The organism is Dyella ginsengisoli LA-4 (assembly GCF_000334915.1).
GTDB lineage: Bacteria > Pseudomonadota > Gammaproteobacteria > Xanthomonadales > Rhodanobacteraceae > Dyella_A > Dyella_A ginsengisoli_A.
The window spans coordinates 57672-115342 of sequence record NZ_AMSF01000088.1 but is presented as its reverse complement, the minus strand read 5'-3'; the positions used below and the strand labels follow the sequence as shown (position 1 = coordinate 115342).

45 protein-coding genes, 1 pseudogene and 1 riboswitch (2 of these 47 cut by a window edge) are annotated in these 57671 nt (G+C 67.5%); of the genes and pseudogenes, 10 read left to right on the top strand and 36 right to left on the bottom strand.

The annotated features are described in order from the left end of the window. Positions 1-206 carry the end of a LysR family transcriptional regulator gene (locus C693_RS0119205; protein ID WP_017463912.1) on the top strand. Its footprint begins 700 nt before the window's first position, so the window shows 206 of its 906 coding nt (coding positions 701-906); the start codon falls outside the window, past its left edge; the stop codon is at positions 204-206. A 144-nt stretch (positions 207-350) separates the two neighbouring features. Here the strand turns inward: C693_RS0119205 and C693_RS0119200 are convergent, their stop codons facing one another. Continuing rightward, positions 351-1094, bottom strand: coding sequence for a glutathione S-transferase family protein (locus tag C693_RS0119200; RefSeq protein WP_017463911.1), 744 nt, complete (start codon positions 1092-1094; stop codon positions 351-353). A 243-nt stretch (positions 1095-1337) separates the two neighbouring features. On the opposite strand from C693_RS0119200, the gene C693_RS0119195 reads away from it, so the two are divergent. Beyond that, a complete protein-coding gene (locus tag C693_RS0119195; RefSeq protein WP_017463910.1) occupies positions 1338-3665 on the top strand; it encodes a S9 family peptidase in 2328 nt (775 codons plus the stop codon). A gap of 84 nt (positions 3666-3749) precedes the next feature. Here the strand turns inward: C693_RS0119195 and C693_RS0119190 are convergent, their stop codons facing one another. The 4 genes from C693_RS0119190 to C693_RS0119175 form a co-directional block, all read right to left on the bottom strand. After that, a complete protein-coding gene (locus C693_RS0119190; protein ID WP_017463909.1) occupies positions 3750-5564 on the bottom strand; it encodes a M56 family metallopeptidase in 1815 nt (604 codons plus the stop codon). 1 nt (position 5565) lies between these two features. Then, positions 5566-5952, bottom strand: a complete 387-nt coding sequence (locus tag C693_RS0119185; protein ID WP_017463908.1) for a BlaI/MecI/CopY family transcriptional regulator — start codon at positions 5950-5952, stop codon at positions 5566-5568. A 142-nt stretch (positions 5953-6094) separates the two neighbouring features. Then, on the bottom strand, positions 6095-9337 hold the full coding sequence (locus C693_RS0119180) for a TonB-dependent receptor (RefSeq protein ID WP_017463907.1): 3243 nt from the start codon (positions 9335-9337) through the stop codon (positions 6095-6097). 171 nt (positions 9338-9508) lie between these two features. Next, positions 9509-10534, bottom strand: a complete 1026-nt coding sequence (locus tag C693_RS0119175; protein ID WP_017463906.1) for a ribonucleotide-diphosphate reductase subunit beta — start codon at positions 10532-10534, stop codon at positions 9509-9511. A 175-nt stretch (positions 10535-10709) separates the two neighbouring features. Here C693_RS0119175 and C693_RS0119170 point away from each other — a divergent pair, with 175 nt between their 5' ends. After that, positions 10710-11006 (top strand): GIY-YIG nuclease family protein, encoded by a 297-nt coding sequence (locus C693_RS0119170; RefSeq protein ID WP_017463905.1) that lies wholly within the window; start codon positions 10710-10712, stop codon positions 11004-11006. A 134-nt stretch (positions 11007-11140) separates the two neighbouring features. On the opposite strand, the gene C693_RS0119165 is transcribed toward C693_RS0119170, so the two are convergent. The 7 genes from C693_RS0119165 to adh form a co-directional block, all read right to left on the bottom strand. Then, positions 11141-13591, bottom strand: a complete 2451-nt coding sequence (locus C693_RS0119165) for a ribonucleoside-diphosphate reductase subunit alpha (RefSeq protein ID WP_017463904.1) — start codon at positions 13589-13591, stop codon at positions 11141-11143. Between the two features lie 245 nt (positions 13592-13836). Next, a riboswitch (cobalamin riboswitch) is annotated at positions 13837-14051 on the bottom strand. Between the two features lie 107 nt (positions 14052-14158). Further along, positions 14159-14545 (bottom strand): DUF779 domain-containing protein, encoded by a 387-nt coding sequence (locus tag C693_RS0119160; protein WP_017463903.1) that lies wholly within the window; start codon positions 14543-14545, stop codon positions 14159-14161. Positions 14546-14572: 27 nt separating this feature from the next. Beyond that, positions 14573-16705 (bottom strand): TonB-dependent receptor family protein, encoded by a 2133-nt coding sequence (locus tag C693_RS0119155; protein ID WP_430536816.1) that lies wholly within the window; start codon positions 16703-16705, stop codon positions 14573-14575. A 116-nt stretch (positions 16706-16821) separates the two neighbouring features. Then, on the bottom strand, positions 16822-18051 hold the full coding sequence (locus C693_RS0119150; protein WP_017463901.1) for a c-type cytochrome: 1230 nt from the start codon (positions 18049-18051) through the stop codon (positions 16822-16824). Between the two features lie 15 nt (positions 18052-18066). Then, positions 18067-19767 carry a methanol/ethanol family PQQ-dependent dehydrogenase gene (locus C693_RS0119145; RefSeq protein WP_017463900.1) on the bottom strand — a complete coding sequence of 567 codons (1701 nt, stop codon included), beginning with the start codon at positions 19765-19767 and terminating at the stop codon, positions 18067-18069. A gap of 30 nt (positions 19768-19797) precedes the next feature. After that, the gene (locus tag C693_RS0119140; protein WP_017463899.1) at positions 19798-21000 is read right to left on the bottom strand and encodes a porin; all 1203 of its coding nucleotides are present in this window, start codon (positions 20998-21000) and stop codon (positions 19798-19800) included. 256 nt (positions 21001-21256) lie between these two features. Further along, the gene (adh, locus tag C693_RS0119135; protein ID WP_017463898.1) at positions 21257-22777 is read right to left on the bottom strand and encodes an aldehyde dehydrogenase; all 1521 of its coding nucleotides are present in this window, start codon (positions 22775-22777) and stop codon (positions 21257-21259) included. A gap of 249 nt (positions 22778-23026) precedes the next feature. On the opposite strand from adh, the gene C693_RS0119130 reads away from it, so the two are divergent. Beyond that, positions 23027-24937, top strand: a complete 1911-nt coding sequence (locus C693_RS0119130) for a sigma-54-dependent Fis family transcriptional regulator (protein ID WP_017463897.1) — start codon at positions 23027-23029, stop codon at positions 24935-24937. A 1-nt stretch (position 24938) separates the two neighbouring features. Here C693_RS0119130 and C693_RS0119125 read toward each other — a convergent pair whose 3' ends face one another. Then, positions 24939-25322 carry a hypothetical protein gene (locus C693_RS0119125; RefSeq protein WP_026107563.1) on the bottom strand — a complete coding sequence of 128 codons (384 nt, stop codon included), beginning with the start codon at positions 25320-25322 and terminating at the stop codon, positions 24939-24941. Positions 25323-25408: 86 nt separating this feature from the next. Here C693_RS0119125 and C693_RS0119120 point away from each other — a divergent pair, with 86 nt between their 5' ends. Continuing rightward, entirely contained in the window at positions 25409-27085 is a 1677-nt protein-coding gene (locus C693_RS0119120; RefSeq protein WP_017463895.1) for an AMP-binding protein, read from the top strand. 16 nt (positions 27086-27101) lie between these two features. Here C693_RS0119120 and C693_RS0119115 read toward each other — a convergent pair whose 3' ends face one another. Continuing rightward, entirely contained in the window at positions 27102-27971 is an 870-nt protein-coding gene (locus tag C693_RS0119115; protein ID WP_017463894.1) for a pirin family protein, read from the bottom strand. A gap of 117 nt (positions 27972-28088) precedes the next feature. Then, positions 28089-29897, bottom strand: coding sequence for a sensor domain-containing phosphodiesterase (locus C693_RS22240; RefSeq protein WP_241762710.1), 1809 nt, complete (start codon positions 29895-29897; stop codon positions 28089-28091). 153 nt (positions 29898-30050) lie between these two features. On the opposite strand from C693_RS22240, the gene C693_RS22235 reads away from it, so the two are divergent. After that, positions 30051-30677, top strand: a complete 627-nt coding sequence (locus C693_RS22235; protein WP_017463892.1) for an OmpW/AlkL family protein — start codon at positions 30051-30053, stop codon at positions 30675-30677. A 52-nt stretch (positions 30678-30729) separates the two neighbouring features. Here C693_RS22235 and zapE read toward each other — a convergent pair whose 3' ends face one another. After that, a complete protein-coding gene (gene zapE / locus C693_RS0119100; RefSeq protein ID WP_017463891.1) occupies positions 30730-31845 on the bottom strand; it encodes a cell division protein ZapE in 1116 nt (371 codons plus the stop codon). A 12-nt stretch (positions 31846-31857) separates the two neighbouring features. After that, positions 31858-32544: an alpha/beta hydrolase gene (locus C693_RS0119095; protein ID WP_017463890.1), complete on the bottom strand. Its 687-nt coding sequence runs from the start codon at positions 32542-32544 to the stop codon at positions 31858-31860. Between the two features lie 61 nt (positions 32545-32605). Between C693_RS0119095 and C693_RS0119090 the strand changes: the two genes are divergently transcribed. Next, positions 32606-33205 carry an ACP phosphodiesterase gene (locus C693_RS0119090; protein WP_017463889.1) on the top strand — a complete coding sequence of 200 codons (600 nt, stop codon included), beginning with the start codon at positions 32606-32608 and terminating at the stop codon, positions 33203-33205. A 52-nt stretch (positions 33206-33257) separates the two neighbouring features. On the opposite strand, the gene C693_RS0119085 is transcribed toward C693_RS0119090, so the two are convergent. Then, positions 33258-33779 (bottom strand): c-type cytochrome, encoded by a 522-nt coding sequence (locus C693_RS0119085; RefSeq protein WP_026107562.1) that lies wholly within the window; start codon positions 33777-33779, stop codon positions 33258-33260. A gap of 376 nt (positions 33780-34155) precedes the next feature. Between C693_RS0119085 and C693_RS0119080 the strand changes: the two genes are divergently transcribed. The 3 genes from C693_RS0119080 to C693_RS0119070 all read left to right on the top strand — a co-directional run bounded on the left by C693_RS0119080 (position 34156) and on the right by C693_RS0119070 (position 42109). Beyond that, positions 34156-35412 carry an efflux RND transporter periplasmic adaptor subunit gene (locus tag C693_RS0119080; protein WP_017463887.1) on the top strand — a complete coding sequence of 419 codons (1257 nt, stop codon included), beginning with the start codon at positions 34156-34158 and terminating at the stop codon, positions 35410-35412. Positions 35413-35526: 114 nt separating this feature from the next. Further along, positions 35527-38763 carry an efflux RND transporter permease subunit gene (locus tag C693_RS0119075; RefSeq protein WP_017463886.1) on the top strand — a complete coding sequence of 1079 codons (3237 nt, stop codon included), beginning with the start codon at positions 35527-35529 and terminating at the stop codon, positions 38761-38763. A gap of 196 nt (positions 38764-38959) precedes the next feature. After that, positions 38960-42109: an efflux RND transporter permease subunit gene (locus C693_RS0119070; RefSeq protein WP_017463885.1), complete on the top strand. Its 3150-nt coding sequence runs from the start codon at positions 38960-38962 to the stop codon at positions 42107-42109. A gap of 102 nt (positions 42110-42211) precedes the next feature. Here the strand turns inward: C693_RS0119070 and C693_RS22230 are convergent, their stop codons facing one another. The 18 genes and pseudogenes from C693_RS22230 to C693_RS0118995 all read right to left on the bottom strand — a co-directional run. Beyond that, positions 42212-42706, bottom strand: coding sequence for an XVIPCD domain-containing protein (locus C693_RS22230; RefSeq protein WP_198506910.1), 495 nt, complete (start codon positions 42704-42706; stop codon positions 42212-42214). Positions 42707-42727: 21 nt separating this feature from the next. Next, positions 42728-42934, bottom strand: a pseudogene (locus C693_RS24515) (peptidoglycan-binding protein); the annotation flags it as partial. 741 nt (positions 42935-43675) lie between these two features. Next, positions 43676-44476, bottom strand: coding sequence for a hypothetical protein (locus tag C693_RS0119055; protein ID WP_017463882.1), 801 nt, complete (start codon positions 44474-44476; stop codon positions 43676-43678). After that, a complete protein-coding gene (locus C693_RS23880) occupies positions 44473-44805 on the bottom strand; it encodes a hypothetical protein (protein ID WP_157798665.1) in 333 nt (110 codons plus the stop codon). Before C693_RS23880 ends, C693_RS0119055 begins: the two co-directional genes overlap by 4 nt. A gap of 27 nt (positions 44806-44832) precedes the next feature. Further along, positions 44833-45291 carry a DUF4189 domain-containing protein gene (locus C693_RS23225; protein ID WP_198506907.1) on the bottom strand — a complete coding sequence of 153 codons (459 nt, stop codon included), beginning with the start codon at positions 45289-45291 and terminating at the stop codon, positions 44833-44835. A 38-nt stretch (positions 45292-45329) separates the two neighbouring features. Next, positions 45330-45743, bottom strand: coding sequence for a DUF4189 domain-containing protein (locus C693_RS24510; protein ID WP_430536815.1), 414 nt, complete (start codon positions 45741-45743; stop codon positions 45330-45332). A 92-nt stretch (positions 45744-45835) separates the two neighbouring features. After that, positions 45836-46930: a type IV secretion system protein gene (locus C693_RS22225; RefSeq protein WP_017463880.1), complete on the bottom strand. Its 1095-nt coding sequence runs from the start codon at positions 46928-46930 to the stop codon at positions 45836-45838. 59 nt (positions 46931-46989) lie between these two features. Next, entirely contained in the window at positions 46990-47769 is a 780-nt protein-coding gene (locus C693_RS0119045) for a DUF4141 domain-containing protein (protein ID WP_017463879.1), read from the bottom strand. A gap of 26 nt (positions 47770-47795) precedes the next feature. Then, a complete protein-coding gene (locus tag C693_RS0119040) occupies positions 47796-50285 on the bottom strand; it encodes a VirB4 family type IV secretion/conjugal transfer ATPase (protein ID WP_017463878.1) in 2490 nt (829 codons plus the stop codon). Positions 50286-50333: 48 nt separating this feature from the next. Further along, positions 50334-50642 carry a type IV secretion system protein VirB3 gene (locus tag C693_RS0119035; RefSeq protein WP_017463877.1) on the bottom strand — a complete coding sequence of 103 codons (309 nt, stop codon included), beginning with the start codon at positions 50640-50642 and terminating at the stop codon, positions 50334-50336. Further along, a complete protein-coding gene (locus C693_RS0119030) occupies positions 50635-51042 on the bottom strand; it encodes a TrbC/VirB2 family protein (RefSeq protein WP_017463876.1) in 408 nt (135 codons plus the stop codon). Before C693_RS0119030 ends, C693_RS0119035 begins: the two co-directional genes overlap by 8 nt. Before the next feature lie 164 nt (positions 51043-51206). After that, positions 51207-52052, bottom strand: a complete 846-nt coding sequence (locus tag C693_RS24440; RefSeq protein ID WP_017463875.1) for a transglycosylase SLT domain-containing protein — start codon at positions 52050-52052, stop codon at positions 51207-51209. Positions 52053-52069: 17 nt separating this feature from the next. Beyond that, positions 52070-53101, bottom strand: coding sequence for a P-type DNA transfer ATPase VirB11 (gene virB11 / locus C693_RS0119020; RefSeq protein WP_017463874.1), 1032 nt, complete (start codon positions 53099-53101; stop codon positions 52070-52072). A gap of 10 nt (positions 53102-53111) precedes the next feature. Continuing rightward, positions 53112-54287, bottom strand: a complete 1176-nt coding sequence (virB10, locus tag C693_RS0119015) for a type IV secretion system protein VirB10 (RefSeq protein WP_017463873.1) — start codon at positions 54285-54287, stop codon at positions 53112-53114. Next, positions 54284-55054: a TrbG/VirB9 family P-type conjugative transfer protein gene (locus tag C693_RS0119010; protein ID WP_017463872.1), complete on the bottom strand. Its 771-nt coding sequence runs from the start codon at positions 55052-55054 to the stop codon at positions 54284-54286. Before C693_RS0119010 ends, virB10 begins: the two co-directional genes overlap by 4 nt. After that, complete coding sequence (locus C693_RS0119005; RefSeq protein ID WP_241762708.1) at positions 55054-55914, bottom strand: virB8 family protein; 861 nt, start codon at positions 55912-55914, stop codon at positions 55054-55056. Before C693_RS0119005 ends, C693_RS0119010 begins: the two co-directional genes overlap by 1 nt. 46 nt (positions 55915-55960) lie before the next feature. After that, a complete protein-coding gene (locus C693_RS0119000; protein WP_017463870.1) occupies positions 55961-56503 on the bottom strand; it encodes a hypothetical protein in 543 nt (180 codons plus the stop codon). Between the two features lie 736 nt (positions 56504-57239). Continuing rightward, positions 57240-57671, bottom strand: the end of a protein-coding gene (locus C693_RS0118995) for a type IV secretory system conjugative DNA transfer family protein (protein ID WP_017463869.1). 1254 nt of this gene lie beyond the right edge of the window; 432 of the gene's 1686 nt are visible here — the last part of the coding sequence; its start codon lies beyond the right edge, outside the window; the stop codon is at positions 57240-57242.

Genomic DNA, 57671 nt, shown 5'->3' with positions numbered 1-57671 from the left:
AGGCCGGTCTGGGCATCGCGCAGTTTCCGCGCTACCACGTGGCCGATGCGCTGGCCGCCGGGCGTCTGGTCGAGCTGCTGCCGGATACGCCACCACCGGGCCTGCCCTTGACCGTGCTGTACCCGCCGCAGCGGCAGATGCCGGCACGGCTGCGGGTGTTCGTCGACTGGCTGGCCGGTTTGTCTTCCGCGCACGGGTTGGAGTGAGGCAAGGCGCTCGCGGGACGCGTGGCATTCGCGGCAACCGGGCTGCCTCTTCAGCTGGGCCTGGTCGGGGTTGAAGCCCCACCTGCAGGGGCAGGTGCGACTCCGCGCCGCTTTTTGTGGGAGCGGCTTCAGCCGCGACGGTGTTCAGCGAAAGCCGCGCCGCGCAGGGGCGTCGCCCAGCGTCGCCTCGGTGAGCGCCACACCCATCGCCGCCAGCGCGGGGCGCTGCTCGGCCAGCGGCATGCGCACGATGCGGTCTTCGATCGCGCAGAGCTTGCGCATCGCCGGCAGCGCCATCACCGCGGCAACCAGCGCCGCCATGCGCGGCCAGCGTGCCGCATCGATCGCGTACTTCACGAACGCCGCGGTGCGGAAGAAGCTGGCCAGGCTGAGGTCGGCGATCGACAGTTCGCCGAAGACGAACCCGGTCGGCGGCAGCTGCGCCTCCAGGTAGTCGAGCGCGGCGGGGATCTCCTCCTCGCGCGCCCTGCGCACCATCGCCTCGTCGGCCTCCTCGCGGAACAGGAAGCGCTTCGCGCCGAGCTGGAAGAACAGCTTCCACACCAGCACGTCGCCCAGGTGGGTGTCGGCGTATTCCTCCAGCCAGCGCGCACGCGCGCGCTGGCCCGGATCGGCCGGGTACAGCGAGGGCGTCGGGTGGCGGTCCTCCAGGTACTGGCAGATCACGCTGGAGTCGTTGAGCACCAGCTCGCCGTCGATCAGCACCGGGATCCGCCGCAGCGGGCTGAGCCGGGTGAACGTCTCGTTGCCGACGAACGGGGCGATCGGGTCGATCCGGTAGTCGATGCCCTTCAGCTCCAGGCACGCGAGTACCTTGCGCACGTAGGGCGAGATGTAGCTGCCGATCACGCTGACGGCTTCGGCCATGGCCGGGCTCCGAGGGGACGGGGAGCCGGCAGGGTGCGATGGGGTCACGCACAGCGTCAAGGCGGGTTTGTCGACAGGACTTCTGGCAGGGGTACCCCCGTGGCCTGCGGGACTAGCATCGGGGGTCGGGCAGCGACAGGGGCGCTGCGGGCTTCCGCGATGCGGGCACGCCGCGAATCAGGGATGCTGTCCGGATCATGGCCGGCGCCTTCCGGCGCAAGTTCCCACGCAGCGGAGTCCCTCATGCGATCCATCCCCGCGACACCGCGCCTGCTCGGCGCGCTGGTCCTTGCCGGCGTTGCCGCCGGCGTCCACGCCCAAGGCCCCGTGCTCACCGATGCGGACTACGCCCGCGCCGAGCAGATGGTCAACTACAAGGCGTATCCGCTGGTCGATCACGCGGTCACCCGCGTGTCCTGGCTGGACGACACCCATTTCGCCTACGACGACCACGATGCCAGCGGCGACCATTACCGCCGCATGGACACCGCCACCGGGCGCAGCGAACCGCTGTTCGACCAGGCCAGGCTGGCCGAGTCGCTGAGCAAGCTGGCCGGCGGCAAGCCGATCGAGGCGGACAAGCTCGGACTGCGCGGCATCGCCGTGGCGCCGGACGGCCGCTACAGGCTGGAAGTGCGCGGCAAGACCTTCCTGTGCAGCGCCGACGCGGTCTGCGCCAAGCCGGTGAAGGGCGAGGCGAAGGGCGACGAGCCGGGCGTGCTGTCGCCGGACAAGAAGTCCGAGGCGTTCATCCGCGACTGGAACCTGTGGATCCGCGACGTCGCCACCGGCAAGGAAACCCAGCTCACCACCGACGGCGTGAAGAACTTCGGTTACGCCACCGACAACGCCGGCTGGAAGCACACCGACAACGCCATCCTCGAGTGGTCGCCGGACTCGAAGAAGATCGCGACCTTCCAGCAGGACCAGCGCAAGACCGGTGACATGTACATGTTCACCACCAACGTCGGCCATCCGAAGCTGGAGGCGTGGAAGTACCCGCTGGCCGGCGACAAGGACGTGACCATGATCGAGCGCGTCGTCATCGACGTGCCGACGAAGAAGGTGGTGCGGCTGGACATGCCGGCCGACCAGCACCGCTCGACCCTGTGCGACGACGTCAGCTGCGGCCCGGACGGCGGTTGGGACGACGTGAAGTGGGCGCCGGACAGCAAGACCCTCGCGTTCGTCTCCACCTCGCGTTACCACAAGCACGAGTGGTTCCGGATCGCCGACGCGGCCACCGGCAAGGTGCGCACGGTGTTCGAGGAGTCGGCCAAGACCTACTACGAAAGCGGTATCGGCAAGGCCAACTGGGCCTACCTGCCGGCCTCCCACGAGGCGGTGTGGTACTCCGAGCGCAGCAACTGGGGCCAGCTGTACCTGTATGACCTGAAGTCCGGCAAGCTCAAGCACGCGATCACCACCGGCGACAGCGTGGTGACCGAGATGCTGAAGGTGGACCCGAAGACCCGCACCGTGTGGTTCGAGGCGGTGGGCCGCACCAAGGGGCTGGACCCGTACTTCACCCAGTTCTACAAAGTCAGCCTCGACGGCGGCAAGCCGACCCTGCTGACGCCGGAGCCGGCCGATCACCAGATCAGCCTGTCGCCCGATGGCGACACCTTCGTCGATGCCTATTCCACCCCGACCGTGCCGCCGGTGACGGTGCTGCGCTCCAGCGGCGATGGCCGCACCCTGGCCACCGTGGCCAAGGCCGACATCAGCCGCCTGCAGGCGGTGGGCTGGGTGCCGCCGGTGCCGATCACGGTGAAGGCGCGCGACGGCAAGACCGACCTGTACGGGCTGATGTTCAAGCCGTCGAACTTCGACCCGCACAAGAAGTACCCGATCGTCGACTACGTGTACCCGGGTCCGCAGATCGGTTCGGTCGGTTCGCGCGCGTTCTCGCCGGCCCGCGTCGACCATCAGGCGCTGGCCGAACTGGGCTTCATCGTGGTGGCGATCGACGGCATGGGCACGCCTTACCGCTCCAAGGCTTTCCATGATGCCTGGTACGGCAACATGGGCGACAACACGCTGCCGGACCAGGTGGCCGGCATCAAGGAGCTGGCCAGGCGCTATCCGTGGATCGACGCGACCCGCGTCGGCATCTGGGGCCACTCCGGCGGCGGCAACGCGTCCACCGACGCGATGTTCCGCTACCCCGACTTCTTCAAGGTCGCCTGGTCCGAGAGCGGCAACCACGACAACCGCAACTACGAGGACGACTGGGCCGAGAAGTACCAGGGCGAACTGGTCGCCGACAAGGACGGCAAGAGCAACTACGACGACCAGGCCAACGAGAACCACGCGGCCAACCTCAAGGGCCACCTGATGCTGGTTCACGGCACGATGGACGACAACGTGCCGGTGACCAACACGCTGCTGGTGGCGCAGGCGCTGATCAAGGCCAACAAGGACTTCGACATGCTGCTGCTGCCGAACATGCATCACGGCTATGCGATGGACAATCCGTACGTGATGCGCCGGCGCTGGGACTACTTCGTGCGCTACCTGATGGGCGGTACCCCGCCGCGGGAGTACCAGATGCATCCGACCATGCCCTGAGCGCGGTACGTCCGCGTCGAACAAGAGCGAAGGCCGGTCGCGAGACCGGCCTTCGTGCTTTGCGGAACGTTGCGCTCGCCGCGGTCAGCGCAACGGCACGGACTGCGCGGTCCCCTTGGCCAGCGCAGCGTCGATCAGCTGCGCGATCTCGCGGTCCGCTCTTGCCGAGGCGGCCTGCTGGCGCTTGCCGAGTTCGGCCTGCTGTTTGCCCAGTGCGGCCTGTTGGGCGCCGAGTTCGGCCTGCCGCTTGCCGAGTTCGGCCTGGCGGGCCTGCAGGTCGTGCTCGCGGGCTTGCAGGTCGGCTGAGCGTGCATCGGCGTCCTTCTGGCCGATCAGTGCGACGCGCTCCATCGCCAGCTCCGCCTGCTGCCGGCCAAGCGCCCCCTGCTGCGCACCCAGGCCGCCCTGGCGTCCGCCCAGTTCGCCCTGCTTGCCGCCGAGCTCACCCTGTTCGCGGGCAATGGCGGTAACCGGCGCATAGATCGCCTTGGCGCGGGCCAGGGTCGCGGCGTCGCGGATCAAGTAGGCCTTGTCGCCGCGGCGCACCCACAGCAGCGGCTCGCTGCCCTTGCGCTGATGCCGCGCCAGGGCGATGTCGCCATCGGTGCCGCTCATCGTGACCGAGTCGCCGTCGAACAGCGCGAAGCCATTCCGCGCGTGGTCGTCGGTATCGATGTCGACGTGGCTGTAGCCGCTGAAGGCCATGTTGCGCAACGGGGGCGGGGGCGGAGCGGGTGGGGCAGGCGGTGCGACCGGGGGCGGCGGCGGTGGCATCGGAGCGACGACCGGCATCGGCCTGGCATCCGGTGCTGCCTGGGGGGTGGGCGCCGCTTCGATCGCCGTGGCCGGTGCGGCGGATGCCGCGGGCGTGGCATGCGACGGCGCCGCCGCGGTGACGCGATAGGGCACGACGCCGACCGCGGCGATCAGTGCCACCAGCAGCCAGCCGCGAAGGCGGGCGGACGATTCGGTCTGTTGCAGCATGGTCAGTCGCCTCTTCAGGTTCTCGAACGTGGGGGATGCGCCGGCCAGGCCGGCGTGCAGGGGATGGCCCACGCCCAGGCGCAGCAGCAGCCGGCCGTAGGCCTGCGGGGCCGAGCCGGAATGCCGCAGCACCTGCGCATCACAGGCCGCTTCGCGGTGCAGGGCGTACTCGCGCATCGCCCAGCGCACCAGCGGATGGAAGAAGAACAACCGCTGCGCCAGCGCCGGCACCCACGCCAGCCACAGGTCGCCGCGGCGCAGGTGGGCCAGTTCGTGGTCCAGCGCCATCGCGGTCTCGTCCGGCGAGAGCGTGTGTTCGGCAGGCAGCAGGATCGTCGGCCGCCATGCGCCGACCACCTGCGGTGACTCGACCCGCGCGCTCGAGCGCAATGCCGGTGCGCGGCGCAGCCCGAACTGGCGTGCCCGGCGGCTGCACAGTGCCAGCAGGGCGGCGTCGTCGATCGCAACCGAGTCGCGACGCAGCGACCACGCTTCATGCCGCTGGCGCAGCGCACGGGTGAGCAACGACAGCAGACCCGCGAGCCAGAGTGCAGCCAGTCCGGCGTGCCACAGGCTGCGGCCCGCATCGGCCGCGGTGTCGATCAGCGTCGGTGCCGTCGCCGGTGTCACCAGCGGCAGGCCCTGGGTGGTGACCACGGTCGGCGGGGCGACGATGTGTGCCGGGGCCTGCGTCGGCACGGCAGCCAGCCAGTGCAGCGGCACCGGATCGTGCCAGGCCAGCCCGACCAGCAGCTGCAGGCCGACCAGCCACCACAACAGGCAGCGCACCGCCGCCGGCAACTGCGGCCGCAGGCGGATCAGCAGCGCCACCGCGCCGATCAGCACGCATGCCTGCAGCGAGCTCCAGGCGAGTCGTTCCAGCAGCGCGGCGGCGACCGTCTCGACGGCGTGCATGTCAGCGCTCCCGGCGCTGCGACTGCAGCTGCGCGACCAGCGATTCCAGCTCGGCCAGTTCGTCGTCGCTGACTTCGGCGCGCTCGGACAGGTAGGCGACGAACGGCGACACCGAGCCGCGCAGGGTCTTCTCGACGAAGCTGCCGACCGCACTGCGCATCGCCTCGGCCGGGCGGGTGGCCGCGTCGTAGCGGTACACGCCCTTGAGCTGACGGCGCTTGAGGTAACCCTTGCCGCGCAGGCGCTCCATCATCGTCAGCACGGTGGAGCGGGCCAGCGCGCGCGATTCGCCGAAGTCGGCCGCGACCTCGCCGACGGAGACGGCGGGGTGCTCGGCCAGGTAGTGCAGCAGCGCCAGTTCCTGGTCGCCGATCGTGGGCTTGCCCATGGCGGGGTTCCGTGTGACTACAGGTGTAGTCAAGCTACGCCATGACTACATCTGTAGTCAACAGGCCCTCCGGCACGGGATCCGGAAAAGAAAACGGGCGCCACCAGGGCGCCCGCTTCCGTTACCGCGATGAAGCGATGGATCAGAACGTGTACTTCAGCGTCAGCATGGCCGACCAGCGCGACACCACGCGGCTCGGATCGTAGAAGCCGCCGTCGTAAACCTGCAGCTGCTGCGGCTGGTAGTTGCCGTTCTTGTCGGTCGGCAGGTTGTAGACGTACTGGCCCTGGGCGTTCACACCGCCGTAGTTGACCAGCGTGCGGGTCGGATAGATGCCGGCGTAACGCTGCTGGCCCCAGTTCTTGTTCATCAGGTTGAGGAAGTTGTAGACGTCCAGTCGGATCTCACCCTTGTTGCCCTTGAACAGGCCCGGGATCTCCTGCGAGAAGCTCATGTCCAGCGTGGTCACCCACGGCGCGTGGGCGCCGTTGCGCGAGGCGATCTGGCCGCGGTGGTCCTTCAGGTACTTGTCGCTGGCGAGGAAATCCTGGAACTGCTGGATCTGCTGCGCCGTGGCGTTGCCGTAGCTGACCTTCGGGTCGTTCGCGGTCGGGATGTACGCCGGATCCCAGCCGGAGATGCTGTCGCCGTTGGCGTCGTTGCCGAACACCCAGGTGTACGGGTTGCCGGTACGGCCGCTGTAGAACATCGACACCTGCGTAGCGTAGTCACCGAAGAAGTTGTGCCGCCAGTTCAGCGCCAGCTTGATGCTCTTGGCGGTGTTGTAGTTCGAGGTGGCCGCCACGTCGCTGTTCGGGTTCAGGCGCGCGATGCGCGAGTAGCCGGAATAGGCGATGGTGTCGGCGCCCGGATCGACGTCGGTGGCGTGGTTGAACGTCACGCTTGCGGTGCCGGACAGACCGTCGGTGAACGGCTTGGTGACCGCCAGGGTGAACGCGTCGGACTTGCCCTTGTGGGTGTTGGTCAGCAACGTCGAGGCCGAGCTGAAGGCCAGGTTGCGGTTGGCCAGCGCGTCCTTCGAGGTCGGCGCCTCGCCCGGGGTCTTCCAGAACTGCTCGCGGCCGTCCGGCAGCACGCCGGTCGGTGCACCGAAGTTCACCGCCTGGTACAGGATGCCGTCGCGCACCTGGATGTGCTGGTACTCGGCCGATGCGACCAGGCCCCACCACGGCAGCTCGCGGTCGAGCGCCAGGCTCGCCTTCCACACGGTCGGCAGCTTGAAGTTCTTGTCGATCGTGTCGATCGAGCCGGCGCCACCGCCGGCCGGGATGTTCTGGTTGAACGGATCGGCACTGAATGCGGCGGTCGACGGATCGAACGAGGTGTACGACAGCAGGGTGACGCCGTTGTTCTGGTACGGGTTGGTCATCCACACCGTCGGCGGCGAGGTCTGGAACAGGCCCACGCCACCGCGCAGCTGCGTGCGGTAGTCGCTGTCGAACGAGTAGTTGAAGCTCAGGCGCGGCTCGACCACGCGGTTGTGCGAACCGATGGTGTAGTTGTTCGGGTAGCCGAACGCCTGCTCGAACGCGGCGTTGTACACCGGCGCGTTGCTGGAGTGCGGGATGTCCACGCGCACGCCGTACTGCACCGACAGCTGCTCGTTGACCTGCCAGGTGTCCTGCAGGAACGGGCTGTACTGGCTGTAGGTCCACTTGCCGGCGATGTCGTCGAGCGTGTAGCCCGGCGCCGGATGATAGAGCTCGTACTTGTTGTAGTTGCCCGCGGCGAAGTTGGCCAGGCCCCAGAACGTGTACACGCCGAACTCGGCCTGGCCGAACAGGTTGTTGATCTTGTTGCGCTGGTAGTCGATACCGCCCTTGATGGTGTGGTCACCCAGGTAGTAGGTGCCGGCCAGGAACACGCTGAGCTTCTTGGTATCGATGTGGTTGTAGTGGCGATAGCGCTCCTCGCCCAGGTTCACCGACGGACCCTTGCCGTCCGGCGACAGGTTCACGTTGACCGACGGCTGCTGGTACGGCGCGGTGGTGTCCTGCACGTACTTCTGGAAGCCGACCTTGGCCTCGGTGGAGAAGCTGTCCGACCAGTCGTCGAACAGGTGCGCCACGTAGTTGTTGGTGGTGATCTTCTTGGTGTAGGTGTAGCTGGACAGGCCGACGCTGCTGGCGCCGTTGCCGCCGACGGCCGGCAGCAGCTCGCGCGTGTTCTGGTAGGTGAAGCTGGCGCGGTGGTTGTCGGTGATGTTCCAGTCGATCTTGCCCAGGTAGCGCTTGTCGTCGTAGGTCAGGCCGGTGGAGCCGCCGAAGTTGCCGGGCGTCAGGCCCAGCGCGGTGGCGGTGTCGATCACCTTCTGCAGGTCGCCTGGCGACACCTTGTTGCTGGTCGACGCGCCGTCACCCAGCGAGGCGTCCAGGCCGTTGGCCGAATCGGCGCCGATGCCGGTGGTCTTCTCGTGCTCGGCCGAGACGAAGAAGAACAGCTTGTCCTTGATGATCGGGCCGCCGAAGGTCGCGCCGTAGGTCGCGTCCTTGTCGTAGCCGTTGTACTTGTAGCCCGGGTTGCTCGACGGCAGCCAGCCGGCGTCGCCGACCAGGTGGTTGGCGTTGCGGTACGAGTAGTACAGCGAGCCGTGGTACTGGTTGGTGCCGGACTTGGTGACCGCGTTGACGTCGGCGCCGACGGTGTCCGAGCTCACGTCGTAGTTGGCGGTGGAGATGTTGTACTCGGCGATGGTCTCCGGCGAGATCGCCGCCTTCTGGTACGGCAGGCCGTTGGCGTTCAGGCCGAACGGGTCGCCCTGGGTCACGCCGTCCACCGCGATGTTGTTGTAGCGGTTGTTCATGCCGTTGGCGGAGATCGAACCCACGCCCTGGTCCAGCACGGTGATGCGCGGGTCGAGGCGGGCGACGTCGTCCACCGAGCGGTTGCCCTGCGGGGTGGCGGCCAGCTGCTGCTGCGAGATGTTGGTCGACAGACCCTTGTTCTCGCTGGAGAAGGTCTGCGCCAGCGCCGAGGCGCTCACCGTCACGGCGGACAGGTTGCTCGCCTGCGCGGCGCTCGGGCCCATGCTCAGGTTGATCGCCGAGGTCTGGCCCAGCTGCAGGAACACGTTGTCCTGCTCGGCGGCGGTCGCGCCACCCTTGTTCACCGTGATGTCGAACGGACCGCCCACGCGCAGGCCCTGCGCGGCGTAGCGGCCGTCGGCGTCGGTGGTCACGGTCTTGGTGGTGCCGGACGGACGGTGGACGATGGTCACCGTGGCGTTGGCGACCGGCTGGCCGGCGGTATCGAGCACGCGGCCGGCGACGCCGGAGGTGGTCACGTTCTGCGCCGACGCGGTGCCGGCGGCGAGCAGGGTGGCGATGGCGACGGGCAACAGCCGCCCGCGAAGGGTGGATTTCATCGGAAAGACCTCGGGTAGTGGGAAAGCCGATACGCCTCAGGCCCTTACCGAAGCCCAAGACGCACAAACGCCGGGCCCCGGGGGAGGGACTCGGCGTCTGCAACCACACAATTTTAACGATCTTTGTTACGCCCGGATATCACCCAGGTGTCGAAACATGCTGCGATCCGTTCAGAAAGCCATGTCGAACGCCACCTCGCCCGACACGCCGACCTGGTAGGCCGACACGCGCCGTTCGAAGAAGTTGGTCACTTCCTGCACGTCCTGCAGGTCCATGAAGTCGAACGGGTTGGTCGCGCCGTACTTTTTCGGCAGGTCGAGCTGGGCCAGGCGCTGGTCGGCGCAGTACTCCAGGTACTGGCGCATGTCCTTCACCGACAGGCCGGCCACGCCGCCGGAGAGCACGTCCTCGGCGAACTGGGTCTCGCAGGCGATGGCCTCTTCCAGCATCTGCTCGATCTGCGTGCGCATGGCGTCGTCGAACAGGTCGGGCTCCTCCGCGCGCACCGTGCGCACTACGTCGAAAGCGAACGCCATGTGGCAGCTCTCGTCGCGGAACACCCAGTTGGTGCCCGAGGCCAGCCCGTGCAGCAGCCCGCGCGAACGCAGGAAGTAGACGTAGGCGAACGCGGCGAAGAAGAACAGGCCCTCGATGCAGGCCGCGAAGCAGATCAAATTGAGCAGGAACTGCCGCCGCTGCTCGCGCGTGTCCAGCCGGTCGAGCCGCTGGATCGAGTCGATCCACTTGAAGCAGAACGCTCCCTTGGCGCGGATCGAGGGGATGTTCTCGATCGCCGCGAAGGCCTTGGCGCGCTCGGCCGGGTCGGGAATGTAGGTGTCCAGCAGGGTCAGGTAGAACTGCACGTGCAGCGCCTCCTCGTACAGCTGGCGCGACAGGTACATGCGCGCCTCCGGCGCGTTGATGTGCCGGTACAGGTTCAGCACCAGGTTGTTCGACACGATGGTGTCGCCGGTGGCGAAGAACGCCACCAGGCGATGGATCAGGTGACGGTCGGCGGCGCTCATCTTCGAACGCAGGTCGGTGGTGTCCAGCGAGAAATCCACCTCGTCCACCGTCCAGGTGTTCTTGATCGCGTTCCTGTACATCTCGAAGAACGCGGGATAGCGCATGGGGCGCAGGGTGAGTTCGAAGCCGGGGTCGAGGAGGCGTGGGGAGTGCTCGGGTTGAGCGGACATGAGAGTTCCTTATGAAGCGCTGCGGGTTGCGCGCGCAGGGTTGGTCTTGCCGTCATCCCAGCGAACGCTGGGATCCAGTGCCTTGCGCCTACGTGGTGTGGCGGTCAAAGCCGAAGGCGCTGGATTCCAGCGTTCGCTGGAATGACGGGGTTGGGATTTCTGGATCCATGACGTCATGCGCGAACGTCGACCGTGTGTTTATCTGCTCGCGAGTGGTCGCAACGGCACGCTCTACATCGGTGTGACCTCGAACCTCCCCGCACGCATCTGGCAGCACCGCAACGAGGTGATCGATGGATTCAGTTGTCGTCATCATGTTCATGACCTTGTCTGGTTCGAGTTGCACGAAACCATGGAGTCGGCGATCTCCCGCGAGAAGGCGCTGAAGGCGTGGAAGCGGGTGTGGAAGATCGAGCTCATCGAGGCGTCGAATCCCTACTGGCGTGATCTCTACCCGGAACTCTGCGGGTAGCCGTTCATGGCTCCCGGCAGAATGTTTTCCCTCGCCGTCATTCCAGCGAACGCTGGAATCCAGCGTCTTCCACGCTACGGCCCATGTCGCTGGATCCCGGCTTTCGCCGGGATGACGGCGTTGAGGATTTCGGTTTACTGGCAGGCCTCGCAGTACTCGGGGTTTTCCAGCGAGCAGAACACCGCCGCGGTGGCCTGGTCCTGTTCTGCAGCAGGTTCGGCCACCGCTTTCCCTGCACTCACCGTTGCCTTGGCGATCTTCGTCGCCGGCCGCGAGCGCAGGTAGTACGTGGTCTTGATGCCCGCCTTCCATGCGTACATGTACATGGACGAGAGCTGCCCGATGTTCGGGTTCTCCATGAACAGGTTCAGCGACTGACTCTGGTCGATGTATGCACCGCGGGCGGCGGCGAGGTCGATCAGCGCTTTCTGCGGCAGCTCCCACACGGTGCGGTAGATCGTGCGCAGGCGCTCGGGGATCGCCGCGATGCCCTGGATCGAGCCCTCGGCCAGCTTGATCTGGTCGCGCACCTCGGCGGTCCACAGGCCCAGCGTCTTCAGTTCGTCGACCAGATAGCGGTTCACCACCAGGAAGTCGCCGGACAGCGTCTCGCGCTTGAACAGGTTGGACACCTGCGGCTCGATGCATTCGTAGCAGCCGGCGATCGAGGCGATGGTGGCGGTGGGGGCGATCGCGACCAGCAGCGAGTTGCGCAGGCCGTGCGACTTGATGCTCTCGCGCAGCGCCGCCCAGCGCGTCGGCTCGTGCGGTTGCGCGTTCGGCCAGTAGTCGAACTGCAGTTCGCCATTCGCAGCGCGACATTCGGCGAAGCCGGCGTGCGCACCATGTTCCATCGCCAGCTCGTTCGACTGGTCGAGTGCGTGGAAGTAGATCTCCTCGGCGATGCGCGTGGACAGTGCCAGCGCTTCGGTCGAATCGAACGGCAGGCGCAGCTTGAAGAACACGTCCTGCAGGCCCATCACGCCCAGCCCGACCGGGCGCCACTTCATGTTGGCGGTGCGCGCCGTGCCGATCGGGTAGAAGTTGAGGTCGATCACGCGGTCGAGCTGGCGCACCGCGGTACGCACGGTGGCAGCGAGCTGGTCGAAGTCGAATGCGCCATCCACCACATGCCGAGCCAGGTTCACCGAGCCTAGGTTGCACACGGCGGTCTCGCCGGCCGAGGTCACTTCCAGGATCTCGGTGCACAGGTTGGACAGGTGGATCACGTTGCCCGGTTGCGCCGTCTGGTTGCTGGTGGCGTTGCAGCGGTCCTTGAAGGTCATCCAGCCGTTGCCGGTCTGCGCCAGCGTACGCAGCATGCGCGCGTACAGCTCGCGCGCCTTCACCGTCTTCACAGCGAGGCCGTCGGCTTCGGCCTGGCGGTAGGCGGCATCGAACGTCTCGCCCCAGCTGTCGACGAAGTGCGGTACCAGCTTCGGGTCGAACAGGGACCAGTCGCCGTCGGTCTCGACCCGGCGCATGAATTCGTCTGGAATCCAGTTGGCCAGGTTGAGGTTGTGCGTGCGCCGCGCCTCGTCGCCGGTGTTGTCGCGCAGTTCGAGAAATTCCTCGATGTCGGCGTGCCACGGCTCCAGGTAGGCGCAGGCCGCGCCCTTGCGCTTGCCGCCCTGGTTCACTGCGGCGACCGAGGCATCCAGCGTCTTCAGCCACGGCACCAGGCCGTTGGAATGGCCGTTGGTGCCGCGGATCAGCGAGCCACGCGAACGCACCCGCGACCAGGCGATGCCGATGCCGCCGGCGAACTTGCTGAGCTTGGCCACGTCGGCGTACTTGTCGTAGATCGATTCCAGCGAATCGACCGGCGAGTCGAGCAGGAAGCAGGAGCTGAGCTGCTCGTGCGTGGTGCCGGCGTTGAACAGCGTGGGCGAGCTGGGGATGTACTCCAGCGAGGAGAGCAGACGGTACAGCTCCAGCGTCTCGCCGATGTCGTTGCCGCCCAGCGCGCAGGCGATGCGCATGAAGAAGTACTGCGGCGTCTCGATCACGTAGCGCCTGGTGGGGTGACGCAGCAGGTAGCGGTCGTACACCGTGCGCAGGCCGAAGTACTCGAAGCGGCGCGAGGCCAGCGGATCGATCGCGTCGTTGAGCTTGCGTGCGTTGAGCGCCACGAAGTCGCGCAGGCGCGCGTTGAGGATGCCGGCCTCGGCGCCTTGGGCGATCGATTGCGAGAAGCTCTGGATCTCCTGCCCGGCCACTTCCTTGTCGATGAAGGCCGAAAGCAGGCGCGCGGCGAGCTGGCCGTATTCGGGCTCCTCGGCGGTGAGCGCGGCGGCGGTGCGGATCGAGAGCTGGTCCAGCTCGGCGGTGGTGGCGCCGTCGTAGAGGCCGCCGATCGTCTTCAGCGCCACGCGCAGCGGATCGACCGCGTGCAGGCCGTCGGCGCTGCGGGTGACCGCACGGACGATCTTGTTGACGTCGACGATCTCCTGGCCACCGTTGCGCTTGGTCACGCGCATCTGGCCGGGGTTGTGCGGCGGGGTGAGGGCGAAATCTTCCGAGGCGTCACGGACGACGGACGCGGGCACGCCGTGCTCGCGGATCGCGGGTTCCAGGGTTTCCATGTCGATGCTCCCGAGGAGGAATCCGCCGCGCCGGCCCGGGAGGGGTTGGGTCGACGCAGCGGTTCCGAAAACTCAAACGCCTGCTCCCGCGCGCAGGGCCTGAGGTGGAGTTCCCGTGGAACGAACGCGTCGACGTGCGGGCACGATGGCCCGCCTGACGACGCGTCTCCCCGCGGAAACGGTCACCTGCGCCGGGTCGCGAGAGCATCGGCGCATCGCGTCTCACCGGACGCGACCGCCGGCCCGTGGGGCCCGACGTGCTGGCAGGTCTTCGGACTCGCGGACACGGACCTTGCAGGCCCACCTAGTTCCCCTCGCTTCCCAGGCGCTGCGGCCCAGTGCATGTGAGGAGTTTCGTTTCCGCTTACCGCTGCGGGGCAGTTCCGGATTCGCACCGGATTCCCTTTTAAGCCCGACCGACAGCCGCGTCTGGACGGGCACCAACGAGCGCAACATAGTGGGCTGATCCGGGGTGGTCAACCCCAGATGTTGTGGACAATCCTGTGGAAAAGCCCGGCGGATCCAGCGCCTGCGCGGGCTGCGGCGCATTCGCGAAAAGCCGGTGGCTCAGAATCGCCCGGTCGCCTTCAGCGCTTCGATCTCCCCGTCGGTGAACAGCCGCGAGCGGGTCAGGAAACGCACGCCTTCACCGTTCTCCAGCGAGAACATGCCACCGCGGCCCTCGACCACGTCGATGATCAGCTGGGTGTGCTTCCAGTACTCGTACTGCGAGGGACTGATGTAGAACGGCGCACCGGCGATCTCGCCGAGGCGCACGTCGCGGTCGCCGACGATGAAGTCGTCCTGCGGATAGCACATCGGCGAGGAGCCGTCGCAGCAACCGCCGGACTGGTGGAACAGCAGCGGCCCGTGCCGCTCGCGCAGCTTCCCGATCAGCGCCTCGGCGGCGGGCGTGGCGAGCACCTTGGCGATCTCCGTAGGGGGCGTGGACATGATGGTTCTCTCCTCGGCAGCGCGGCCTCAGAAGGTCAGCCGCGCGCCCAGCATGACGCTGCGGTCGGGGCCGGGTTCGAAGTAGCGGCCGTTGCCGTCGTTGACGATCACCGAGCCGACGTAGCGGCGGTCGGCCAGGTTGCCGATACGCACCGACAGGTCGAGCCGGGTCGTCTCGCCGAGCGCGAAGGTGTAGCCCGCATCGAGGTCGACCAGCGCGTAGCCGGCCGCGCGGTCGGTGTTGAACTCGTTCACCATGACCGAGCCGACGCCGGAGAGCGTGACGCCCTCACGCCAGCCGGTGCCGTTGCCGTGTTCCAGCCGCAGCGAGCCGTAATCCTGCGGCACGCCCGGGATACGCGAACCGGCGGCGACCGGCGTGGTCGGCACGGTGCACGGCGAGCCGGTGCAGGCGAGGTAGCCGTCTTCGAAGCGTGCGCGCAGGTGGGTGACGCCGGCGCTCAGCCGCCAGCCCGGTGCCAGCTCGCCGGTGGCGGACAGCTCCACGCCCTCGCGGCGGGTGCGACCGGCGTTGCGATAGGTGGCGCGGCCGTTGGTATTGCTCGCCACGGCCAGCTCGTTGCGGGTGTCGGCGCGGAACAGGGCGGCGTCGAACTCGAGCGTGCGCGTCGCCTGCCACTTCGCACCCAGTTCGTAGTTGTTGCTGCGCGCGGGCCTGAGGTCGAAGGCGAGCCCGGCCTGGCCGTCCGTGCGGTAGCCCAGCTCGTTGTAGCTGGGCGTCTCGAAGCCGCGGCCGTAGCTGGCGTACACGCGCAGCTTGTCGCTGGCGCGGTACTGCAGACCGACCACCGGGGTGGTGGCGCTGTAGCTGACGTGGCCGCTGTCGTCCGGATTGCTCGGGGTGATGTAGAAGTCGTGCTCGGTGAAGCGCACGGTGTCGTGGCGCAGGCCCAGCAGCAGCGCCCACTGCGGCACGAAGTGCCAGTAGAACTGCGCGTACTCGGCCACGTTGTTGACGTTGTCGTGCTCGTTGCGGCGCAGCGCGCCCTTCACACCCAGCGTGCTGCCGACGAAGTTCTCGTAGCCGGTGCGGCGCTGGATCTGGTAGTCGCCGCTGGCGCCGAGCACGGCTTCGTACGCGCCGCCGCCGAGCTGGCCGCGATGGGTCCAGCGCAGGTCGGCGCCACCGTAGTTGGTGGCCGGCGAGATCACCCCGCCGGACTGCAGCGGGTTCTTCTGCACGAAGGTGGGGATCGACAGGTACTGGATGATGCTGCGGTAGCCGTAGTAGGCCATCGCGCGCCACTGGTCGCTGGCGCTGAGGGTCTGGTCGTAGATCAGGCCGACCTGGTTCTGCTCGGCGCTCTTGCGGGTGTTGTACTGCGCGGCCACCGCAGTGGCCTGGCGCGGGTCCTGTTCCATCTGTGCGCGGGTCAGGCCGAGCGGGTCCTGGGTGTCGGGCTGGTTGATGCGGTTGAGCACCACGGTGAGCTTGCGCTGCTGGCCCAGATCGATGCCGAACTTCGCGTTGTCCGATTCGCGGCGCACGCGGCTGTGCGCGCGGTAGCCGCCGGAGAGGAATTCCGATGCAGCGATGTTGTAGTCCACCGGGCCCGCCGTGCCGCGGGTATCGGCCATAAAGCGGAAGCTGTCGTAGCTGCCGCCATACACGCCCAGCGTGGTCTGCGGGGTCGGCGCGCCGTCGGCGGTGTAGAGCTGGATCACGCCACCGGCGGCGTTGCCGTAGAGCACCGAGAACGGTCCGCGCAGCACCTCGATGCGGTCGGCCGAGTCGAGGTTGAACGCCGACACCTGGCCCTGGCCGTCGGGCAGCGTGGCCGGTATCCCGTCCATGTAGACGCGGATGCTGCGCACGCCGAAGGTGGTGCGCGAGCCGAAGCCGCGGATCGAGATCTGCTCGTCCTGCGCGTAGTTCTGCCGGTCGCGGGCGAGGATGCCGGGGACGCCGGCGAGGGTCTCGGAGAAATTCACCCCGGGCAGCCCGGCGTTGCCCGGATCGACATGGATCACGCTCAACGCAGCCGGTACGTCGAACGGCGGTATGTCGAGGCGGCTGGCGTTGACTTCGATCGCCGGCAGCGACGTGGCGTCACTGCTCGGAGCGGTCTGGGCGGCGGCCGGTGCGATCAGCGCGAGCGTGAGTGCGACGGCCAGCGGTGCCATGGCGAGCCGGTACAGCGAGCCGACGGTCCCGGTCGGACGGCCCATCGATCCATGCGTCACATCCATCTCCTCGTCTCGTGCGGAAAAGGGCGGGCCGGGGGAGCATGCACCTCCGGCCCGCCCCCGGCCAGTCATTCGCCGTGATAGAGCAGCTTCACCTTCGAGCTCAGCGCCTCGTCGTAGGTGAGCTGCTGCTGGCCGGCGGGGTAGCCGTTCTGCTGCAGCAGGAACGCCATGATGTCCACGTAGTCCTCGTGCGGCAGGCTGCCCGGCTCGGTCGCCGGCATGTTGTGCACGAGGATGGTGAAGATGTCACTCACGTGGAACTGCGCCTCTTCCGAAGCGAAGTTGGCGCCCTTCAATGCGGGGCCGGCGCGACCCTCCAGATGCGGGCCGTGGCACACCGCGCAGTTCTCCCTGAACTTGGCCTGGCCCAGATCCGCCTGGTCCGCGGTGTACAGCGCGGGCAGCGCATCGTCGTCATGGTGCGGTTTGCGGCCGCCCATGCGCCTGGGCGCGGCGCCGCTGCAACGGTGCGCGATATGGCGGTCGCCTCGTCCCACCCTGGCGCTGCCGGCCGTGGGGCGCGACGGCCCGATCGTGCCCGTGCGGGCGTACGGCGCCAGCAGGCCCGTGAGATGTCCGGACGCCTGGATCGCGATGATCGCCTGCTCGAACGCTGCGGCCGCGGCCTGGTGCCGGGCGTCGTACAGCGCCACCAGGTTGAAGTTGGCGTGCGGCTCGTGCAGCGGATGGATCTGCAGCCCGCTGTGCGCACCCGCGCCGGCGAGATAGCGGCGCACCGTCGGCTCCCACAGCATCGCCGCGGGCACCTGGTGCCGCGCCAGCGCGCGCAGCGAATCCTCGTCGCTGAGCTGCACGTCGGCGATCAGCTGACGATGGTCGATGAAGTACAGGTTCGGCGTGGTCTGGTAGGTCACCGCCACGTTGCTGCCGGCGGCGAGCTGGTCCAGCGAGGCGACATGGCTGCCTCGCGGGGTCACCAGCACGAAGCCGGTGTGGCCGTACGGCGTGCTGGCCTTCAGGCCGGGCGGTGCGCCATGCGCGTCGGCGTCGATCGGAAAGCCGAGCACGAGGTCGCAGCTGTGGCCGGCCAGCGTGTTGAAGTGATCGAGGTCGAAGCCGTCGTCGTCGCCGCTGCCGTCGAAGCGGTGGATCTGCAGCATGGCGTGCTCATGCTGCGCCACCGCCTGCGCGAGGCGGGTGTCCATGGCGGCGGTGGGACTGGAACGGTCGATGCAGACCGACAGGTCGGCGGCGGCCGCGGTGCCGCCGTACAGAAGTACGGCGGCGATCGCGACCAGCCACGCACGCGGGCGGGAATGGCGGGTCAGTTTCATCGTCAGGCGCTCCGGTTACAGCGAGAACACGTACAGGTGGCCACCGACCGGGATGTTCATCACCGCCGGATCCTTCGCCATGTCGCCACCCCAGATCGGCGTGGCGCCGCCCCAGCCGGCGTAGACGCCGACGTACTGCTTGCCGTCGACCACCCAGGTGCTGGGCACGCCGATCACGCCGGAGGTCATCTCCGGGCTCTTCCACAGCACCTTGCCGCTCTTGGCGTCGAACGCCACCAGGTGGCCGTCGGCGCTGCCGGAGAACACCAGGCCGCCGGCGGTGCTGAGCATGCCGCTGTTCCACGGCAGCGCGGACGGGTAGCTCCACACCTGGTCGCCGGTGTTCACGTCGATCGCCTGCACCGAGCCCCACTGGCCCTTGTGCGCCGGGTCGGCGACCACCTTGAAGGTCTCGCCGAGGAACGGCAGGCCGGCCTTGTACGCCACCGTGGCGCCCTTGATGGTCATGCAGGTGTGCATGGTCGGCACGTAGGCGAGGTGGGTCTGCGGATCGACCGAGATCGGCCACCAGTTCTTGCCGCCGAGGAAGCTCGGGCAGGTGAACACCTGCTTGTCGATGGTCGGGCGCATGGCCGGGTCGGTCACCGGCTTGCCGTCCTTGAAGCCGCTGACCGAGGTCGCGGTGGCGAACTTCCTGGCGTAGATCAGCTTGCCGTCGGTACGGTCGATCGCATAGAACCAGCCGTTGCGGCTGGCGGTGACCAGCGCCTTGTGCTGCTTGCCCTGGTAGTCGATGTCGGTGAGCACCGTCTCGTTGGTGCCGTCGTAGTCCCAGGTGTCGTTCGGCGTGTACTGGTAGTGCCACTTGATCTTGCCGGTGGCCGGGTCCATCGCGATCACCGAATCGGTGTACAGGTTGTCGCCCGGACGCAGGGTCGCCAGCCACGGGCCGGGATTGCCGACGCCCCAGAACAGCGTGTCGGTGTCGGCGTCGTAGGTGCCGGTCAGCCAGGCGCCGCCGCCGCCGGTCTTGTAGGCGCCCTTCGGCCAGGTGTCGCCGCCCGGCTCGTCCGGTGCCGGAATGGTGTGGCGCGTCCACAGCAGCTTGCCGGTCTTCGCATCCAGCGCATTGACCGAACCGCGTGCGCCGTACTCGCCGCCGGACAGGCCGACGATCACCTTGCCCTTGACCACCAGCGGCGCCAGCGTCATCGCCGTGCCCTTGTCGGCCGGGGCGAGCTGGTGTTTCCACACGGTCTTGCCGGTGCGGCCGTCCAGCGCGACCACGTAGTTGTCCAGCGTGGCCATGTAGACGTCGTCGCCGTAAAGCGCCACGCCGCGGTTCACCACGTCGCAGCACACGGTGCGCAGGCCGACGTGGGACAGGTCGTGCTGGTACTTCCACAACAGCTTGCCGGTGCTCGCCTGGAACGCCAACAGCTCGTCCTTGGGCGTGGTGATGAACATGAAGTCGCCATTGACCACCGGCGGGGCTTCATGGCCCTGGTCGTAGCCGGTCTTGTAGTCCCAGACGGGCTTGAGCTTGGCGACGTTGGCGGTGTCGATCTGGGTAAACGGGGCGTAGCCCGAACTGGTGTAGTCGCGCCGGTACATCAGCCAGCCGTTGTCGCTGGCCGCGGCCTTGAGCCGTGCATCGGTGACGGGGGCGTAGTGCTCGGCGGCGATGGCGCCCGCGCTCGTGGCCAGCAGGGCGGCGATCAGGGCGGTGCGGCGAAGAGATGCGATTCGCTTCATGTCGTGGGTCCTCGTGGCGGATGGTGCGGGTCAGAAAAAGACGATGCCGCCGACCGAGCCGCCATTGAGGCGGGCGGTGTGGCCGGCGAAATCCTTCGATCGGGTCTGGCCGAGTTCGAAAGCCAGCGTCACGCTCTTGGTCAGCGCGTAGTACGCGCCGGCGGTGACGTTGCTGTTGGACTTGAAGTCGGCGTTGCTGGCGAGGTCGTCGCGGTTGCGGCTGAGGCCGTCGCTGAGGCCGAGCTTGAGCTTGTCGGTGAGCGCGTAGGTGGCTTGCACCAGGTAGTTCACGCCCTTGGCGTTGCCCTGGTCGCCGTCGGTGAGGATGCCGATGCCACGGCCGGCCTGGATGTTGCCGAGCAGGCTGAAGCCGTCGATGGCATAGGAGGCGCCGATCTCCGTGGCCGTCATGGTGAACTGCGCCGGCATCGCGCCGGTACCGTCCTTGGCATAGAAGCGCTGCGTCTTGCCACCGATCCACGCCTTGAAGCCGCCGGTGGCGTAGCCGAGCTGCAGCTGCACCTGCGGCGCCGAGCGCGAGTCGTAGTTGCCGGTGTTGTCGACCGGGCTGAACACGCCGCCGGTGAAGGTGAAGCCGCTGGCGGTCGGCGAGGTGTAGACGATCTGGCCGTAGCTGCCCAGGTAGGTGTAGCCGGCGCCGATGTGACCGAGCGTGACGCGGCCGCGCTGGGTGGCCTGGGTCGGTGCGCCGGCACCCACCAGGGTCATGTCCGAGAGGATCGCGTTGGATCCGAACACGCCGTAGTCGCGGCCGAGCTTGACCGTGCCGAAGTCCGGCGTGCCCAGGGTGAAGAACGCCTGGCGGACGTCCACGCCGCTGTTCGCCGACAGCGCGTCACCGGTGGCGGTGTGCGCCATGATGCCGATCTGCGCGCCGACGTCGATGCCTTCCTGCTGCGTGGTGAACTTGGTCACCAGTGCGTTCGGCAACAGGCCGTTGCCGATCGTGGTGCGGTTCGGCTGGCCGCCGCAGCCCAGCGCGCGACCGGCCAGCGCCGTGCCGCCCACCGCATCGCCCGAACAGCTCACGGTGGTGTAGTACGCGTTGACGTAGCCGCTGATGTCGACAGTCCAGCTGTCGCCCTTGAACTCGGTTGCGCCAGCCGCGGCCGGTACTGCTGCCAGGCCCAGCGCCAGCCAGGCGGCGAGCCGCCCGCGACGAGGACCGGATCGACGCTGTCGGGCATCGTGTTGCGGTGAACGTGCCTTCATTGCCCCTCTCCCCTCGGTTGGTCGGCGGGGCGGTCGTGGCCGCACGCCGTGATGCGGAGACGGCGGATGCCGCGCTCCGTGCTTGCCGCCGCATCGGCCAGGGACAGGGCGCACGCTCCGGGCACGCCCGCGTGAAGCGGGCGTGGCGTGGCGAAAACCCTTTGGTGCAGTCCCCTCAGATGGCGGCCGCTCCCCAGCGACCACCGGACCGACAAGGCGGCCGGGGACGGCCGCTACGGCCGTCCCCGGTGCTGCGTCAGAAGAAGCCGAGCTTCTTCGGCGAGTAGCTGACCAGCATGTTCTTGGTCTGCTGGTAGTGGTCGAGCATCATCCGGTGCGTCTCGCGACCGATGCCGGACTGCTTGTAGCCGCCGAACGCCGCGTGCGCGGGGTAGGCGTGGTAGCAGTTGGTCCACACGCGGCCGGCCTGGATCTCGCGGCCGAAGCGGTAGCAGCGGTTGGCGTCGCGGCTCCACACGCCGGCACCGAGGCCGTACAGCGTGTCGTTGGCGATCTCCAGCGCTTCGGCCTCGGTCTTGAAGGTGGTGACCGAGACCACCGGGCCGAAGATCTCCTCCTGGAACACGCGCATCTTGTTGTGGCCGTGGAACACGGTCGGCTGCACGTAGTAGCCCTCCTTCAGCTCGCCGCCGTGCTCGGCGCGCGCGCCGCCGGTGAGCACCTTGGCGCCCTCCTGCCGACCGATGTCGATGTAGGACAGGATCTTCTCCATCTGCTCGCCGGAGGCCTGCGCGCCAACCATCGTCGACGGGTCGAGCGGGTTGCCCAGCTTGATCGCCTCGACGCGCTTGACCGCGCGTTCCATGAAGCGGTCGAAGATCGACTCCTGCACCAGCGCGCGGCTCGGGCAGGTGCACACCTCGCCCTGGTTGAGGGCGAACATGGTGAAGCCTTCCAGCGCCTTGTCGAAGAAGTCGTCGTCCTCGCGCGCCACGTCGTCGAAGAAGATGTTCGGCGACTTGCCGCCCAGCTCCAGCGTCACCGGGATCAGGTTCTGGCTGGCGTACTGCATGATCAGCCGGCCGGTGGTGGTTTCGCCGGTGAAGGCGATCTTGGCGATGCGCGGGTTGGAGGCCAGCGGCTTGCCCGCTTCCAGGCCGAAGCCGTTGACGATGTTGAGCACGCCGGCCGGCAGCAGGTCACCGACCAGCTCGGCCCACACCAGGATGCTGGCCGGGGTCTGCTCGGCCGGCTTGAGCACCACGCAGTTGCCCGCGGCCAGCGCCGGGGCGAGTTTCCACGCGGCCATCAGCAGCGGGAAGTTCCACGGGATGATCTGGCCGACCACGCCCAGCGGCTCGTGGAAGTGGTAGGCCACGGTGTCGTGGTCGATCTCGCCGATGCTGCCTTCCTGCGCGCGGATGCAGCCGGCGAAATAGCGGAAGTGGTCGATCGCCAGCGGCAGATCGGCGGCCATCGTCTCGCGGATCGGCTTGCCGTTGTCCCAGGTCTCGGCGTGGGCGAGCAGGGCGAGGTTCTGCTCCATGCGGTCGGCGATGCGGTTGAGGATCAGCGCGCGCTCGGCCACCGGGGTGCGGCCCCAGGCGGTCTTGGCGGCGTGCGCGGCATCGAGCGCGGCCTCGATGTCCGAGGCGTCGGAGCGGGCGATCTCGCAGAACGGCTTGCCGGTGATCGGGGTGATGTTCTCGAAGTAGCGCCCGGCCTTGGGCGCGACCCACTGGCCGCCGATGAAGTTGTCGTAGCGCTGCTTGAAGGGGACCTGCACGGCGAGGTGTTGCTGTTCGAGCTTGGTCATGGCGCGGCTCCGCGGTGGGTGGATGGTGGATGAAGCAGAGCGAAAGCCGTGCCAGCCACCTGCCGCATGTCATCGATGTTGCGCCGTGCCAAACGCCTGGAAGGCGTGCGCACTCGCGAAAATTTCCTGGTCGCTGCATCGCAGCAGCGCCGTTCACGAAGGTCGCGTTGCGCTCCGCAGGAGCGTGTGCTTTGTATCGGAACACACCTTGCAACAGGTGTCGCAGATTGCGACACACCGGAGTGTTCCATGCGACACAACGTGATGTCCGAATCGATCGATACCGCCCGCCGCCGCTTCTTCGACGATGGCGCCGCACCGCGCGGGCTGGTCTCCGACACCATCCTCGCCTCCTGGCGCCGCTGCCTGGAGCAGGGCCTGGTGGCCAGTGCCAGGCCGAGCCTGATGCCGGTCGAGCGCCGCGCGCTGGGCGAGATGCAGGAGCGCCACGAGGCGCTGCGCCGGTTGTGCCGTCCGGAACTGGAGGCGCTGTATGCCAGCGCCAACCAGGCCGGCTCGATCGTGGTGCTGACCGCGCCGGACGGCTTCATCCTGGATGCGCTGGGCGACCCGGATTTCCTCGACAAGGCCGCGCGCGTGTCGTTGCGACCGGGCGTGCCGTGGAGCGAGCAGTCCACCGGCACCAACGCGATCGGCACCGCGCTGGTCGAGCGGCGTTCGGTCGAGGTGCGCGGTGCCGAGCACTACTACGCGCCGCATCGTGTGCTGAGCTGCTCGGCCTCGCCGATCTTCGATCCGCAGGGCCGGGTGGTCGGCGTGCTCGACTTGTCCGGCCACGCCTCGGTGCATCACCTGCACGCGCTGGGCATGGTGCAGCTGGCGGTGGAGCAGATCGAGCACCGCCTGTTCGAGTGCGCGTTCGATGGCGCCGACATCGTGCGTATCCAGCCCGATCCCGCGCTGATCGGCACCGCCCGCGAGGGCATGCTGGTGTTCGAGGGGCATCGGTTGGCCGCGGCCAACCGCCATGCGCTGCGCCTGCTCGGGCTGGACTGGAGCGAGCTGGGCAAGCGCCGTTACGACGAGCTGTTCGCCTCGGCCCTGCCGGTGCCCGGCAGCGTCGCCAGCATGCGCTGCCAGACCGGCGACATGGTGCACGCACGGCGCGATCCGCAGCGTTCGCGCATCGTCGTGCCGGGCACCGTGCGCTCTCCCCGCGAACCCTCGCCGCCGAAGCAGGCGATCCGCCCGCTGCGCGCGCCGGCGACGGTATTCGATGCACAGCTGGATGCCGCGATCGAGCGCCAGGTGCGCCTGCTCGATGCCGACATCACCGTGCTGCTGCAGGGCGAGACCGGCACCGGCAAGGAAGTGGTGGCGCGCGAGCTGCATCGCCGCAGCGCGCGCTCGGGCGCCCCCTTCGTGGCGGTGAACTGCGCCTCCCTGCCCGAGGCACTGATCGAATCGGAACTGTTCGGCCACCTGCCGGGCGCGTTCACCGGCGCCCGCCGCGAGGGCGCGCCCGGCCTGCTGCGCGAGGCGCACGGTGGCGTGCTGTTCCTGGACGAGCTGGGCGACATGCCGCTGTCGCTGCAGAGCCGGCTGCTGCGCGTGCTGCAGGAGCGCGAGGTGACGCCGCTCGGCGGCGGCCGCGCGCATGCCATCGACGTGCGGGTGATCGCCGCCACCCATCGCCAGCTGCAGCAGTCGGTCGACCGCGGCGAGTTCCGCGCCGACCTGTATTTCCGCGTGGCGCAGTCGGTGCTGCACCTGCCGCCGCTGCGCGAGCACCCGGATGTGGGCGAGACCGTGCGCCGACTGTGGACGGCGTTGGGTGCCGAGCAGGTACCGATGCGGCTGGCGCCGGAACTGGTGCGCGAACTGGCGGCCCGGCGCTGGCCGGGCAATGTGCGCGAGCTGGTCGGCGTGCTGCGCAGTCTGATGGCGCTCGGCACGGTGGGCGCGACGCTGACGATGGACGATCTGCCGGACGGCTGGCGGCGCCCGGCATCCGACGCCTCGGGCCCGCCGGCGCTCGCCGCAGGCCCGGTCGCCGGCAACCTGCACGACCTGGAGGCGCAGGCGATCGACCAGGTACTCGCCGCCTGCCGCGGCAACATGGCGGCGGCGGCGCGCAAGCTCGGCATCAGCCGCAGCACGCTGTACCGCCGGCTGGAAGCGCGCCAGCGCGGCGAGTGAGTCAGCGGGTGATGCTGACGTCGATCTCGATCGGGTAGGGCTTCGGGTCCTTCGGCGGCGTCGGCAGCGTCCAGCCCGCGAACTGCCCGGCCAGGCAGGTGGCCAGTACGGTGGCCGGCTGCACCTCGACCCGCAGCGGATGGCCATCGGCACGGATGTCGGCGACCAGGGTGAACGGCGATTTGTCCACGTTGCGGTTGTGCGCGATACAGCCCTTCAGCGCATCGGTCATCGGGTCGCCGATCTTCGCCCACAGCGCCTTCTGGTAGGGCGCGCCGGTCGCGGCCGCCTCGGCCAGCCGACCCTGGACGATGCGGTCGTGGAAGTCGGCGCCGGAGGCGGCCGCGGGGGCCATCAGCAACGCGAGGGCAAGCAGGTTTGGCATGATCGGTCCGTGGGTCGACTCGGCCGCCAGACGGTAGCACCGCCGTCGCTTCCGGTGCAGCGCCACGCCACTCGATGGAACCCAGCATGCAAGTCTCGCCCAGTCACGTCGCCGGCCCCGCCGACCAGCCTCTGCTGCAGGACACCGTCGGTGGTCTGCTGGGGCGCATCGCCAGGCGGTGGCCGGATCGCCCGGCGCTGGTGGTGCGAGGCCAGCAGATCCGGCTGGACTACCGTGGCCTGCATGCCGAAGTGGAGCGGGTTGCTGCGGCCCTGCTCGGGCTCGGCCTGGCACCGGGGGAACGCATCGGGATCTGGGCGCCGAATCGCGCCGAGTGGGTGATCCTGCAGTTCGCCGTGCCGATGGCCGGGCTGGTGCTGGTGAACATCAATCCGGCCTACCGCGCGCACGAGCTGGCCTACGCGCTCAACCACGTCGACTGCCGCGCACTGGTGCTGCCGCGCCGGTTCAGGAGTTCGCACTACCTCGACGTGCTGATCGAGCTGGCGCCCGAACTGGGCGACGCACCGGCCGGCCAGCTGCAAGCGGAGCGGCTGCCGGGCTTGCGCGAGGTGATCGTGCTCGACGACGAGCCCGTGCCCGGCGCGCGTCGCTGGACCGACCTGGCGGCGGACGAGGCGGCGATGGCCCGCCTGCGAGCCATGCAGGCCACGCTGTCGGCGGACGACGCGGTGAACATCCAGTTCACCTCCGGCACCACCGGCGCGCCGAAGGGCGCCACGCTGACCCATCGCAACATCGTCAACAACGGCTGGTTCGTCGGCGAGGCAATGCGTCTGACCGAGCGGGACCGGTTGTGCATCCCGGTGCCGTTCTACCACTGCTTCGGCATGGTGCTGGGCAACCTCGCCTGCGTCACCCACGGCGCCTGCATGGTGATCCCGGGTGAAGGCTTCGATGCGCTGTCCACGCTGGAGACGGTGGCCGAGGAGCGCTGCACCGGCCTGCACGGCGTGCCGACGATGTTCATCGCCGAGCTGGCGCATCCGCGCTTTGCCGAGTTCGACCTGTCGAGCCTGCGCACCGGCATCATGGCCGGCTCGCCGTGCCCGGTGGAGGTGATGCGGCAGGTGGTCGGGCGCATGCACATGGCCGAAGTGACCATCGCCTACGGCATGACCGAGACCAGCCCGGTCAGCTTCCAGACCGTGCCGGACGATCCGCTGGAGCGCCGCGTGGACAGCGTCGGCCGCGTCCACCCGCATCTGGAGGTGAAGCTGGTCGACGAGGCCGGTCATACCGTGCCTCGCGGCGAACCGGGCGAGCTGTGCACGCGCGGCTACTCGGTGATGCTCGGCTACTGGAACGACGAGGCGCATACCCGCGAGGCGATCGACGCCGACGGCTGGATGCACACCGGCGACCTGGCCACGCTCGACGACGACGGCTACTGCCGCATCGTCGGACGGCTCAAGGACATGATCATCCGCGGCGGCGAGAACATCTATCCGCGCGAGATCGAGGAATTCCTCTACACCCACCCCAAGGTGCAGGACGTGCAGGTGTTCGGCGTGCCCGACGCGAAGTTCGGCGAGCAGGCCTGCGCCTGGGTGAAGCTGCGCGAGGGCGTGCAGGCCACCGAGGCGGAGATCCAGGACTACTGTCGCCACCACCTGGCCTACTTCAAGGTGCCGCACTACGTGCGCTTCGTCGACGCGTTCCCGATGACCGTCACCGGCAAGGTGCAGAAATACCTGATGCGCGAGGCGATGGCCGCAGAACTGGCCGCGCGCCGGGGGTGACCGCGGCGCTTCCGGATCAGAGGCGTCCCAGCCGCCCGGCCTCGTAGTCGCGTACCACGCGCATCACGTCCTGGCGCGTGTTCATCACGAACGGCCCGTGCTGCACCACCGGCTCGTGGATCGCCATGCCGGCCACGACCACCAGGTGCGAACGCGTGCCGACGCCGCGGATGCGCAGGCACACGTCGCCGCTGGTGGCCGTCGCGATCACCGCGGTGGTGGCCGGAAGGGCACGCGTGGCGGCACCGTCGGCGGCGACCGCCAGCTCGCCCGAGACGGCGTAGCACCAGGCGTTCCAGCCCGCCGGCAGCTCCAGCGGGAAGCTCGCCCCGGCATCCATGCGGCCGTCCAGGATCAGCATCGGCTGCGGTAGCACCAGCGGCGACACCTGTTCGCCGAAGCGACCGGCGAGCAGGCGCATGCGGGCGCCGGGCAGGACCAGTTGCGGCACCTCGGCCGCGGCCAGATGGAAGCTGGCCGGAGCCTGCTGCTTGAGCGCCGCGGGCGAATTGACCAGCAGCTGCAGCGCATCCAGCGAGAGCGTGTCGTTGCCGGCCCAGGCGCGGCGGACCAGTCCGCGGCCGGCAAAAGTCCAGTGCAGGTCGCCCGGACGGATCGTCTGCCGCGCTCCGGTGCTGTCCTCGGTGTCGATCGCGCCCTGCGCGTGCTCGAACAGCAGTGTCGCCACCGACAGGCCCGCGTGCGGTACCGGCTGGCTGTCCGGACCGGCCGACTGCACGTGATCGACCACCAGCAGCGGCGACATGTCGCGATCGAAGGCATCGTGGCGGAACTGCCGCAGCCGCCCGTCCGCGCCGGCCGGGTGCACCCGTGGGCGCAGCGGGCGCGAGAACACCTGGTCGCGCGGGGGCGGAGTGTCTGACATGGGGGGGCGGGAGCGTAGGGGGAGTGCGGGCATGCCGCACTTTGACGGGATGGCGGCTTTCGGGCTGTGGCACCGGTCACGCTGGGCAAAGCGTCTCGCTGCCGGTTGGGCGCCGATTCACCCGGCCGGGCGGCGAAAGCGGGCGATGTCGTGGCGCGCCAGCCAGCCCGGCAGCTCCGCCGCGGGCATCGGCCGGGCCAGGTGGTAACCCTGCACTTCGTCGCAGGCCATGCCCTGCACGGATTCGAAAATGCTGGCCGTCTCCACCCCCTCGACCACGACACGGAAGCCCAGCTCGCGCGCCAGCTCGGTCATCGAGCGCACGATCGCCCCGTCGTGCGGGCTCGCTTCCATCCCACGGACGAACGACTGGTCGATCTTCAGGCTGGTCGCCGGCATCTCGCGCAGCGAGGTGAGGTTGCTGTAGCCGGTGCCGAAGTCGTCGATGGCGATACCCACGCCCAGTGCGCGGATCGCCGCGAGGATCTCGCGGGTGGTGTCCGAATGTTCCAGCAGGGTGCCCTCGGTGACCTCCAGCTCCAGCGCCTCCAGCGCGACCGCGTGGCGGCCGGCGGCCTCGCGCAGACGGTCGATCAGTTCGGTGCCCAGGTCGCTGCTGGAGACGTTGATCGACAGCTTCAGGTCCAGCCCGGCGCGCTGCCACAGGCCGAGCTGGGCCACGCCGTGATCGAGTACCCATTCGGTGAGGCTGCGCATCAGGCCTGCCTGTTCGGCCAGCTCGATGAAGCGTCCCGGCGGGATCGCCCCCTGGGTGGGATGCTGCCAGCGCGCCAGCGCCTCCACGGCGACGCAGCGACCGCTGGCCAGGTCGACCCGCGGCTGGTAGTGCAGGTCAAGCTCCGCCCGCTCGTTGAGCGCGGCGGCCAGTTCGGTGACGAGGAAGAATTCCTGCCGGTGGCGCTCGTCGTCGCTCGGTTCGTAGATCGCCCAGCCGCGCACGCTCTCCTGCGCGGCATGCGAGGCGCTCATCACCAGTCGCAGCGGATCGCCGCCATCGAGCTGATGGATGTCCAGGCTGAGCAGGCCCACGCCCGGCTGGACGCACAGCGGAATGCCGAGGCAGTCGAACGGCTGGCGCAAGCGATGCACCAGCTCGTCCAGCCACGCGGCATCGATGCCGTCCGGCGAACCGGGGAGGATCGCGGCGAAACGGCTGGTGCCCACCTGGTAGAGATGGGTGTGCTCGGGCATCCACACCTGCACGCGAGCCGCCACGTCGCGCATCAGTTCGTCGGCGTAGGCATGGCCCATGGCGCGGATGAAGGCGCTGAAGCGACTGACCGGTGCCACGTCGACCGCAATCAGCCAGGTCTGGTGCGCGCCGCCACGCTGGCGTGCCCGCAGATCCTCGAAGAAGGCGTTGCGGTGCGGCAGTTGGGTCACCGGATCGGTGCGGCCGACGTAACTGCCCAGTACCAGCCCGGTGCCGGCGAGACGGGCCGCGTCGCGGAGGTCCGCGCACTCGCTTTCGTTGAGCCCGTCGCGCGGCGAGTAATCCATGACGCACAGTGCGCCCACGTGCTGGCCGCTGAGCGTGTATACCGGCTCGCTGGCGAAGAAGCGCATGCGCGTCGGGCCGATGTCGGTGAGCAATGGTGCCCCGCCGAAGCGCGTGTCGGCCTCGGTATCGGGGACCACCTGGGTCTGGCCCTGCCGGGTGGCTTCCAGGTAACGCGGATGCAGCGCATGCGGGGAATCGGGCCGGTGTGCGTCGGCGCTGAACCAGAATGCGCTGCCCGTGGAAAGCACCAGCGACACCAGCGGCACATGCAGCGAGTGCGCGGCCAGGCGGGCCACCGCGTCGAAACCGGGCACCGCGAAGCCGTCGCCGAACGCCCCGCTGATTGCGTCCGACGGAACGTCGAACGCGCTCGCCGCCGGCCCCATGGATCCCGAATCGTGCACGCTCACTCGTCCACCCTCGCCTGCTCGCCCGCGGCCCCGTATGAGGTGAATTTAGCGCAGGTTCAGTCCTTTGGGCGGGGTGGTCCGTAAGCAGGCGGCCGGATCACAAGGAGATCCGGCGGTCCTTTCCCACCCATTCCATGGAGAGTCCCCATGAAAGTCGCTTCTCCCGCAATCCTCACCGGTGTCCTGCTGATGGCCGCCACCGGTGTGGCCCAGGCGCAGCAGGCCCCGGGCGCCGGCTTCTACGGTGCGATCGGCTATCACTACGTCAACCCGAAGAGCGGCAACGGCACCCTGGCCGGGGTCTTCCGCAGCGACATCAACAGCGACTCCGAGCCGACCCTGACCGTGGGCTACAACTTCGACGCCAACTGGAGCGCCGAAGCCTGGCTGCCGCTGACCAAGTTCAAGCACGACGTGAGCCTCGACGGGGCGAAGTCGGCCAGCATCAAGCACATGCCCTACCTGCTCACCGCGCAGTACCACTTCCTGCCGGACAGCCCCGTGCGTCCCTTCATCGGCGCGGGCTACGGCTTCGTCAACGTCAGCGGTGAGCGCACCACCGGCCCGATCGCCGGCACCTCGCTCAACGTGAAGGGCGCGGACGGCTTCGTCGGCCAGTTCGGCGTGGACTGGTACGCCACCGACAACGTGTTCGTGCGGGCCGACGCGCGCTACTTCGACTGGAAGAGCAAGGTCGAGCTCAACGGCGCCGGCATCGGCGAGGTGAAGGTGAATCCCTGGATCTACGGCGTGAGCGTGGGCTACCGCTTCTGAGTCCGCCGCACGGGCGTTTCCTCCCGCGGCCGCCGGCATGGCGGCCGTTTTTTTATTCGGGGCGGTGCGGGGCGGCGAGGTATTCCTCGCTCTGCATCTCGATCAGCCGCGACTCGGTGCGGCCGAACTCGGCGCGCAGGCGCTCGCCGTCGTACAGCTCGGTGATCGGCGCGGCGGCCGAGAGCACCAGTTTCACGCGGCGGTCGTAGAACTCGTCCACCAGCTGCACGAAGCGCTTGGCCGCGTCCTCGCTGTAGATGGTGAACTGCGGCACGTTGGAGACCAGGATCGTGGCCGAGGACTTCGCCAGCGCGATGTAGTCGGCCACCGCGCGCGGCCCGTCGCACAGCGCGTCGAAGGCGAACCACAGCACGCCCTCGGCGCGGCGGCGCACCGGGATCTCGCGGCCGTTGAGCATGATCGGGGTGTCCTCCCCGGCGTCTTCCTGCGCCTGGCTGGCGAAGATGCGTGCCAGCGCACGTTCGGCTTCAGGTCCCGGTGGGGTCAGGTACACCGGCGCCTGGGTCAGGGCGCGCAATCGCCAGTCGTGCGGCGACACCATCTCGACCACGTGGCAGTGCTTCTCCAGCAGGGCGATCGCCGGCAGGAATCGCGCACGCTGCAGGCCGTCGCGATACAGCTTCGCCGGCACCGTGTTGGAGGTGGTGACCAGGCTGACGCCGCGGGCGAACAGCGCGTCCAGCAGGTTGGCCAGGATCATCGCGTCGCCGATGTCGCTGACCAGGAATTCGTCCAGGCAAAGCACCCGGCAGCGTCTGGCGATGCGCGCGGCGACCTCGACCAGCGGGTCGGCCCGCTCGCCCAGCGTGCGCAGCTCCGCGTGCACCTCGCCCATGAAGCGGTGGAAGTGCCGCCGCAGCGCGGTGCCGGCCGGCAGGCTGGCCACGAACAGGTCCATCAGGAAAGTCTTGCCGCGCCCCACGCTGCCCCACAGGTACAGGCCCGGGACCGGGGCGGCCGGCTCGTTGCCGAGCAGGGTCTTCAGCCGCCCGAACAGGCCCGGGCTCTCCGGCGCCGCGCTGAGCGCGGCGTGCATGCGGTCGAACTCGGGCAGCACGGCGAGCTGCGCCGGGTCGCTTTCCCAGCGGTGCGCGATCACGCCCTCGTGGTAGCGCGCGCTGGGCGCGCCGGCGATGGTGTCACTCATCGGCGGTCGGACTCAGTGGCGTTCGGGCGGCAGCCAGCGGCGCGCGGCGGCCTTCACCGCGCCGCGCAGGTCCATCAGGCGGCGGTGGAAGAAGTGCCCGGTTTCCGGCATGCGTACCAGCTCCGGCTTCACCTCGAGGCTATCGATCCAGTCGAACACCGCCTGCGGCTCGACCACCTCGTCTTCCTCGCCCATCACCACCAGCCACGGGCAGCGCGGGATCTCGAAGCCGTCGAACGGCCAGCGCCCGGCCGGCGGTGCGATGCTGATCAGGGCGTGCGCACCCAACCGGACCGCGTTGCGGATGGTGACGTAGCTGCCGAACGAGAAGCCGGCCAGCCACAGGTCTTCACCGGGGCGCACGCGGCGCACCCAGTCGACCACCGCAGCCAGGTCGTCGCCTTCGCCGTTGCCTTCGTCGTACTGGCCTTCCGAGGCGCCGGTGCCGCGGAAATTGAAGCGCACCGTGTCCAGGCCGGATTCGCGCAGCGCGCGCTCGACCATGGTCACCACCTTGTTGTGCATGGTGCCGCCCTGCACCGGGTTGGGGTGGCAGATCACGGCGACGCCGCGGCGGGCACCCGGGCGCTCGGCAAGGTCGGTGATGGTTTCCAGCTCGCCGGCCGGGCCGGTGAGCATGAAGCTGGCGGCCTCGTCGGGAAATCGGGCCGGATCGTGGGGCAGGGCGGCGATGTTCATCCGTACCATGATAACCGCGCGGCTTGTCCCCCGTCCGCGGCGGCCGCATCTGGGTCAGGCGATGAACCATCTTGCCCACGCCCTGCTGGCCGGTAACGACGAGGCGCTGCGCCTGGGCGGCATGCTCGGCGACTTCGTGCGCGGCGCACCGGAGGCGGGCTGGCCGGCCGGGGTCGCGGCCGGCATCCGCCTGCATCGGGCGATCGATGCCTATACCGATGCGCACCCGCAGGTGCTGGCCGCCAAGGCGCGGCTGGAGCCGCCGTTCCGGCGCTATGCGGGGATCCTGCTCGACGTGTGGTTCGACCATCTGCTGGCGCGCGATTTCGACCGATGGTCGTCGACACCGCTGGATGCGTTCTCCGGCGGTCTGCGCCAGTTGCTGGTCGATCACCGGGCGAGCCTGCCGCCCGGCCTGGCGCGCTTTCTCGCCTACATGCAGGTGAATGACCTGCCGGCCACCTACGCGCGGCCGGAGGTGGTCGGGCGGGCACTGGCGGGGATCGGCCAGCGCCTGCGCCGTGACAATCCGCTCGCCGACGCCCTGCCCGTGCTTCAGGCGAATGCCCTGGTGCTGGCCGGCCATTTCGAGGCGTTCTTCCCCGACCTGCTGGACTTCTCGCGGGACTGGACGGGGCGGCGGGGCGGCGAAGCTCCATAAAAAAACGCCGCCCGGTCGGGGCGGCGTTCTTTCGATCCCGGAAGGGGGCGGCCTACTTGGCCTGATCGGTGATCCAGGTCACCGCGGCCTTCACCTGCGCGTCGGTCAGGGCCGGGTTGCCGCCCTTGGGCGGCATGAAGTTGCCGTCCGGGCCGTGGTAGCCCTCGGTCGCATGCTTGATCAGCGTGGCCATGCCCTGGGCCAGTCGCGGCGCCCAGGCGGCCTTGTCGCCCAGCTTGGGTGCACCGGCGACGCCGGCGGTGTGGCAGCTGTGGCAGAGGTTCTCGTAGATGGTCTTGCCATCGGTGGTGCCACCGTAGGCCACCTGCGCGGCTGCCGCCTTGGCGGCGGCTTCCGCGGCGGCGGCGATCGCCGCGCGGCCGGTATTGCCCGAGTAGACCGCGCCGACCGGCGCGATGCGCGCGGCGAGCTGCTTGGCGGCGACCGGGTTGGTTTCCTTCGGTTCGTGGTTGTAGATCGTCCAGCCCAGGGTGATCAGCAACACGGTCAGCACAGCCAGGCCTGCGATCAGCCAGGAGAACTGGCGCATGAAGCTCTGATCGGATTTGCTCAGGGAACCGCTCACGAACGTACTCCAGTCGATGGGAGGAGCCGCGGGGCCACCATGAATCCCCCGGCGCGACACCGCGGGTCCCCGTCGGACCCGGTTCGGTGGCAACCGCGGGAGTATAGACGAAGCCCCGGCCAACTTTCAGCGCGTCCACGTGGCGGCGGCTGGCGGCGCGCGGTATCTTGCGCCTGCTGCGGCGCGGCGTGGCACTCACCCCGCGAACCCTCCACCCTGCCATCGGTCATACCTCGACCATGTCAACCGGCAGTGTCCGGTCTCGTTGCAGTGCACCTATCCTTTTCCCAGCCACAACCCAAGGCAGGGCGCGCTCCTTGCGCGCAGGGCCCCCAGCCTCGCCGTCCGAACCCGGGAGTTTCACATGTCGCGTTTTTGGAAGATCGCGCTGATCGTCGTCGCCGTGCTCGTGGTGGGCGCGGTCGGTCTTCGCCTCATGCACAAGCCTGGCGCCGCGGGGCGCAGCCAAGCCGGCGCGTCGTCCGGCCAGTCGGGTGCACCGGGCGAGGGCAAGGGCAAGGACGAGCCGGTGCCGGTGACGGTCGAGCCGGTCGCCGTGCAGAACGTGCCGGTCTACCTCACCGCGCTGGGCACGGTGCAGGCGCTCAACACGGTGACCGTCAGCCCGCAGGTCGGTGGCCTGCTGATGAGGCTGAACTTCACCGAGGGCCAGGAAGTGCACAAGGGCGAGGTGCTGGCCGAGATCGATCCGCGCTCGCTGCAGGCCGCCTATGACCAGGCCGTTGCACGCAAGGGCCAGGATGCCGCGCAGCTGTCCACCGCGCGCAGCAACCTCGCGCGCAGCCAGGATCTGGTCAAGCAGGGCTACATCTCCAAGCAGGATATGGACACGCTGCGCAACACCGTCAGCCAGTACGAGGCCGCGGTGGCCGCCGACGAAGCCAGCATCAACGACGCCAAGGTGCAGCTGGGCTACACCAAGGTGATCGCGCCGATCACCGGCCTGGCCGGCATCCGCGGCGTGGATCCGGGCAACATCGTCACCACCAGCTCGAGCATCGTCACCCTGACCGAGGTGCATCCGATCAACGTGATCTTCCCGCTGCCGGAGCAGAACGTGGAGCTGGTGCGCAGCTCGCAGGCCCGCGGCGAGCCGCTGGAGGTGGCGGCGCTGGACAGCGCCGGCAGCAAGGTCATTGCCGGCAAGGGCGTGCTGAAGGTGATCAACAACCAGATCGACACCAGCACCGGCACCTTCAACCTGAAGGCCGAGTTCCCCAACGACGAGAACGCCCTGTTCCCGGGCCAGTTCGTCAACGTGCGGCTGAAGGTGAACACGGTGCAGGGTGGTCTGGTGATCCCGTCGCAGGCGGTGCAGCGCGGGCCGGACGGCGACTACGTGTACCTGCTGCAGCCGGACAGCACGGTGAAGATGCAGCCGGTGACCACCGGCCAGGAAGTGGGCGATACCCATGTGATGGTCACCCAGGGGCTGAAGGCCGCCGAGCAGGTGGTGACCGAGGGCCAGTTCCGCCTCAAGCCCGGCAGCAAGGTCAAGGCGCTCAAGCCGGGCGAGGTGCCCGCGGCGCCGACCGAGGCCGAGCTGAAGAAGGCGGCGCAGGGCGCGAAGGACGGCGGCCGCCGCGGTCGCCGCGGCTGACCTTGATCGATTGCCGTGGCCGGCGGAGCCGGCTGCGGCGCGAGGGTGCCAGGCACCTTTGCATCCACCGAGGGCGGGGCCGGGGCCCCGCCACTGACGGCAGACCAGGACACCATGGGATTCTCATCGCTCTTCATCCGACGCCCGATCGCCACCTCGCTGCTGATGGTGGCGGTGCTGCTGCTGGGCGTGCTCGGCTACCGCCAGCTGCCGGTGTCGGCACTGCCTGAAATCGACGCGCCCAGCCTGGTCGTCACCACGCAGTATCCCGGCGCCAGCGCGGCCACCATGGCGGCGCTGGTCACCACGCCGCTGGAGCGGCAGTTCGGGCAGATCTCCGGGCTGGCGATGATGAGTTCCGACTCGTCCGCCGGCCTGTCGACGATCGTGCTGCAGTTCAACATGGACCGCGACATCGACATCGCGGCGCAGGACGTGCAGGCGGCGATCAGCACCTCCAAGGGCACGCTGCCGAACAACCTGCCGTATCCGCCGGTGTACAACCGCGTGAACCCGGCCGACGCGCCGATCCTCACCCTGATGCTCACCTCCGACAGCCGCCAGCTGCGCGAGGTGAACGACCTGGCCGATTCGATCATTGCCCAGAAGCTGTCGCAGGTGCAGGGCGTGGGCCTGGTGTCGATCGCCGGCAACGTGCGCCCGGCGGTGCGCGTGCAGGTGAATCCGGCACAGCTGTCCAACCTCGGCCTGACCATGGAGGACGTGCGCAGCGCGCTCAGCCAGGCCAACGTCAACGCACCCAAGGGCACGCTCAACGGCAAGACGCAGAGCTACTCGATCGGCACCAACGACCAGCTGGTCGACGCGCAGCAGTACAAGAACACCATCATCAGCTACAGGAACGGCGCGCCGGTGCGTCTGTCCGACGTGGCCAAGGTGGTCGACGGCGTGGAGAACGACCAGCTCGCCGCCTGGGCCAACGGCAAGCCGGCGGTGCTGCTGGACATCCGCCGCCAGCCCGGCGCGAACATCGTCAAGACGGTGGAGCAGATCCGCGCGACGCTGCCCTCGCTCAAGGCGGTGCTGCCGGCCGACGTGCACCTGGACGTGTTCGCCGACCGCACCATCACCATCCGCGCCTCGGTGCACGACGTGCAGTTCACCCTGATCCTGACCATCTTCCTGGTGGTGGCGGTGATCTTCGTGTTCCTGCGCCGGCTGTGGGCGACGATCATCCCCTCGGTGGCGGTGCCGCTGTCGCTGATGGGCACGTTCGGCGTGATGTCGTTCGCCGGCATGTCGCTGGACAACCTCTCGTTGATGGCGCTCACCGTGGCCACCGGCTTCGTGGTGGACGATGCGATCGTGATGATCGAGAACATCGTGCGCTACATCGAGCAGGGCAAGAGCGGCAGGGAGGCGGCCGAGATCGGCGCGAAGGAGATCGGCTTCACCGTGCTGTCGCTGACCGTGTCGCTGGTGGCCGTGTTCCTGCCGCTGCTGCTGATGCCCGGCGTCACCGGCCGGCTGTTCCACGAGTTCGCCTGGGTGCTGACCATCGCGGTGACGATCTCGATGCTGGTGTCACTGACGCTGACGCCGATGATGTGCGCCTACCTGCTCAAGCCCGACCAGCTGCCGCCGGGCGACGACAGCCACGAGCGCCATGCCGCCGGCGGCAAGCGCGACCTGTGGACGCGCACGGTGGATCTCTATGCCAGCACGCTGGACTGGGTACTCGACCATCGCCGGCTGACCATGCTGGTGGCGGGTGCTGCCGTGGTGCTCACCGTGTTCCTGTACATCGCCATCCCCAAGGGCCTGCTGCCCGAGCAGGACACCGGCCTGATCACCGGTGTGGTGCAGGCCGACGAGAACATCGCGTTCCCGCAGATGGAGGCGCGCACCAAGGCGGTGGCCGACGCGCTGCGCAAGAACCCGGCCGTGACCGGCGTGGCGGCCTTCATCGGCGCCGGCTCGATCAACCCCACGCTCAACCAGGGCCAGCTGTCGATCGTGCTGAAGGATCGCTCCGAGCGCGGCGGCCTGGACAAGGTGTTGCCCAGCCTGCAGGCCGCCGTGGCCAATATCCCGGGCGTGGCGCTCTACCTCAAGCCGGTGCAGGACGTCACGCTGGACAGCCGCGTCTCGGCCACCGAGTACCAGTACTCGCTGTCCGACGTGAATGCCTCGGAGCTGTCCGGCTACGCCGAGAAGCTGACCCAGGCGCTGCGCCAGCTGCCTGCGCTGGCCGACGTGGACAACAACCTGGCCGACTCCGGCAATGCGTTGAAGCTGACCATCGACCGCGACAAGGCCAGCCGCCTCGGCGTGCCGGTGCAGACCATCGACGACACGCTTTACGACGCGTTCGGCCAGCGCCAGATCTCGACCATCTTCACCCAGCTCAACCAGTACCGCGTGGTGCTGGAGGTGGCGCCACAGTTCCGCAACACCACCGACCTGCTCAACAAGCTCACCGTGCGCGGCAACGGCAACGGTGCGCTGACCGGTTCCAACGCCACCAGCTTCGGCCAGCTCACCTCGAGCAACTCGGCCACGCCGTCGGGCATCGGCAACACCGGCAACGTCGGCTTCCAGGTCGGCGCCGGCGGCAGCATTCCGATCTCCTCGCTGGCGACTGCCGAGTACACCAATGCGCCCCTGGTGGTGAGTCACCAGCAGCAGCTGCCGGCGGTGACCATCTCTTTCAACCTGGCGCCCGGCTACTCCTTGTCGCAGGCGGTCGATGCGATCAACCAGGCGGTCAAGCAGCAGAACCTGCCACCGCAGGTGCGTGGCGAGTTCGTCGGCAAGGCGGCGGAGTTCTCCTCCTCGCTGGGTGACGAGGTGCTGCTGCTGCTTGCCTCGGTGATCGTGATCTACATCGTGCTGGGCGTGCTGTACGAGAGCTACATCCACCCGATCACGATCATCTCCACGTTGCCGCCCGCTGGCGTGGGTGCGCTGCTGGCGTTGATCCTGTGCGGCTTCAGCCTGTCGGTGGACGGCATCGTCGGCATCGTGCTGCTGATCGGCATCGTCAAGAAGAACGCGATCATGATGATCGACTTCGCGATCGAGGCGCAGCGCGAGGGATTGTCACCGCACGACGCGATCCGCCGCGCCTGCCTGCTGCGCTTCCGCCCGATCATGATGACCACGGCGGCGGCGATGCTCGGCGCGCTGCCGCTGGCGCTGGGTACCGGCATCGGTTCGGAGCTGCGCCAGCCGCTGGGCGTCTCGATCGTCGGCGGTCTGCTGCTGTCGCAGCTGGTGACGCTGTACACCACCCCGGTGATCTACCTGTACATGGAGCGCTTCTCCGACTGGCTGAAGCATCGCCGCGAACAGCGCGAACTGGCCCAGGCCCGCCACGGCACCGCCTGAGGTGTCCGCTGGCCCATCCACGGCGCGCCCCTTGCCGGGCGCGCCGCTTGCGTTTCCGGAATCGGTGGGCGGGCACCGGCTCCATCGGGCGTTCGGTTGCGTATCAACCGATCTCGCCCTGATGCGTTAGGGGTGCGATGATCCGTCCACGCGCTGCGTGCCTTGCTTCCCCTCGCGCAATGGCCCCGACTCCTGCATGAACATCTCCGCTCTTTTCGTGCGCCGTCCGATCGGCACCTCGCTGCTGGCCATCGGCCTGTTCCTGGTCGGTGCCGTCTGCTACAGCCTGCTCGGTGTGTCGGCGTTGCCGACCATCCAGTTTCCGGCGATCTTCGTGCAGACCTCCCAGCCCGGGGCCGATGCCGCCACCATGGCCGCCACCGTGGCCGCTCCGCTGGAGCGCCACCTGGGCCAGGTGCCGGGCATCGACACGATGCGTTCGAGCAGCTCGGAAGGCCGGACGTTCGTCTTCATGATCTTCAACGGCAGCCGCAACCTCGACGCCGCCGCACGCGATGTGCAGCAGGCCATCAACGCGGCCGCGCCGGATCTCCCCCCGGGACTGACCAACGCGCCCTCGCTGCAGAAGGCCAACCCCAACGACGACGCGGTGATCATCCTCGCGCTGACCTCGCAGACGCAGTCGGCCACCGACCTCTACAACGTGGCCGACACCTTCCTGATGCCGCGGCTGACCCAGCTCGAGGGTGTGTCCTCGGTGGAGATCGCCGGCGCGGCGACCCCGGCCGTCCGGGTCGACGTGGACCTGCGCAAGCTCAACTCGATGGGCCTTTCGCCAGACCAGCTGCGCAACGCGCTCAACGCCGCCAACGTCAGCTCGCCGCTGGGCACGCTGAGCAACGGCGTCACCAACCTGCTGGTGACGGCCAACGACGAGCTGCACACCGCCGCCGACTTCGCCAACCTGGTGGTGGCGGTGAAGAATGGCACCACCATCCGCCTGCGCGACGTGGCCCGCGTCTACGACGGCCCCGAGGACGCCTACCAGGCCGGCACCTTCGGGCACCAGCCGGCGATCCTGTTGTACGTGTACAAGAAGCCGGACGCCAACGTGATTGCCACGGTGGATCGGGTGCGCGCAACGCTGCCGGAGCTGCGCAGCTTCCTGCAGCCGGCGACCAAGCTCACCCCCTATTTCGACGGCACCCCCACCATCCGCGCCTCGTTGCGCGAAGTGCAGGTCACCCTGCTGATCAGCCTGGCGATGGTCGTGCTGACGATGGCGCTGTTCCTTCGTCGGCTGGCGCCCACGTTGATCGCCGCGGCCGCGGTGCCGCTGTCGCTGGCCGGCGCGTCGATCATGATGTACGTGCTCGGCTACACGCTCAACAACCTCACCCTGCTGGCGCTGGTGATCGCGATCGGCTTCGTGGTGGACGATGCGATCGTGGTGATCGAGAACATCATCCGCCACATCGACGAGGGCGTGCCGCGGCTGGAGGCGGCGCTGCGCGGCGGGCGGGAGATCGGCTTCACCATCGTCTCGATCACCGCCTCGCTGATCGCCGTATTCATCCCGCTGCTGTTTGCCAGCGGCATCGTCGGCATGTTTTTCCGCGAATTCACCATGACGCTGATCTCTGCGATCGCGGTATCGGCAGTGGTGTCGCTGACCCTCACGCCGGCGTTGTGCGGGCGGTTCCTGCAGGGCCACGCGGCAGAAGACCGGGCTGAACGTCCGCGTCGCTTCGCGCGGCTGGGTCATTGGCTGGACCGTGCCCACGAGCGGATGCTGGGCATCTACGTGCGCGCGCTGAACTTCTCGCTGCGTCACGCGTTGGCGTTCTCGCTCACGCCGCTGGTGCTGATCGTGCTGACCGTAGTGCTGTTCGCCAAGGTCAAGGCCGGCCTGTTCCCGCCGCAGGACACCGGGCTGATCCATGGCTTCGCCACCTCCGGCGCCACCGTGTCGTTCCAGGACATGGTCAAGCGCCAGCAGCGACTGGTGGACATGCTGCTGGCCGACAAGGACGTGGCGGTGGTCGGCTCTCGCCTGGGCACGAGCCGGCGCGGCGCCGCCAGTTCGTTCGACATCCAGCTCAAGACCCGTGCCGAAGGCCGCAAGGACGACACCTTCGCCGTGCTCGACCGGCTCAGCGCCAAGGCCGCCAAGTATCCGGACCTCAACCTGCGGTTGCGGCCGATCCAGGACCTGCCCAGCGGCGGCGGCAACAGCAACCAGGGCGCGCAGTACGAAATCTCGCTGCAGGGCGACAACCTCGACGAGCTGGAGGTATGGCTGCCGAAGCTGGTGAAGGAGCTGGCGAAGAACAAGCTGTTCCGCGACGTCGGCTCCGACGTGGAGGAGGGCGGCCTGCGCCAGAACATCGTGGTCGACCGCGATGCGGCCTCGCGGCTGGGCATCTCCATGGCCACCATCGACGGCGCGCTCTACGATGCCTTCGGCCAGCGCCAGGTCTCCACCATCTACTCGGACGTCAACCAGTACAAGGTGGTGGTGAACGCGCTGCCGAGCCAGACCGCGTCACCGGAGGCGCTCAACCGCATCTACGTGCGCTCCAACACCGGCAAGATGGTGCCGATCACCGCGGTGGCCCACCAGGAGCCGGGGCTGGCGCCGTCGCAGATCAGCCACGTCAACCAGATGACCACGATGGACCTGAGCTTCAACCTCGCGCCCGGGGCGTCGATGGGCCAGGCGCTGCAGATCATCAACCAGGTGGTGAAGGACATGCGCATGCCCGGCGACATCCGGGTGGGCCTGGGCGACGACTTCCGCCGCTTCCAGCAGTCGCAGGGCGACATGCTGTGGCTGATGCTGGCGGCCATCGTCACCGTCTACATCGTGCTGGGCATGCTCTACGAGAGCCTGATCCATCCGGTCACCATTCTCTCCACCTTGCCGGCCGCGGGAGTCGGTGCGCTGGCCGCGCTGGTGGTGACCAACACCGAGCTCTCCATCGTGGCGATGATCGCGCTGGTGCTGCTGATCGGCATCGTCAAGAAGAACGCGATCATGATGATCGACTTCGCGCTGGTCGCGCAGCGCGAGCACGGCAAGCCCCCGCTGGAAGCGGCGCGTGAAGCCTGCATCGTGCGCTTCCGCCCGATCATGATGACCTCGATGGTCGCCATCCTCGCCGCCCTGCCGATCGCCATCGGTCTGGGCGAAGGCTCCGAGCTGCGCCGCCCGCTGGGCATCGCGATGATCGGCGGCCTGCTGATCTCGCAGACCCTCACCCTGCTCAGCACACCGGCGCTGTACGTGATCTTCTCGTGCCTGGCCGAGCGGGCGCGGGTGCGGCGGGAGAAGCGCCGCGAGCGGCGTGCGGCGCGGCGGTTGCGGAAGCTGGCCAGCGCCTGATACCCGCTGCGGCGGGTATCGGCGCGTGCTGTTGCGGCCGAGGAACGGCAGCGCTGCGAGCGCGCTGTGTCGACGAGCCGCCGCGCATCTTCACGCCGTGCCTCAGGCCATCAGGGTGGCGGCAGGCGGAGTATCCCCACCCGGGTGCGCCGACACGGCGTGGATCCGTGATGGGGACGGAGTAGTCCCAGGTGCCTCCATCTGAACCTGCCGCGCCTTGGCGCTGCTCTGTTCGATCGGCGTGCGCACCGCCTCGGCCGTCGAGACCTCGACCATCCGCCGGATGGGCGTGGTGTCCTGGGCGACGAAAGTGCGCGAACCGTCCTCGCTCAGCGCGACGGCGTCGATCCGGGTCAGGCCGTGGGCCTTGGCCGCCGCCACCAGTGCAGCGGCAAGCCGCTCGCTGTGTTCATCAGAGGGACGTCCCATGTCCGCGTCGATCTTGTGAACCTGCTCGAGTGCCTGCCGGTAAAGCGGATTGTCCGGGTTCGCCGGGTCGCTCAACAGGGTGGCGGCCGACGCGCGCGGCGGCGCGGTATGCATCTTCAGTGCCTGATCCAGCGCGCCCTGTGTCTGTGGCCCGACCTTGCCGTCCACGGCAAGCTGGTGGTCCCGCTGGAACGCCCGTACCGCAAAGGTCGTCTGGGCGCCGAACTGGCCGTCGACCTGCAGGGCGTGACCGTCGCTGCCGGTGTAGCCGAGGCGGTTGAGCCCGGCCTGCAGCTCGGCGGTGCGGTGCTGGGCGAGGACGCTGTCGATGGCGGCACCCGTACGCGGACCGGCCTTGCCGTCGACGACGAGCCCGTGGTCATGCTGGAACGCCACCACTGCCTGCCGCGTGTTTGCGCCGAACACTCCATCGGCCGCAAGCGTCGCGCCGTCCTGGCCGTGCCGTGGTACCCGAGCTGCGCCAGCTGCTGCTGCAGCCGAGTGACGTCGTGGCCCCTGCTTCCATCCTCGAGCACGTCGGCCGCTGCTTCCGTGGTGCCGCCCGAGCCCGGGCGCGGAACCACGCCGGGGCGGATCGTGCCGTTGTTGATGTCGCTGATGTAGCGCTCGAACTGTCCGACCTCCAGCTCCACATGCGCGTGGATCGAGCCCGGGCTGCCGGTCTGGCCCATCTCGCCCAAGGGCTGGCCATAGTTGATGTGCGCACCTTCGCCGAACGGCGAGCTCCCGCGCACCATGTGCAGCACCTGGCCTTCGCGCCGCGCACCGGGGGTGCCGTAGGGCTTGTCGTAGATCTGCACCGTGTTCCAGGTGTCGTGCAGGAAATGCGCGTAGCCGGAGACCGGTGCCGGAATCTCCACCGGACCCGGGGCGTCCTGCGCGAGGACGAAGTCCTTCTTCACGAACACCCGCCCGTCGACCCGACGGATCTCCTCCAGTTCCCCATGCACCGTACCGTATTGGCGGTTGGGCTCGCGCCCGGAACTCGGGTGGTGCCTGTGCAGGTCTTCGTAGGAATGGACCGGGAGCGTGCGCGAGCCGACGCTCTCGCTGATGGTGTAGCGGGACATGGGTAACTACCTCCGTGTAGTGCTCCAGGGATTTCGTGTCGGCTGCTCAGGGGCCTGTGGGTCGTGGGTTTCCGGTCAGATACCAGCAGTCCTTGCGTCGGGTGAATTCGAAGCTGCGGCCCTCCGACGAGCCGTAGACGTAACCGACCTCACGCACGTCTGGCGTCGATGCGCGGATGTCGAGCGGGAGCGGGTCGGCATCGACGCCATCGACGCCCACGTGATGGAAGGCGCCCGCGCGATAGGCGATGTTGAACACGTCCTCCCGGTCGCCGCGGACATACGCCGGCTCCAGTCGGTCCCCCTCGGCGTCGGACACCAGCACGGTCGCCCGCACCAATGGCGCCACGAATGCCCGCCGTAACGCGGGCGTACCGGCGAAGGCGCGCAGGAAAGGCCCGAAATCGGTCGCGGGACAGCGCACGGCAGCAGGCGATGCCGCCTGCACCGGACGCTCGGCGGTATCGATCACCGTTGCCTGGGCCTGCACGGGATCCGCCTCGTCGCCGGCCGGCACGCCGGAGACCTCCACCCGCATGATCCTGGCGCCGTCCCCGTCGCCCCATTGCATCAGGCAGCGCCCGCCGCCTTCACATCGCTGCAGCTCCAGCCAGCGATTGCATGCCTGCGCTCGCCTGGATTCTTGCACGCACCGCGCGTTCTGTATGGGTAGCCATCCATCCAGCAACAAGCGTTTGCGCAGGAGTGCGTAGGGACGGTCCTTTGCTGGGCTCATGGTCTTCAGCGGCGCGCTGCCGGAGGCAGCCGCGGTCGCCAATATCATGCAGGCAGATGCAAGCAGTGCCACCAGCGCGTTGGCTGTCAGCTTCCGGTTGGCCATCTTCATGAGATCCCGGATCTTGCGGACTTCCGTTCCTTATCGATCTCCCGTCTCGGGCTTTTCACTTGGCCGACGGGGACAAAGGCGTGTGGGCAGACGCGTGCGTACTGGGCGGCTGAAACGGGGTTGAAGCAGTAGTAGTTCCAGACGCCGAAGGTGCCGGTTGCCGGGTTGATGGGAAACCAGCAATCGGTGGGGACCCCGAACGTGCAGAACACAAAGGGATCATTCCCGTAGTAGGGGATGGGCTCGTAGTAGCCCTGTGCTACCGCTCCGCCGCTGCATGCCAGCAGGCAACCGAAAGCAAGGATCTTCATGTAGGTGGGCTTTTTCACGAGGTTCCCTCCATGTGTGTGCCCGGCTCACTGTCCTGGGCTGCAGTCCGAATAGACGACCCGGCAATTTTCGTTGCCGCCCTTCTTGCAGGCTTCGATGCCGGTTTGCTTCGCGTGCTCGAACGTGACATCGGCGAAACCTTGCCAAGCCATGTCCCCGGCGATCAACGCACCACAACCATTGCCGTACGCCGTTGCCACTGTGCAATGCGTCCCACCATCGCGCCGGCACTGCGCCAGGGCTTGCTCCTTCGCAGCTCGCTTGCTCGGCAAATCGTGCGCAGCACCGAAGTGTCCATTTGTTGCGTCGGCCGCAATGGCGCCCCAGTGCGTCGCCGCCTGCGGCAACGGTAGCGCCACACCCTGCAGGTTGCGCGGAACCGGAACGCATCGACCGGGACCGGGCGTACCTGGTGGCAGCGCCTGATACTGCCCCTGGGGACACTGGTTCTGGGCGTGGGCCGCCATCGGCAACAGAAGCAGCATGCCGAGCAGTAACAAGAAATAGGTGCGCCGCGATCGCACTATCTCACCCTCACGGGGAGGCTGCAGGCTGAATAGTAGACGAAGCACTTGGTGTCTGACGCCTCGCACACCTCCATGGCCTTATGCGTCGCACTCTCGATGGTCTCTCCTGCCTTGGCGTTATGCCCAGTCTTGCCTATTACCAAGACCGCGCACCCATTGGCATAGTCCAGTTCGATTTCGCAAGCTACTCCGCCATTAGATCGGCAGTTTGCCATCGCTGCCTTTTCCGCGCTTTTCTTGTCCTTCTGGTCAACAGATGCGCCAGCGCTTGAGTGCGCGAAGTCGGTTGCAATCGCTCCCCAGCGCTCCACCCACAACGGAGGAGGCGGCAGCGACTGTTGGCTACCCTGTTGTTGGCTATCGTCAGGGCCGCAGGTGCTGATATCCGTCCCGGTGCCGTAGGGAACCATTCCTGGCGGGCATGCCGCTTGCGCGTGAGCCTTCCCTGCAAGCATGCACAGCGCCAGGAGCGGCACGCATCTCAAGAGCGCATCTTTCATCATCAATTTTTCGCTATGGGGTTACGAGCTGATTTCATGATGTCCGCCTGCGAAGTACTCGTATTGCCAGTCATCCGGCCGAGATTGATCGAGCTGACTTCTCCCCCCGTGCGCCGTTGCTCCGGGGTGGTCTGTTGGCCTATAGCTTGTGGACGACCATTCCCTGAGTAGCCGAGTCCAGATTGCAGCCTTCCATCAGGTCCTTGCCGCGCTCCGCCGCCATGACCGAATGCTGAGTTGAAGTAGAACGCGCCCATGGTTCCCTGAAAGAAGTTCGCCGCCAGTGGCGGGACGGAAATGATGAGTACGGTCAGGAGCAATCCGAGACCACCTTGCTGTAACGCCTGGCTGGAAAGGCCCTCAGCTCCATTTTTGGTCAGATTGTTGATCATGTTCGACGTCCAGAGTGCATAAGAGACGCGCAGCGTGAGCTGAAGCACGATCGAACTGACGAACGACAGCGCGGCCATCGAGAAAACCGTTCCTATGCCGTAGAGGAGCCAGCGTCGGAAGAGATCCTTGGTCTGATCGAAGATCAGGCAAAGGATGAACAGCGGTCCAAGGCCAATGAACAGCGCCAGCGTGAATTGGTACAGCAGCAGCATGGCGCCTGCCGCCATGGGCGGACTGGCCGTGCCGAAGCCCGCCATCAGCAGTGCGCGCGATTTTGTGCTGGCCAGGTCGGTATCACCAGGCTCGATCTGCACGGCATCGATGGAGGCCAGGGCCAGCTGCGTCCAGGCCAGATTCTCGTCGATGGTTTGCGCTGCGGTTTCGTTGTTGCCGGTAAAAAGCTGATTGATGTCCGTGCTCAGTTCCGTCGTCAGCAGCGTGTGCAGGTTGCTACCGAGGATCGCCATGGTCGTTGCCGCGGTCACGATCACCACGATACGTGCCATGTTCGTTACCATCGCCATCAACGACTCGCGCGACTGCCCGGTGATCATCCGGTAACCCTGGATCATGATCCACAAGGTAACGAGAACCAGCGCTACGGCACTGGCCCAGGACATGAGGTTCCTCATCAGGTTCATGCCGAACGTGTTGATCTTGTCGCTCAGCCAGTTGTAGATGAGGACGTAGTAGACGAAGCCCATTTCGCTAACTTCCTGTCATGGCATGGGCGGTTCCACATGCCCGGCCGGGGATGAGGTGCTCAGTGGAAGGCCGCGGCGAAGGTTGCAGCCTGAACGACATTCCCTAGTGTGGTATTGCTCCCGCTCAAGATGGCTCGAGCCTGCACTGACTGCTGGTTCTTCAGGTAGCTGATCATCTGGTCGTCAGCCTGGACCTGCCTGTCCCAGAGCTGCATCTCCGTGCTCATCGCCAAGCTGTTGGCTTGGATGTTCGCCTTCACGCCGTCCATGGCTCCCTGGCTTGTACCGACCTGGGCAAGCTGCCCTGAGATGGATTGCATGTTCGATGAGTAGTCCTGGATCCGGCTGAGCATCTTCACCGTGAGGTTGTATTTGTCCATCTGCCGGAACTGGATCTGGATGCAGATCTTCTGCTGGTTCTCGAGGATCGACTTGTTTGCATCCGGCGTGAAGATCTGCAGCAGGCCGCTCAGGACACCACTTGTACCGCTCCCGCTGACACTTGGACACGCATCGGCGGCGAGCTTCTGCATGTCGCTCTGGGATATCTCCTGATAGGCGTTCTGCATCGTTGGCAGGCTGAAGTTCATCTGCGTCAGGCTGATCAGCTGCTGCTGGTAGTGCTGGAGAACGGCCTGATACTGGGCGATCTCCTTGGTGTACTGGGCGATAGTCTTGGCGAAGTTCGTGGCATCCTGCCCGATCTGGGTGGGGTCGACCACGACCCACTGGGCGCGTGTGCTCGGACTGAGAAGGCACACGGCCAATGCCGAGGCCAACGTCCACACGACCTTGGCTGCGAGCTCTTTGCGGCGGTGCTTGTTGGATGCCTGGATCATCGTGATTCTCCTTCGCATGGGGTGGGTCAGATGCCTGCCTGCTGGGCGGCAGCGGTCGTGCGTAGCGATGGTGTGGGTGCGGTTCTCGCCTTGCCGCTCCCCTTGCGGTTCTCGTAGAACATGGCGAGCCATTGCTCCGGCCTGAGGTCGTCAGGAGCACAGCCCTCGGCGGCTGCGCGGTCTCCGAGTACTTCATGCATGATCTCGATGTTGTCGGTGGAGGCCGATATCACCGCCAGGTGGTCGTCGAGGCCGCGCAGGTTGAGCTGGCACACGGCACTGGCGTGGCCTTGCTTGACCAGGAAGCAGCGGGAGCGCTCGTCCAGGCTGACCACCACCTGGTACTCCGCTTCGGTGAGCTTGAGGCCGTCGACGTAGTCCTCGCGGCTGGCGTTGGGGTTGGGCAGCAGGACCATCGTCGCCGTCTGCTCGATCAGGGCGGCGGCGATGTCGCTGGCCAGTGCGTCCTCCGGGCTCTGCGTGGCGAAGATGCCCAGGCCGTTCTGCTTGCGGATGGTCTTCTGCTTGTTCTTGGCGAATTCCTTCAGGCCGCCCTTGCCGTCGAGGATCTTCCAGAACTCGTCCATCACGTAGATCAGTGGCCGGCCGTCGATCAGCGCTTCCAGCCGGTGCAGCAGGTAGTTGATCACCGGCACGCGGACTTCGGGGTTGTCGATGATGTCGGTGTAGTCGAAGCCGATGATGCTGGCCTTCTCCAGATCGATGGTGTCGACTGGGTTGTCGAACACCCATCCCAGCGAGTTGCCGGCAGTCCATTTGCGCATGCGGATGTACAGGCCGTCGTCGCCCATGTTGGGCAGGCTCTTCTGGAAGTTGGTCATCGTGCGCAGGTGCATCGGTGTATCGAGGATGTTCTCGACCGCGCGGAAGATGTCCTCCTCCTCGCGCGAGCTGTACACGGACTTTCCGACCAGTACCTTCACCAGTTCGGCCAGGAACTGCACGTTGGCCTCGGTGCGCTCGCAGTGGAACGGGTTGAATCCGGTCGGACGTCCGTTCTCCAGTGCGAGGTAATTGCCGCCGCAGGCGCGCACGAAGATCTCTGCGCCGCGGTCCTTGTCGAAGAAGAAGATCGTTGGCGTGGGGTCGAGCTTCTGCACTTGGCTGAGCAGGAAGTTGATCAGTGCCGTCTTGCCGGTACCGGACTTGCCGATGACCATCGTGTTGGCGATCGCCTTCTCGCCAAGCGAGTTTTCCGCCGGGTGGGTGGCGTGGAAGTTGAAGTAATACGGCTGGCCGTTGGTGGTCTGCAGCGTGGTGACGCACGCGCCCCAGGGATTGTTGTCCTTCTTGCCGGTCGCGAAGTTGTGCAGCGGACACAGGCCGAGAAAGTTCAGCGAGCTGACGTTGGCCAGCCGGGTGCGGTACTTCCAGTTGCCCGGGAACTGCGCGTAGAACGCGGCGGTGACGGCGAGATCCTCCTTCACCGAGACGAAGCCGGCGTTGGACAGCTCGGCGCGGGTGGTGGCGATCTGCTGTGAGAGCGCCTCCTGGCTGGCGGCGTAGATGGCCATGCTGAAGTGGTACTCGCCCAGCACGAAGTTGCCGGAGGCTAGCTGGTCCATCGCCTGGTCCAGCTCGGCGATCTGGCTGAAGGCCTTGTCGCCGGAGGAGATCATCATGCCCTTGGTGCGGTCCAGCGCCTTCAGCGCGTCGTGCCGGCCCATCGGACTGAAGGAGTGGGTGACGACGTACTCGAAATCCAGGTACTTCAGGCCGTTGAGGATGCCCGGATAGGTGCCCTCGGTGTACTCCTTGATGTTGAGAATCGCGCCGAACTGGTTGGCGCCGTCGGGTGTGGTGAGTACGAAGTCGCCGGTCTTGGCCGAGAAGCGCTGCTTGCTGAGCGGCAGGTACTCCGGCACCGGGGCCGGCAGCACGGGAACCGGCTCGTCGATGCGGTTCAGCAGGTAGCCATAGAACTCCAGCGCCTCGGAGAACACCACGCCGTTGGCCGCCTCGTACATGCCCAGCCGGTAAGGCGCATAGTCCTTCAGCACAGCCTCGACGTTGCCGGCCAGCTCCAGAATGGTGTTGACCGCATCGGCCTGCTCGGCCTCCAGCCGAGTGAGGTCGGCGGATTTCTCCGCAAAACGCTTGCCGCTCACCACGGGGCGATAGAGCAGGGTCAGGTACAGCTCGTTCTGCATCAGCTTCTGCGATGACAGCGCCTCGAAATAGGCATCGGACAGCGACTGGTTGAAGGCTTGGCCGAACCGGCTGTGGTCACGCAGGCGGCGGCGACGCCGGATGTCGTGGACCCAGAACGCCACGTTGACGAAGTCCGGTGCGCGCAGGGTCTGCAGCAGGCGGTTGAACACATTGTGCTTGTGCTCGATCTCCCACTCCTCTCGGCCCACGAACGGCAGCCCTCCCAGCCGCCACACCAGCAGGAAGTCGCCTCCAGTGGTCTTGAGCACCGTAGGCGACACGTGCGTGGACAGCGGGACGAACTCGCTGATCGGCGTATCGGGAATGAAGGCGGCTTTGGGCATGACGAAGATCCAGAGGACACCCCGCGGCTGCGGGGTGCCCGGAGAGGCTCACGGTTTGGTTTTGGCCGGGTCGCGATAGAGGTTGGGCGTCAACACCCACATGCCGTCGTTTTCCCGGATGTTGCGCATGCGTGTGCGGAACTGCAGGCGAAGGCCGAGCAGGCGGAAGATCATCTCGTCGCGACGCGCCATCTGTCGCATCACGAAAATCACCACCGGCATCAGCAGCAGGTAGAACAGGTTGGTGTACATCGCCAGCAGCATGCATCCGCCCGCGCCGAGAAAGAACGGCACGTACGGCACGCCGAGGAACATCGGCGGGCGGGTGCAGCCACGGAACAGCGCGTTTTTATGCATAGTGGTTCAGCAGATGCGTGATCACCTGCGCCGTGCAGGCGGTCGCACCGGAGGCCTGGGTGCTGCCTGCCAGGAACATCTTGGCGATCTGGCCCGCCGCGCCGATCAGGATCGCGCCGATCAGCACCGGCGAAACATCGGAGATGCGCTTGTGCGCGAAGGCGATCTGGTAGCCCGAGAAGATCACCGCAATGGTCACCACCACGATCGATACGGCGTTGAGGATCTTGTTGATGTTGCTGGCGAAGCCACAGGTGGTGGCGATCGTCTCACTGGCATCCTGGGCGAACGCGGTGCCCGGAAGCACGAACACCACGAGGGCGGCGAGGCACATGAAGACGAACAGGCGGGTGCGCTGGGAATGAAGCACGGAGTCCTTGCGGGTCAGGTTCGGAGCCATCTCGAATTTCCTTGTCGACGTTGAACGGGTGGCCAGGTGCATGGCCGGAAGTTGGGCGGCCGTCAGGGGCGACCGCCCGGTGGATACCCGGGAGCGAGCAGATTCGCGTCCGGGCGTTGGCCAGTTGGCCGGATCGGTGACGTACGCGTCGCGCGCGGACCGTTTCAGAACACGAAGGCGGCATCGGCATGCTCCTGGCGCAGGTCGGCGCGATCGACCGCCCGCTGCGCCGGCGATGGCCGGACGCTGGCGGTGGTGGTGGCATCGCCGGGGCCGCGAACGATGGGGTGGAAGACATCGTCGGTCGGCGCCCCGGCAGGTCGTGCGACGACCGGCGGGGTCGGAGTGGGCGTAACGGCCGCTACAGGCGCGCTGCTGCCTCCGTGGACATCGGCCGCAGGTGTCATTGACTGCCGGGCGACCTTCGATACGACGGCCGTGGCGGCCATATCCATCGCCACGCTGCGGAAGGCGACGAGGCGGCTGGGCGCAGGATCCGGCCGCCCATCCGTGCGTCGACGGGCGGGCTCGCCCGGTGCGAGCGGGATGGCGTTCCCACCATCGCGACGGTCGCCGGGCGCGGCCATCGAGGCGTATACCCGCTGTACGTAGCCGTCGCGGTAGCCGGTGACGAAATTTCCCGAGTAGTAACAGCTGAACGCCTTGCCCCAGTCGCCCCGGGCGCGGGCGTAGCAGTCGGCGAGGATGCTGGCGCCCGCCTGCAGGTTGCTGCAGCGATCGAAGGCCTTGGCGTAGGTGTCCAGTCCGTAATGCCCCAGGTTGGCGCGGTTCACCTGGGCGATCCCCAGCGAATAGTTGTATCCCCGCCTCTCCAGCATGCGCGCGGTGGCCGTCGCTTCGGCCAGGTTGCGTGGCTGGCGCTGCAGCCGTCCACCCACTACGCCGATGGCGAAGGGATTGTTGCCCGATTCCACCTCGGCGACGTGCTGCATCACCTCGGCCGGGACGGCAAGGTTGGGGCACATCGCAAGGTCGATTCCGGCGAACATGAAGAAGTCCTTGGTTCTCAGTGGCCCGTGGCCACGCGGCCGGGATCGAAGTCGATGCCGGTGATGCAGCGGCGCCCCGCGTGGGCCTTGATGTGCACGACGATGTCGATCGTCATGCGCAGCAGGCGCTTGATCGTGTCGAACTCCAGCCCGGCGCCCTCGGTGGAGGCCTTCACCATCAGTGCGAGCTGGTCCCAGGTCTGCTCGGTGCTGCCGGCGTGGCAGCTGGTGATCGAGCCAGGGTGACCCGAGGCGCAATTGCGGATGAAGTAGAACGATTCGTCGCCGCGCAGCTCGGCCAGGATGATGCGGTCCGGCTTCATGCGCAGGCAGGCTTCCATGCAGCTCTTGGCGGTCACGTTGCTCGCGCTCTGACCGCCCTTGGAATAGAGCAGGTGCACCACGTTCGGCTGCGCGATGAACAGTTCGCGCGCGTCCTCGATCGTCACCAGCCGCTCGTCGGCGGGAATATGGTTGACCAGCGACTTCATGAAGGTGGTCTTGCCGCTGCCGGTAGCGCCGGATACCACGATGTTCTTTTTGTTGAGCACGGCTTTCTGGAAGAACTCGGCGTAGCGGCGCCCGGCGCGCAGCTCGAGCAGTTCGCTGTCCTGCTCGCCGATACCCTGCTGCACCTCGACGATCTCATCGAAGAAGCCGTCGGACTGGTATTGCTCCAGAGTGCGCAGCTGTTTGGACGGCAGCCGGATGGTGATCGAGACCCGGCCGGCCTCGCAGGCCGGCGGGATCACGAACTGCGCGCGCTGGCCGGTGGGGAAGGTGAGCGAGACCACCGGGTCCACGTCGGTGATGCGCTGCCCGGTATTGCTCTCGTTGATCACCGCGGTGCAGAACTGCCGCGCGCGCTCGAACGTGAGGGAAGGCACCTCCACCCGGTGCCATCCGCCGCGGCGCTCGAGGTAGATCTCGCCCGGCTGGTTGATGCAGATCTCGGTGACGTCCGGCGAGGCCATGAACTCGCGCAGCCCCAGCACCTCGTACTGGTAGTCGAGAAAGTCGCTGGAGATGGCTGCCATCCGGTCGTCCATGACCTGCTCCTCAGAACCGCGCGACCACGCCGCTGAAGTCGACGTCCTTGGCGACGTAGACGTAGATGACGGTGCCCTGGTTGATGGTCACGGTCGGCGGGCGGTTCGCCGCTTCGCGCACGGCCTGGTCGGCCAGGTTCTGCACGGTGCGGGCGGTATTGCTTTCGAACGGCTCCTGGGTGACGTAGCCGTTGCTGATGGTGGTGGTGGTCGGGCCGTGCTTGGCGGCTTCGTACTTGAACGCATCGCTGAGCATGCTGATCAGCAGGGCCGCGCCGATGCGGCTGCCCCAGTGCGCGTCGTACTGGCCGGGCAGGCCGGCGCCGCCCAGGTTGTCGATGCCCGGGCTCTTCATGTTCACGTCGATGCCGGTCGGGGTGATGATGCGGTCCCACACCACTTCGACGCGTCGCTGACTCTGGTTCTTCTGGTACGAGCCCAGGATCTTCGAGCCCTTCGGCAACAGCAGCGTGTGCCCGTTGAACGAGTACACCGGCTCGGTCACCAGGCAGGTGCTGTAGCCGGAGATGTCGGAGATGATCCGCGTCTCCAGCACGCAGCGGATATAGGTGCCGCGTTGCATCAGCGTATCCGGCTTGGTCAGCGGCTGGGCGCTGGTGATCTCCGAATCGGCACTGCCCGGCAGGCCATTGCCCGCAGAAGGAAGCGCTGCCGGAATCGTTGGCGGCGCGGCCTCGCCAGCCTCGGCGGCGGCAATGCGGCGCTGGACCAGGCTGGGTTCCTGCGGCGCCTGTGCGGCGGGCGTACGCGGCAACGCGGGTGCGCGCGGCGGCGGCATCAGGGGAATCGGCTGGGCTGCCGCCACGGGCGCGGGCGCCGGCCGGGGCAGCTGCGGCAGCGCCACCGCCGCGGGAGCTTCGGCGACGGTGACTTTTTCCTCGCGCGTCTTGGGCCGCTCGCGCGGGGTCATCGCGCTCTGGATCATCCAGTAGGCGACCATCAGCAACAGCAGCACGACGGCGGCCAGCAGGAACAGCGCGCGGCGATTCATGCGCCGCAGTTCCGCGGTACGCAGTTGCGGGGCGCCGGCGTCCAGATCCGGTTCCTCGACGCGCTGCTGGTAGTGGCTGGCGTAGGGGTTGCCGGCTACCGGATCGTGCCGCGGGTCCGTCGGTGCTTCGTGCCCGTGCTCGTCGCCGGGCTCATGGGGTGTTTGGGCGCTCACTTCTTCACGTTCCTTCGCAGGCCCACGACGTAGTCGCCGTGCCGGATCACCAGATAGGCGTAGGTGCCGTGGACGATGATCGTGTTGCCTTCCACGGTGGTGTTCACGAGCGAGTCCTCGCCGTGCTCTGTCTCGCGCATGAAGACCGCCGGGAAGTCACCGGTCGGGAATGCCTTCATGTCGCTCATGCGGATGTAGGTGAAGCGGCCATCGTCGTAGACGTTGACCGGCACCAGCCAGGGCGCCTTCTTCGCGGTGCGTGTGGCGTAGTCGTAGTCGAAGTTGTAGCTGCGCCCCGGCACCAGTGCGGCACTCTGCGCGGACGCGTTCTCCTGCTGCTTCTTGGCTGCCGCGAAGCTGGTGTCGTCCGGGTACTTGAAGGTGATCTTGTACTGCACGCCGGCACGGCGCGCCTGGTCCAGCGTCTTCCAGTCGGTGGCCACCACCTTCAGCTCGAAGATGTACGAGTGCGTCGCCGTGCGGACCATCATGTTGGTGTCCACGTCGACGTTCTTTGGCTTGAGGTAGAAGACGTTGTCGCGTCGGGTCAGCTCCCAGCCGCTGCTGAAGCCGGTGCTGTAGTCGAGGATCTTCTCGCTCGGGCTCAGTTCGATCTGGGTGGTGATGCCCAGCCCGGTGCGCACGGGGTAGATGCGGTCGGGCTGATAGTCGTAGGTCTGCAGCGCCTGGGCGCTCGCCGATGGTGCAGCCACCAGCAGGGCAAGGATCGGTGCCGCGAGCAGACACCATGGCAGAGGCCGATTCATCAGTGGGTCGTCCCCGTGGTTGCCGTGGGAGGTGTCATGGCCGGCCCCGTTGCCGCCGACACCGGCGGTGCGGAGGTCGCCGGCGACGGAACGGACTCGACCGTGGTGGGCACCGGCGCGGCAGCGACCTCGGGGGGAGGTGCCGAGGCATAGTCGTTGTCGACGCGGTAGCTGGTGACCCAGAAGCCGAGTGGATTCTCGATGCGGCTCTGGTCATCCATTTCCAGGTTCGGCTTATAGGTGAATTCCAGCGTGGCGATCTTGTTGTCCATCGGATGGGTTGCGCCGGTGCCCTTGTCGTACAGGCTGCGCTGGAAGCGGACGGTGGCGCCGCGCGGCGGGCGCCCCGGGCCGGAGTCGAGCAGCACGATGCTGAGCAGCCGGATGCGGATCGCGCGGTCCTTGCCGTACTGCTTGAAAAGACTGTCCGGGTTCTGCGAGGAGTACTCCGCCATGTAGGCGGCCTTTACGCCCGGGGAGGCCATGGTCTGCACGGTCTTCCAGTCGCCGAGGTTGAGCATGGCCAGGTCGTACGATTCGCGTGCCAGCACGAAGTGGGCGACATTGCTGCGGTTGATCGCCTCGTTCGCGGTGATGCCGTGAGGGCCGAAGTTGCCGACGAGATGCGCCACCGTGGCGGTGCCGGTATAGGCATCGGCCATCACCAGGTAGGGCACTTTCTGCTTGAGCGGAAGCATGTAGAAGTAGCCGCCGGCGAGGATCAGCGACATGCCGATGGCGCAGAACGCCACCATCCAGGCACGCCGCTCGCTGCGACGTGCGATGTCGGCGATGGTCAGTTCGAAATTCACCGACCGCGCGACGGCTTTGTCGATCGCTGGCGTGGGGGACTTCTTCATCGTCATTGGTCAGCTTCCGTGATCCGGAGGCGTTGGCGCAGCGGTGTCATGGGCGTGCTCCTGATCGGCCTGCTGAAGCGGTCTTGCCGGCGGCAGCCTCGACCAGGATCCGTCGCGGCTGGCCCACGACCTGCACGCCTTGCGCGGCGTAGATCGTGTTCAGCTGCTCTGCCGCCCGGGCCAGGTCCGGTGTGTGGATGCCGGCCACTGGCCGATACAGGGTGATGTCGTAATCCAGCCGGTAGTCCAGCGTGCGACCGGTGTCTTTCGACCAGCGCTCGAGCATGCTGCGCAGCGTCTCGTCCATCGGTGCGGCGTAGAACGTGTACGGGCGCTCGAGCGGGATTTCGGTGGGCCGGGTCTGGAATCGATTGACCGGCTTCCACGATCCGCGAAAGTCGCGCGGAGGCTGCGTGCCGCATCCGGCGAGACAGAGCACGGCCACCGCCAGCGCGCTGGCTGCGGTCCGGCGCGCGAACGATCCGAACGCGCGCGGGTGGTCCGCGGCACGCATGCACGCCGCCCGGCGATCGTTGACCGCACTGTGAAAAAGGGTGGCATCCACCCGGGGTTCGAAGATCAAGCGCATCCTGCGTGATTCCTGCCTGGCATGCCGGTGATATCCGGCTGCGTCAAAACGGTCCGAGTGCGGGGGGGATCGAATTCGATGGACAAGGGGCGAGCGCGTCGCGCGGAGGCACGACGGCTGGAGTGCATGGGGATAAGGGTGGCTGTCTGCCACCGCCACGTGCTGCCTGTTCCATGGCGATCCTCGGGTATCTACCCTGGGGAGTTGCTTCCTGCGACGCCCTCCTCGCCGATCCGATGCCGGATACGCGTCACCAGATCAAGGTGATACGGAGTGCGCCCCCTGTGGATGGCCGGACCATCCGTGGAAAATTTTTGCCAAAAGCGATGCGCCCTGCCAATAGGAAAATCCTGCTTGAAAATTTCCTGGGAGTGCGTTTCACCGTCAACCGATCGATCGTTTGATCGATCCGTCGCAAGCGGCGATTCCGCGGACTGACACGGAGCCGTCATGTGCGCGGGAACGCCTGTGCGGCAAGGGCTTCCGGGATGTGCGCAGGTGTCGAAGATGCCTCTGTTGGCGGCCCTGAATGCCCATGCACGCTGGCTTTGTTGCAGTCGTGAACTGTGCGGCGGGTCACGTCAGGAGCGGGGTGTCGGAGGCCCGATTGGCCGCGCCATGGATCTGCGATTCTGCGATGTCGTTCACATCTGCCGTGTCCGCAGACCCGTCTCATCGGCGGGAAAAGTGAGGCGTCGGCCGATATCGCGTCAGCCGACGCCTACGCGAAGACGCGCTACACGGTAAGTTCCGGAATGATCACTTTCGGCAACAGGCGCGACGTGAAGTGCTTGTCCTGGTAGTAGCGGATCTTGTCGCACTTCACCGGGTGCGGGATGCCCTCGTAGAAGAACACCTCCTTGCCCGTGCCCATCGCCTTGAGCTCCTGCGGCAGCATCAGCGCGCGGCGCTCTTCGGTGTGGCTGCGCGAGACGTCGGCACGGGTGCGGCCGCGGGTGACGTTCTGCTTGCGCACCGTGGTGTAGCCGAGCATCTCGGAGTAGTCGTTGGCGTCCTGCTGTTCGCGCGGCGCGTAGACGATCTGCAGCGCGTGGTTGGTGATCATCGTGCGCGAGACGTCCTTGCCGTAGGTGGCATCCAGTTGCGCCATGCTCTGGATGATCGGCAGCAGGCGGATGTTGTAGCCGGCCATGTACGACACCGCCGA

Bases quoted from the DNA above. Each gene is read 5' to 3' on its own strand.
- C693_RS0119200 (WP_017463911.1), bottom strand. From the start codon at position 1,094: ATGGCCGAAGCCGTCAGCGTGATCGGCAGCTACATCTCGCCCTACGTG.
- C693_RS0119195 (WP_017463910.1), top strand. From the start codon at position 1,338: ATGCGATCCATCCCCGCGACACCGCGCCTGCTCGGCGCGCTGGTCCTT.
- C693_RS0119190 (WP_017463909.1), bottom strand. From the start codon at position 5,564: ATGCACGCCGTCGAGACGGTCGCCGCCGCGCTGCTGGAACGACTCGCC.
- C693_RS0119185 (WP_017463908.1), bottom strand. From the start codon at position 5,952: ATGGGCAAGCCCACGATCGGCGACCAGGAACTGGCGCTGCTGCACTAC.
- C693_RS0119180 (WP_017463907.1), bottom strand. From the start codon at position 9,337: ATGAAATCCACCCTTCGCGGGCGGCTGTTGCCCGTCGCCATCGCCACC.
- C693_RS0119175 (WP_017463906.1), bottom strand. From the start codon at position 10,534: ATGTCCGCTCAACCCGAGCACTCCCCACGCCTCCTCGACCCCGGCTTC.
- C693_RS0119170 (WP_017463905.1), top strand. From the start codon at position 10,710: ATGCGCGAACGTCGACCGTGTGTTTATCTGCTCGCGAGTGGTCGCAAC.
- C693_RS0119165 (WP_017463904.1), bottom strand. From the start codon at position 13,591: ATGGAAACCCTGGAACCCGCGATCCGCGAGCACGGCGTGCCCGCGTCC.
- C693_RS0119160 (WP_017463903.1), bottom strand. From the start codon at position 14,545: ATGTCCACGCCCCCTACGGAGATCGCCAAGGTGCTCGCCACGCCCGCC.
- C693_RS0119150 (WP_017463901.1), bottom strand. From the start codon at position 18,051: ATGAAACTGACCCGCCATTCCCGCCCGCGTGCGTGGCTGGTCGCGATC.
- C693_RS0119145 (WP_017463900.1), bottom strand. From the start codon at position 19,767: ATGAAGCGAATCGCATCTCTTCGCCGCACCGCCCTGATCGCCGCCCTG.
- C693_RS0119140 (WP_017463899.1), bottom strand. From the start codon at position 21,000: ATGAAGGCACGTTCACCGCAACACGATGCCCGACAGCGTCGATCCGGT.
- adh (WP_017463898.1), bottom strand. From the start codon at position 22,777: ATGACCAAGCTCGAACAGCAACACCTCGCCGTGCAGGTCCCCTTCAAG.
- C693_RS0119130 (WP_017463897.1), top strand. From the start codon at position 23,027: ATGCGACACAACGTGATGTCCGAATCGATCGATACCGCCCGCCGCCGC.
- C693_RS0119125 (WP_026107563.1), bottom strand. From the start codon at position 25,322: ATGCCAAACCTGCTTGCCCTCGCGTTGCTGATGGCCCCCGCGGCCGCC.
- C693_RS0119120 (WP_017463895.1), top strand. From the start codon at position 25,409: ATGCAAGTCTCGCCCAGTCACGTCGCCGGCCCCGCCGACCAGCCTCTG.
- C693_RS0119115 (WP_017463894.1), bottom strand. From the start codon at position 27,971: ATGTCAGACACTCCGCCCCCGCGCGACCAGGTGTTCTCGCGCCCGCTG.
- C693_RS22235 (WP_017463892.1), top strand. From the start codon at position 30,051: ATGAAAGTCGCTTCTCCCGCAATCCTCACCGGTGTCCTGCTGATGGCC.
- zapE (WP_017463891.1), bottom strand. From the start codon at position 31,845: ATGAGTGACACCATCGCCGGCGCGCCCAGCGCGCGCTACCACGAGGGC.
- C693_RS0119095 (WP_017463890.1), bottom strand. From the start codon at position 32,544: ATGAACATCGCCGCCCTGCCCCACGATCCGGCCCGATTTCCCGACGAG.
- C693_RS0119090 (WP_017463889.1), top strand. From the start codon at position 32,606: ATGAACCATCTTGCCCACGCCCTGCTGGCCGGTAACGACGAGGCGCTG.
- C693_RS0119080 (WP_017463887.1), top strand. From the start codon at position 34,156: ATGTCGCGTTTTTGGAAGATCGCGCTGATCGTCGTCGCCGTGCTCGTG.
- C693_RS0119075 (WP_017463886.1), top strand. From the start codon at position 35,527: ATGGGATTCTCATCGCTCTTCATCCGACGCCCGATCGCCACCTCGCTG.
- C693_RS0119070 (WP_017463885.1), top strand. From the start codon at position 38,960: ATGAACATCTCCGCTCTTTTCGTGCGCCGTCCGATCGGCACCTCGCTG.
- C693_RS0119055 (WP_017463882.1), bottom strand. From the start codon at position 44,476: ATGAAGATGGCCAACCGGAAGCTGACAGCCAACGCGCTGGTGGCACTG.
- C693_RS23225 (WP_198506907.1), bottom strand. From the start codon at position 45,291: ATGCTGCTTCTGTTGCCGATGGCGGCCCACGCCCAGAACCAGTGTCCC.
- C693_RS24510 (WP_430536815.1), bottom strand. From the start codon at position 45,743: ATGGTTCCCTACGGCACCGGGACGGATATCAGCACCTGCGGCCCTGAC.
- C693_RS22225 (WP_017463880.1), bottom strand. From the start codon at position 46,930: ATGGGCTTCGTCTACTACGTCCTCATCTACAACTGGCTGAGCGACAAG.
- C693_RS0119045 (WP_017463879.1), bottom strand. From the start codon at position 47,769: ATGATCCAGGCATCCAACAAGCACCGCCGCAAAGAGCTCGCAGCCAAG.
- C693_RS0119040 (WP_017463878.1), bottom strand. From the start codon at position 50,285: ATGCCCAAAGCCGCCTTCATTCCCGATACGCCGATCAGCGAGTTCGTC.
- C693_RS0119035 (WP_017463877.1), bottom strand. From the start codon at position 50,642: ATGCATAAAAACGCGCTGTTCCGTGGCTGCACCCGCCCGCCGATGTTC.
- C693_RS0119030 (WP_017463876.1), bottom strand. From the start codon at position 51,042: ATGGCTCCGAACCTGACCCGCAAGGACTCCGTGCTTCATTCCCAGCGC.
- C693_RS24440 (WP_017463875.1), bottom strand. From the start codon at position 52,052: ATGTTCGCCGGAATCGACCTTGCGATGTGCCCCAACCTTGCCGTCCCG.
- virB11 (WP_017463874.1), bottom strand. From the start codon at position 53,101: ATGGACGACCGGATGGCAGCCATCTCCAGCGACTTTCTCGACTACCAG.
- C693_RS0119010 (WP_017463872.1), bottom strand. From the start codon at position 55,054: ATGAATCGGCCTCTGCCATGGTGTCTGCTCGCGGCACCGATCCTTGCC.
- C693_RS0119005 (WP_241762708.1), bottom strand. From the start codon at position 55,914: ATGAAGAAGTCCCCCACGCCAGCGATCGACAAAGCCGTCGCGCGGTCG.
- C693_RS0119000 (WP_017463870.1), bottom strand. From the start codon at position 56,503: ATGCGCTTGATCTTCGAACCCCGGGTGGATGCCACCCTTTTTCACAGT.